This window comes from Micromonospora sp. WMMD967 (assembly GCF_029626165.1).
Taxonomy (GTDB): domain Bacteria; phylum Actinomycetota; class Actinomycetes; order Mycobacteriales; family Micromonosporaceae; genus Micromonospora; species Micromonospora taraxaci.
This window is the reverse complement of sequence record NZ_JARUBK010000001.1, coordinates 518,244-573,890: the sequence shown is the minus strand read 5'-3', so window position 1 is coordinate 573,890 and position 55,647 is coordinate 518,244. Positions and strand designations below refer to the sequence as shown.

Annotated in this window: 59 protein-coding genes, 1 pseudogene and 1 riboswitch (1 of these 61 cut by a window edge); of the genes and pseudogenes, 31 read left to right on the top strand and 29 right to left on the bottom strand. The window is 71.6% G+C overall.

Features of this window, described 5'->3' with window-relative positions; all coding sequences use genetic code 11:
* Positions 1–81 precede the first annotated feature (81 nt).
* Complete coding sequence (locus O7631_RS02765) at positions 82–618, top strand: hypothetical protein (RefSeq protein WP_278142870.1); 537 nt, start codon at positions 82–84, stop codon at positions 616–618.
* Between the two features lie 102 nt (positions 619–720).
* Here O7631_RS02765 and O7631_RS02760 read toward each other — a convergent pair whose 3' ends face one another.
* Positions 721–2,121: an FAD-linked oxidase C-terminal domain-containing protein gene (locus O7631_RS02760; RefSeq protein WP_278142869.1), complete on the bottom strand. Its 1,401-nt coding sequence runs from the start codon at positions 2,119–2,121 to the stop codon at positions 721–723.
* A 68-nt stretch (positions 2,122–2,189) separates the two neighbouring features.
* Here O7631_RS02760 and O7631_RS02755 point away from each other — a divergent pair, with 68 nt between their 5' ends.
* Entirely contained in the window at positions 2,190–2,474 is a 285-nt protein-coding gene (locus O7631_RS02755; RefSeq protein WP_269682141.1) for a DUF4031 domain-containing protein, read from the top strand.
* On the opposite strand, the gene O7631_RS02750 is transcribed toward O7631_RS02755, so the two are convergent.
* Complete coding sequence (locus O7631_RS02750) at positions 2,446–3,102, bottom strand: metal-dependent phosphohydrolase (RefSeq protein WP_278142868.1); 657 nt, start codon at positions 3,100–3,102, stop codon at positions 2,446–2,448. The two genes, O7631_RS02755 and O7631_RS02750, sit on opposite strands and share 29 nt — an antisense overlap.
* Positions 3,103–3,208: 106 nt before the next feature.
* On the opposite strand from O7631_RS02750, the gene O7631_RS02745 reads away from it, so the two are divergent.
* Positions 3,209–4,444: an FUSC family protein gene (locus O7631_RS02745; RefSeq protein WP_278142867.1), complete on the top strand. Its 1,236-nt coding sequence runs from the start codon at positions 3,209–3,211 to the stop codon at positions 4,442–4,444.
* A gap of 4 nt (positions 4,445–4,448) precedes the next feature.
* Here the strand turns inward: O7631_RS02745 and O7631_RS02740 are convergent, their stop codons facing one another.
* On the bottom strand, positions 4,449–5,699 hold the full coding sequence (locus tag O7631_RS02740; RefSeq protein ID WP_278147821.1) for an aminotransferase class V-fold PLP-dependent enzyme: 1,251 nt from the start codon (positions 5,697–5,699) through the stop codon (positions 4,449–4,451).
* Between the two features lie 70 nt (positions 5,700–5,769).
* Positions 5,770–5,890: riboswitch (SAM riboswitch) on the bottom strand.
* A gap of 23 nt (positions 5,891–5,913) precedes the next feature.
* Between O7631_RS02740 and O7631_RS02735 the strand changes: the two genes are divergently transcribed.
* Positions 5,914–7,392 (top strand): PrsW family intramembrane metalloprotease, encoded by a 1,479-nt coding sequence (locus O7631_RS02735; protein ID WP_278142866.1) that lies wholly within the window; start codon positions 5,914–5,916, stop codon positions 7,390–7,392.
* Positions 7,393–7,447: 55 nt separating this feature from the next.
* Here O7631_RS02735 and O7631_RS02730 read toward each other — a convergent pair whose 3' ends face one another.
* Together O7631_RS02730 and O7631_RS02725 are read right to left on the bottom strand one after the other, a co-directional pair.
* Entirely contained in the window at positions 7,448–7,615 is a 168-nt protein-coding gene (locus O7631_RS02730) for a hypothetical protein (RefSeq protein ID WP_167393609.1), read from the bottom strand.
* Between the two features lie 81 nt (positions 7,616–7,696).
* Positions 7,697–8,035 carry a co-chaperone GroES gene (locus O7631_RS02725; protein WP_030327790.1) on the bottom strand — a complete coding sequence of 113 codons (339 nt, stop codon included), beginning with the start codon at positions 8,033–8,035 and terminating at the stop codon, positions 7,697–7,699.
* Positions 8,036–8,195: 160 nt separating this feature from the next.
* On the opposite strand from O7631_RS02725, the gene O7631_RS02720 reads away from it, so the two are divergent.
* Complete coding sequence (locus tag O7631_RS02720) at positions 8,196–9,506, top strand: AI-2E family transporter (RefSeq protein ID WP_278142865.1); 1,311 nt, start codon at positions 8,196–8,198, stop codon at positions 9,504–9,506.
* Positions 9,507–9,674: 168 nt separating this feature from the next.
* On the opposite strand, the gene O7631_RS02715 is transcribed toward O7631_RS02720, so the two are convergent.
* A complete protein-coding gene (locus O7631_RS02715) occupies positions 9,675–11,879 on the bottom strand; it encodes an ATP-dependent DNA helicase (RefSeq protein WP_278142864.1) in 2,205 nt (734 codons plus the stop codon).
* 103 nt (positions 11,880–11,982) lie between these two features.
* Between O7631_RS02715 and O7631_RS02710 the strand changes: the two genes are divergently transcribed.
* Positions 11,983–12,489 (top strand): DUF402 domain-containing protein, encoded by a 507-nt coding sequence (locus O7631_RS02710; protein WP_269682148.1) that lies wholly within the window; start codon positions 11,983–11,985, stop codon positions 12,487–12,489.
* Positions 12,490–12,510: 21 nt separating this feature from the next.
* Here O7631_RS02710 and sigJ read toward each other — a convergent pair whose 3' ends face one another.
* Positions 12,511–13,476 (bottom strand): RNA polymerase sigma factor SigJ, encoded by a 966-nt coding sequence (sigJ, locus tag O7631_RS02705; protein WP_278142863.1) that lies wholly within the window; start codon positions 13,474–13,476, stop codon positions 12,511–12,513.
* A gap of 144 nt (positions 13,477–13,620) precedes the next feature.
* Here sigJ and O7631_RS02700 point away from each other — a divergent pair, with 144 nt between their 5' ends.
* From O7631_RS02700 to O7631_RS02690, 3 genes are all read left to right on the top strand, one after another.
* Positions 13,621–14,562 (top strand): PPK2 family polyphosphate kinase, encoded by a 942-nt coding sequence (locus O7631_RS02700; RefSeq protein WP_278142862.1) that lies wholly within the window; start codon positions 13,621–13,623, stop codon positions 14,560–14,562.
* Positions 14,563–14,690: 128 nt separating this feature from the next.
* A complete protein-coding gene (locus O7631_RS02695; protein ID WP_278142861.1) occupies positions 14,691–15,317 on the top strand; it encodes a DUF47 family protein in 627 nt (208 codons plus the stop codon).
* A gap of 10 nt (positions 15,318–15,327) precedes the next feature.
* On the top strand, positions 15,328–16,335 hold the full coding sequence (locus O7631_RS02690; protein ID WP_145778718.1) for an inorganic phosphate transporter: 1,008 nt from the start codon (positions 15,328–15,330) through the stop codon (positions 16,333–16,335).
* 50 nt (positions 16,336–16,385) lie between these two features.
* Here O7631_RS02690 and O7631_RS02685 read toward each other — a convergent pair whose 3' ends face one another.
* Entirely contained in the window at positions 16,386–17,354 is a 969-nt protein-coding gene (locus O7631_RS02685) for a Gfo/Idh/MocA family oxidoreductase (RefSeq protein WP_278142859.1), read from the bottom strand.
* Positions 17,355–17,636: 282 nt separating this feature from the next.
* On the opposite strand from O7631_RS02685, the gene O7631_RS02680 reads away from it, so the two are divergent.
* A complete protein-coding gene (locus O7631_RS02680) occupies positions 17,637–18,470 on the top strand; it encodes an NUDIX domain-containing protein (RefSeq protein WP_278142858.1) in 834 nt (277 codons plus the stop codon).
* A gap of 259 nt (positions 18,471–18,729) precedes the next feature.
* Here O7631_RS02680 and pstB read toward each other — a convergent pair whose 3' ends face one another.
* From pstB to O7631_RS02645, 7 genes are all read right to left on the bottom strand, one after another.
* Positions 18,730–19,506 carry a phosphate ABC transporter ATP-binding protein PstB gene (pstB, locus tag O7631_RS02675; protein WP_088987405.1) on the bottom strand — a complete coding sequence of 259 codons (777 nt, stop codon included), beginning with the start codon at positions 19,504–19,506 and terminating at the stop codon, positions 18,730–18,732.
* 17 nt (positions 19,507–19,523) lie between these two features.
* Complete coding sequence (gene pstA / locus O7631_RS02670) at positions 19,524–20,612, bottom strand: phosphate ABC transporter permease PstA (RefSeq protein WP_278142857.1); 1,089 nt, start codon at positions 20,610–20,612, stop codon at positions 19,524–19,526.
* Positions 20,609–21,700 (bottom strand): phosphate ABC transporter permease subunit PstC, encoded by a 1,092-nt coding sequence (gene pstC / locus O7631_RS02665; protein WP_269682154.1) that lies wholly within the window; start codon positions 21,698–21,700, stop codon positions 20,609–20,611. Before pstC ends, pstA begins: the two co-directional genes overlap by 4 nt.
* Before the next feature lie 39 nt (positions 21,701–21,739).
* Entirely contained in the window at positions 21,740–22,846 is a 1,107-nt protein-coding gene (gene pstS / locus O7631_RS02660; RefSeq protein WP_269682155.1) for a phosphate ABC transporter substrate-binding protein PstS, read from the bottom strand.
* A 290-nt stretch (positions 22,847–23,136) separates the two neighbouring features.
* The gene (gene mshD / locus O7631_RS02655) at positions 23,137–24,063 is read right to left on the bottom strand and encodes a mycothiol synthase (protein WP_278142856.1); all 927 of its coding nucleotides are present in this window, start codon (positions 24,061–24,063) and stop codon (positions 23,137–23,139) included.
* A gap of 61 nt (positions 24,064–24,124) precedes the next feature.
* On the bottom strand, positions 24,125–24,991 hold the full coding sequence (locus O7631_RS02650; RefSeq protein ID WP_278142855.1) for a polysaccharide deacetylase family protein: 867 nt from the start codon (positions 24,989–24,991) through the stop codon (positions 24,125–24,127).
* 273 nt (positions 24,992–25,264) lie between these two features.
* Positions 25,265–25,984: a response regulator transcription factor gene (locus O7631_RS02645; protein WP_278147820.1), complete on the bottom strand. Its 720-nt coding sequence runs from the start codon at positions 25,982–25,984 to the stop codon at positions 25,265–25,267.
* Positions 25,985–26,226: 242 nt separating this feature from the next.
* Between O7631_RS02645 and O7631_RS02640 the strand changes: the two genes are divergently transcribed.
* From O7631_RS02640 to O7631_RS02615, 6 genes and pseudogenes are all read left to right on the top strand, one after another.
* Positions 26,227–27,273, top strand: a complete 1,047-nt coding sequence (locus tag O7631_RS02640; RefSeq protein WP_278142854.1) for a hypothetical protein — start codon at positions 26,227–26,229, stop codon at positions 27,271–27,273.
* Positions 27,274–27,377: 104 nt separating this feature from the next.
* The gene (locus O7631_RS02635; protein ID WP_278142853.1) at positions 27,378–28,166 is read left to right on the top strand and encodes a DUF2993 domain-containing protein; all 789 of its coding nucleotides are present in this window, start codon (positions 27,378–27,380) and stop codon (positions 28,164–28,166) included.
* 377 nt (positions 28,167–28,543) lie between these two features.
* Positions 28,544–29,392, top strand: a complete 849-nt coding sequence (locus O7631_RS02630; RefSeq protein ID WP_145778729.1) for a sulfurtransferase — start codon at positions 28,544–28,546, stop codon at positions 29,390–29,392.
* Positions 29,393–29,394: 2 nt separating this feature from the next.
* The gene (locus O7631_RS02625) at positions 29,395–29,715 is read left to right on the top strand and encodes a DUF1416 domain-containing protein (protein WP_088987414.1); all 321 of its coding nucleotides are present in this window, start codon (positions 29,395–29,397) and stop codon (positions 29,713–29,715) included.
* Between the two features lie 208 nt (positions 29,716–29,923).
* Positions 29,924–30,046, top strand: a pseudogene (locus O7631_RS02620) (transcriptional regulator); the annotation flags it as partial.
* Positions 30,047–30,159: 113 nt separating this feature from the next.
* Positions 30,160–31,026 carry a hypothetical protein gene (locus tag O7631_RS02615; protein ID WP_278142852.1) on the top strand — a complete coding sequence of 289 codons (867 nt, stop codon included), beginning with the start codon at positions 30,160–30,162 and terminating at the stop codon, positions 31,024–31,026.
* 19 nt (positions 31,027–31,045) lie between these two features.
* Here O7631_RS02615 and O7631_RS02610 read toward each other — a convergent pair whose 3' ends face one another.
* The 3 genes from O7631_RS02610 to O7631_RS02600 are packed head-to-tail and all read right to left on the bottom strand — an operon-like array spanning position 31,046 to position 33,912.
* The gene (locus O7631_RS02610; RefSeq protein WP_278142851.1) at positions 31,046–33,100 is read right to left on the bottom strand and encodes a glycogen debranching N-terminal domain-containing protein; all 2,055 of its coding nucleotides are present in this window, start codon (positions 33,098–33,100) and stop codon (positions 31,046–31,048) included.
* Positions 33,097–33,477: an SCP2 sterol-binding domain-containing protein gene (locus O7631_RS02605; RefSeq protein ID WP_278142850.1), complete on the bottom strand. Its 381-nt coding sequence runs from the start codon at positions 33,475–33,477 to the stop codon at positions 33,097–33,099. The genes O7631_RS02610 and O7631_RS02605 overlap by 4 nt, the downstream gene beginning before the upstream one ends.
* Positions 33,478–33,537: 60 nt before the next feature.
* Complete coding sequence (locus O7631_RS02600; RefSeq protein WP_269682163.1) at positions 33,538–33,912, bottom strand: DsrE family protein; 375 nt, start codon at positions 33,910–33,912, stop codon at positions 33,538–33,540.
* A 12-nt stretch (positions 33,913–33,924) separates the two neighbouring features.
* On the opposite strand from O7631_RS02600, the gene mtfM reads away from it, so the two are divergent.
* The gene (gene mtfM, locus O7631_RS02595; RefSeq protein ID WP_030327764.1) at positions 33,925–34,029 is read left to right on the top strand and encodes a small membrane protein MtfM; all 105 of its coding nucleotides are present in this window, start codon (positions 33,925–33,927) and stop codon (positions 34,027–34,029) included.
* 5 nt (positions 34,030–34,034) lie between these two features.
* Entirely contained in the window at positions 34,035–34,622 is a 588-nt protein-coding gene (locus O7631_RS02590) for an FABP family protein (RefSeq protein ID WP_278142849.1), read from the top strand.
* Between the two features lie 21 nt (positions 34,623–34,643).
* Here O7631_RS02590 and O7631_RS02585 read toward each other — a convergent pair whose 3' ends face one another.
* Complete coding sequence (locus tag O7631_RS02585; protein WP_278142848.1) at positions 34,644–35,522, bottom strand: aminotransferase class IV; 879 nt, start codon at positions 35,520–35,522, stop codon at positions 34,644–34,646.
* Between the two features lie 69 nt (positions 35,523–35,591).
* Between O7631_RS02585 and O7631_RS02580 the strand changes: the two genes are divergently transcribed.
* The 4 genes from O7631_RS02580 (at position 35,592) to O7631_RS02565 (ending at position 39,034) form a co-directional block, all read left to right on the top strand.
* Complete coding sequence (locus O7631_RS02580; RefSeq protein WP_278142847.1) at positions 35,592–36,020, top strand: Fur family transcriptional regulator; 429 nt, start codon at positions 35,592–35,594, stop codon at positions 36,018–36,020.
* Complete coding sequence (locus tag O7631_RS02575; protein WP_278142846.1) at positions 36,017–37,129, top strand: folate-binding protein; 1,113 nt, start codon at positions 36,017–36,019, stop codon at positions 37,127–37,129. Before O7631_RS02580 ends, O7631_RS02575 begins: the two co-directional genes overlap by 4 nt.
* Before the next feature lie 23 nt (positions 37,130–37,152).
* Positions 37,153–37,980, top strand: coding sequence for a 3-keto-5-aminohexanoate cleavage protein (locus O7631_RS02570; RefSeq protein WP_269682167.1), 828 nt, complete (start codon positions 37,153–37,155; stop codon positions 37,978–37,980).
* Positions 37,981–38,074: 94 nt separating this feature from the next.
* Complete coding sequence (locus tag O7631_RS02565) at positions 38,075–39,034, top strand: asparaginase (RefSeq protein ID WP_278142845.1); 960 nt, start codon at positions 38,075–38,077, stop codon at positions 39,032–39,034.
* A 10-nt stretch (positions 39,035–39,044) separates the two neighbouring features.
* Here O7631_RS02565 and O7631_RS02560 read toward each other — a convergent pair whose 3' ends face one another.
* On the bottom strand, positions 39,045–39,842 hold the full coding sequence (locus tag O7631_RS02560; RefSeq protein WP_278142844.1) for an alpha/beta hydrolase: 798 nt from the start codon (positions 39,840–39,842) through the stop codon (positions 39,045–39,047).
* A 112-nt stretch (positions 39,843–39,954) separates the two neighbouring features.
* On the opposite strand from O7631_RS02560, the gene O7631_RS02555 reads away from it, so the two are divergent.
* The 6 genes from O7631_RS02555 (at position 39,955) to O7631_RS02530 (ending at position 44,304) form a co-directional block, all read left to right on the top strand.
* On the top strand, positions 39,955–40,587 hold the full coding sequence (locus tag O7631_RS02555; RefSeq protein WP_145778741.1) for a helix-turn-helix transcriptional regulator: 633 nt from the start codon (positions 39,955–39,957) through the stop codon (positions 40,585–40,587).
* Positions 40,584–41,318, top strand: coding sequence for a hypothetical protein (locus O7631_RS02550; RefSeq protein WP_278142843.1), 735 nt, complete (start codon positions 40,584–40,586; stop codon positions 41,316–41,318). Before O7631_RS02555 ends, O7631_RS02550 begins: the two co-directional genes overlap by 4 nt.
* Positions 41,319–41,388: 70 nt before the next feature.
* A complete protein-coding gene (locus O7631_RS02545) occupies positions 41,389–41,703 on the top strand; it encodes a DUF2516 family protein (protein ID WP_210791087.1) in 315 nt (104 codons plus the stop codon).
* Positions 41,700–42,587, top strand: a complete 888-nt coding sequence (locus tag O7631_RS02540; RefSeq protein WP_278142842.1) for an alpha/beta hydrolase — start codon at positions 41,700–41,702, stop codon at positions 42,585–42,587. Before O7631_RS02545 ends, O7631_RS02540 begins: the two co-directional genes overlap by 4 nt.
* 11 nt (positions 42,588–42,598) lie before the next feature.
* Complete coding sequence (locus tag O7631_RS02535; RefSeq protein WP_278142841.1) at positions 42,599–43,336, top strand: alanyl-tRNA editing protein; 738 nt, start codon at positions 42,599–42,601, stop codon at positions 43,334–43,336.
* Positions 43,337–43,389: 53 nt separating this feature from the next.
* On the top strand, positions 43,390–44,304 hold the full coding sequence (locus O7631_RS02530) for an SDR family oxidoreductase (RefSeq protein ID WP_278142840.1): 915 nt from the start codon (positions 43,390–43,392) through the stop codon (positions 44,302–44,304).
* On the opposite strand, the gene O7631_RS02525 is transcribed toward O7631_RS02530, so the two are convergent.
* Positions 44,295–45,263 carry a YafY family protein gene (locus O7631_RS02525; RefSeq protein WP_278142839.1) on the bottom strand — a complete coding sequence of 323 codons (969 nt, stop codon included), beginning with the start codon at positions 45,261–45,263 and terminating at the stop codon, positions 44,295–44,297. The genes O7631_RS02530 and O7631_RS02525 overlap by 10 nt on opposite strands.
* A 68-nt stretch (positions 45,264–45,331) precedes the next feature.
* Here O7631_RS02525 and O7631_RS02520 point away from each other — a divergent pair, with 68 nt between their 5' ends.
* Positions 45,332–46,123: an EI24 domain-containing protein gene (locus O7631_RS02520; RefSeq protein ID WP_278142838.1), complete on the top strand. Its 792-nt coding sequence runs from the start codon at positions 45,332–45,334 to the stop codon at positions 46,121–46,123.
* A 1-nt stretch (position 46,124) separates the two neighbouring features.
* Positions 46,125–46,643, top strand: coding sequence for an O-acetyl-ADP-ribose deacetylase (locus O7631_RS02515; RefSeq protein WP_278142837.1), 519 nt, complete (start codon positions 46,125–46,127; stop codon positions 46,641–46,643).
* Positions 46,644–46,888: 245 nt separating this feature from the next.
* On the opposite strand, the gene O7631_RS02510 is transcribed toward O7631_RS02515, so the two are convergent.
* The 8 genes from O7631_RS02510 to O7631_RS02475 form a co-directional block, all read right to left on the bottom strand.
* A complete protein-coding gene (locus tag O7631_RS02510; RefSeq protein WP_278142836.1) occupies positions 46,889–47,785 on the bottom strand; it encodes a GNAT family N-acetyltransferase in 897 nt (298 codons plus the stop codon).
* Position 47,786: 1 nt separating this feature from the next.
* Entirely contained in the window at positions 47,787–48,200 is a 414-nt protein-coding gene (locus tag O7631_RS02505) for a RidA family protein (protein WP_278142835.1), read from the bottom strand.
* A gap of 49 nt (positions 48,201–48,249) precedes the next feature.
* Complete coding sequence (locus O7631_RS02500) at positions 48,250–49,257, bottom strand: LacI family DNA-binding transcriptional regulator (protein WP_278142834.1); 1,008 nt, start codon at positions 49,255–49,257, stop codon at positions 48,250–48,252.
* 18 nt (positions 49,258–49,275) lie between these two features.
* A complete protein-coding gene (locus tag O7631_RS02495) occupies positions 49,276–50,655 on the bottom strand; it encodes a GH1 family beta-glucosidase (protein ID WP_278142833.1) in 1,380 nt (459 codons plus the stop codon).
* Positions 50,652–51,485, bottom strand: a complete 834-nt coding sequence (locus O7631_RS02490) for a carbohydrate ABC transporter permease (RefSeq protein ID WP_278142832.1) — start codon at positions 51,483–51,485, stop codon at positions 50,652–50,654. Before O7631_RS02490 ends, O7631_RS02495 begins: the two co-directional genes overlap by 4 nt.
* A complete protein-coding gene (locus O7631_RS02485) occupies positions 51,482–52,471 on the bottom strand; it encodes a sugar ABC transporter permease (protein WP_278142831.1) in 990 nt (329 codons plus the stop codon). The genes O7631_RS02490 and O7631_RS02485 overlap by 4 nt, the downstream gene beginning before the upstream one ends.
* 70 nt (positions 52,472–52,541) lie before the next feature.
* Positions 52,542–53,849 carry an extracellular solute-binding protein gene (locus tag O7631_RS02480; protein WP_278142830.1) on the bottom strand — a complete coding sequence of 436 codons (1,308 nt, stop codon included), beginning with the start codon at positions 53,847–53,849 and terminating at the stop codon, positions 52,542–52,544.
* A 185-nt stretch (positions 53,850–54,034) separates the two neighbouring features.
* Positions 54,035–54,793, bottom strand: coding sequence for a maleylpyruvate isomerase family mycothiol-dependent enzyme (locus O7631_RS02475; protein WP_278142829.1), 759 nt, complete (start codon positions 54,791–54,793; stop codon positions 54,035–54,037).
* Positions 54,794–54,862: 69 nt separating this feature from the next.
* On the opposite strand from O7631_RS02475, the gene O7631_RS02470 reads away from it, so the two are divergent.
* On the top strand, positions 54,863–55,647 hold the 5' portion of the coding sequence (locus O7631_RS02470) for a UDP-N-acetylmuramate dehydrogenase (protein ID WP_278142828.1). It continues 298 nt past the right edge of the window; only the first 785 of its 1,083 coding nucleotides appear in the window; it begins with the start codon at positions 54,863–54,865; its stop codon lies off the right edge, out of view.

Below are 55,647 nucleotides of genomic sequence, written 5' to 3'. Positions count from 1 at the left end.
CGACGTTACCAATGGGTAACCATCGATACCGACCCGGATGGTGGTTTCGAACGCTACCTACGGTGGGGTAGGTTTCCGCGCGTGCTACCCCGCGCGCGCCCTCGTCTGCTCTCACTCCTCCTCGCCGTCGCGCTCGCCGGTGCCCTGACCGGGTGCTCGCTGTTCGACGGCGACGAGCCAGGTAAAACCGTCGCGCAACCGACCTCAGCCGTGGCGGGAGGTGGGTCGCAACTGGAGATACCCGCCACCGTCGCCGCAGGTCAGGTCAGCCTGATCCAACGGCTCGGCGAGGACGGCCCACTGCGCACCCTGAGCGTCGAGCGCAACGGCGCGTGGCAGTGCCTCGACTGCGCCGGCGACGGGGTGACCTCCCGGGGCACGCTCGCCCCGGAGTTGACCGAACGGCTCCAGGTGCTGCTCGCCAACCCGGCGCTCGCCGACGAGACCGACCAGGCCCGGCGCTACCGCACCACCTGCATCGACGCGCTGACCTCCAGCCTCATCACCTCGGCCGGGCTGATCACCTCGCAGGACTGCCCGGGGGAGGAGCGCACACCTGTCGCCGGCGAGATCCTGCTGCTGCTCACCCAGGCGACGCCGGCCGAGGTCAAGGGCTGACCCCAGCCGGCCTCAGGGGCTGACGCCGGCCGGCCTCACGGGCTGACGCCGGCCGGCCTCACGGGCTGACGCCGGCCGGCCTCAGGGGCTGACGCCGGCCGGTCAGAGCACCTTGCCCGGGTTGAGCAGACCGGCCGGGTCCAGCGCCGACTTGATCGCCTGGTGCACCCGGACGCCGACCGGCCCGATCTCCCGGGCCAGCCAGTCCCGCTTGAGCAGCCCCACCCCGTGTTCGCCGGTGCACGTGCCGCCCAGGTCGAGGCCGAGCCGCATGATCTCGTCGAACGCCCGCCGGCCCCGCTCCACGCTCGCCGGGTCGGCCCGGTCGACCACGATGTTCGGGTGCATGTTGCCGTCCCCGGCATGCCCCACCACGCCGATGGGCACCTCGCACTCCGCCGCGATCCGGGCCACCCCGTCCAGCAGCGCCGCGAGCGAGCCACGCGGCACCGCCACGTCGTCGATCACCAGACCGCCGTTGCCGCCCGGGTACGCGTCGGCGGCGAACTTCTCCATCGCCGGGTGCGCCAGCCGGCGAGCCTGTAGGAGCGCCGCCGCCTCCACCGCGTCGGTGGCCGCGTAGACCTCGTCGGCGCCGGCCGCCTCACAGACAGCGGCCAGGCCGGCCAGGTCGTCGGCGGCCCGGGGGCCGGTGTCCGCCGCGGCCAGCAGCAGCGCCTGCGCGTCGGTGCGCAACCCCATCGGCTGGTACGCCTCGATCGCCCGCAGGTGGGTCTGGTCGAGCAGTTCCAACAGGCTCGGGGTGAGGCCACGAGCCGCGATCTCGGCCACCGCGGCGCCGGCCGCCGCGGTGGACGGGAAGACCGCCACCAGGGTCAGCGAGTCGGCCGGTGCGGGTCGCAGCGCCACGGTCACCTCGGTGATCACGCCGAGGGTGCCCTCCGAGCCGACGAAGAGCCGGGTCAGGTCGTAACCGGCCACCCCCTTGGCCGTACGCCGACCGGTGCGCAGCACCTCACCGGAGGCGAGCACCACCTCCAGGCCGAGGACGTACTCGGTGGTCACGCCGTACTTCACGCAGCACATGCCACCGGCGTTGGTGGCCACGTTGCCGCCGATCGTCGACGACTCCCAGGAACCGGGGTCCGGCGGGTACCAGAGCCCCTGCTTGGCGACCGCCCCGGCGAGCGCCGCGTTGACCACTCCGGGTTGGACCACAGCGATGCGGCTCACCCTGTCGATCTCCCGGATCTCGTCCATCGCGACGGTGCTGATGACCACCGCGCCGTCCACCGCGTTGGCCGCGCCGGCCAGCCCGGTCCGCGCGCCCTGCGGCACCACCGGTACGCCGTGCCGCGCCGCCGCCCGCACCACGGCGACCACCTGTTCGGTGCTGCGCGGGCGGGTCACCACGAGCGGCCTGCCGGCGGCGCACAGGTCGGCCTCGTCCCGTTGGTGCATCCGCAGCAGGTCCGGGTCGGTGAGCACGGCGTCGTCGCCGAGCGCGTCGCGCAGGTCGGCGAGGAGATCGGTGGGGGCCATGCAGCCGAGGCTAGGTCGCCGGCAGCCGATCATCAACATGATCGACTGCGCGGGATAGCTTGGGCACCATGCTCTACCTGGACCGGCCTGCCTGGCCGTGGCGCGGTCGGCTCTGGTCGCACCTGATCAGCGACGTCTCGTACGCCGAGCTGCACGCCTTCGCCGAGACGCTCGGTGCGCCCCGGCGCGGCTTCGACCGGGACCACTACGACATTCCGGCCGACCGGTTCGCGGCGGCGGTGTGGCTCGGCGCCCAGGTGGTGCCGAGCCGGGAACTGGTCCGGCTACTCCGCACGGCCGGGCTGCGTCGCCCGAAGCACCTGGTCAGCCCGCGTCCTTCGACTCCTCGCTGAGCGCGGCCAGCTCGCGGCGCATGTTGTCCCGGGCGGGCTCCTCCCACCGGCTGGCCAGCGGCGGCAGCCGGAACAGCGCGGGCAGCGCCAGCAGACCGGTCAACACCGCCGCCCGCCCGGCCCGGAAGGCCGGCTCCGGCACGTGGGCGTACTCCCGCCGGATCGCCGCCGCGTACCGCTCGTACGTGGCCGCCGGCGCGGCCAGCACGGCGAGGTCCGCGTCGCAGAGCAGCGCGCCGTCCCGGTCACCCGGTGCCACAGTGTGCCCGGCCGTGAGCAGCACCAGCCGGTGCACCTCGGCGACGGAGGACGCCGGCACCCCGAGCCCGGTGAGCACCTCGTCGGCAAGCGCGGCGCTGTCGTGCTCGTTGGCGTACCCGGAGGCTCGCGGGTCGTAGACGGCGTCGTGGAACCAGGCCGCCAACCGCACCAGGTCGACCTGGGCGGCGAGGTCGGCGTGCTCGTCCACCACGTCGAGCACAGCCGTCAGGTGGACCGGAGTGTGGTAGTGCCGGTGCGGCTCCCGCCACCGACCGAGCAACCGCTCCCCCGCACCGCCCGACGACGCGTCCGGGCTCGCGCCGGCACCCCGGACCGCTGTCCGCCACCGATCAAGCAGATCAACCACCGCCCGAGTCTGCCGTATCCGCCCGTGACGCGTGTGAAGGGAGGATTCAGCGCGCCCACCACGGGTAGTCGCGCCCATGGCCGTGGCCCGGGACAAGCGACAGCCGATGGTGCGACGTACCGCGTTGCGTGAAGGACTGGTGGACATCGACGGCGCCCGGATCGCCGAGGCTACCGAGCAACTGCGCCATCGGAGCCGAGCCACCCTGCACGACCGTCTGCACCGGGTGAGGATGGCCGGCGGGCTGGCCGTCCAGGCCGGGCTGGCTGCCGGAATCGCGTACCTGATCGCGCACGTGGTCCTCGGTAACCCACAGCCGGTGTTCGCGCCGATCTCCGCGGTCGGCACCCTCGCCGCGTCGGTGGGCCAGCGGTTCCGCCGAACCGTCGAGTTGATCGTCGGGGTGGGGGTCGGGGTGGCCGTCGGCGACCTCTTGATCTACTTCCTCGGCACCGGGGCCTGGCAACTCGGCCTGGTGGTCACTGTCGCGATCCTGCTCACCATCTTCGCCGGGGCGAGCGTCGCCATCGTGATCCAGGCGGCGGCCACGGCGGTGCTGATCGTGACACTGAGCCCGTCGACCCAGGACCTGGAGATCCCCCGTTTCGTCGACGCGTTCCTCGGTGGCGGTGTCGCCCTGGTGGTCACGGCGGTGCTGCTGCCGCTGAACCCACTGCGGGTGATCAACCGAGCCGCCCGGCCGGCGCTCGACCTGCTCGCCACCCAGCTCGACGTCACGGCGGACGGTCTACGCAGTCGGGATCGGGCCACCATCCAGCGCGCACTGGAGAGGCTGCGCGACAACAAGGAGGAGTTGGCCACGTTGGGCGAGGCGATCGAGGGCGCGAAGGAGACCGCCACCCTCTCCCCGGCCCGCTGGCACCGCCGCGACGAACTGACCCACTACGCGGAGGCGGCCGACCCGATCGACCGAGCGATGCGCAACAGCGGCACCCTGATCCGTCGATCGGTGACCCTCATCGAGGACGAGGAGCCGGTGCCCGAATCGATGCCGGACGCGGTCGGTCACCTCGCCGAGTCGGTCCGGCTGCTCAAGCACGAGTTCGCTGCCGGGGAGGAGCCGGAGAAGGCCCGGGAGCGGTCCCTGCGGGCGGTCAGCGAGGCCGGCCGGGCGTACGGTGACGGCGTCGGCTTCTCCGGCAGCGTGGTGGTCGCCCAGATCCGCACCACAGCGAGCGACCTGTTGGTGGCCTCCGGGATCGAGCAGGAGGAGGCGAACCGGTGGATCCGCACCGCCTTCGGGGAGCAGGAGCGGCCGGTCGCCGAGCCGGCCAAACCCGACGAGACACCGAAACCGCCCACCGCCCCACCCGTCGGCTGAGCCCTCACCCCAGGTCGGCGAGTGCGGCGAGCAGCTGGTCCACCTGCGCCTCCGTGGTGCCCAGGCCGATGCTGGCCCGCAGCGCCGTGGACGGCAGGTCCCGGCGGCCGGTACGCCCCGCCGCCTCGCTGAGCAGACGTCGCGCCAGCGGGTGGGCGCAGAACAACCCGTCGCGTACGCCGATGTGGTGTTCGGCGGCCAACCGTGCGGCCACGTCGCTGGAGTCCCAGCCGACGACCACGAACGAGACGATCCCGACGCGGGGCGCGTCGCGGCCGAACGTGCGCAGCTCCACGACGTGCGGCAGAGCGGCGATGCCGGTCCGCAGTCGGGTCAGCAGCGCCTGCTCGTGGGCGGCCAGCGCGGCCCGGTCTGCGCCGTCGAGCGCCGTACACACAGCCGCCAGCGCCACCGCGCCGAGCAGGTTCGGGGTGCCGCCCTCGTGCCGTGCCGGCCCGGTCGTCCAGTTCACGTCGTGGGTGGCCGGTCCGACGTGGCTGGTGGCACCGCCGCCGGCCAGGTACGGCGGTGCGGCGTCCAGCCAGTCCGCCCGGCCGATCAGCACACCCGCACCGAACGGCGCGTACAGCTTGTGGCCGGACACCGCCAGGTAGTCGACGTCCAGCGCGAGCAGGTCGACCGGGGCGTGCGGGGCGAGCTGCGCGGCGTCCAGCACGATCCGGGCACCATGCCGGTGGGCCACCCGGGCCAGCTCGGTGACCGGCCACAGCTCACCGGTCACGTTGCTCGCACCGGTCACCGCGACCAGCACCGGCAGCGCCGGGTTGCTGCCCCGGCGTAGTTCGGTGAGGGCGGCGGCGAGGTCGCGTACCGCAGCGTCCGGGTCGGTGGGCACAGGCAGCCGCACCGAGCCGCGCGGCCACGGCAGCAGGTTGGCGTGGTGCTCACCGGCGAAGGTGACCACCGTCGTGCCCGCCGGCACGGCCCGTGCCAGCAGGTTGAGCGCGTCGGTGGTGTTGCGGGTGAAGATCACGTGATCGTCGGCTCGGGCGCCGAAGAAGTCACCGACCGTCTGCCGGGCCTGCTCGTACGCGAGGGTGCAGCGTCGGGACAACGCTCCCGCCCCACGGTGGACGCTCGCGTACCAGGGCAGCAGCTCGGCCACCGCGTCGGCGGCGGCCCGCGCGCACGGCGCGCTGGCGGCGTAGTCCAGGTTGATCTCGCCCGGTACGCCGAGGACGTCGAGCGGCCCCGACAAGGTCGGCTCGGGCGCGGTGTCGAAGCAGGTGGGCAGCGGGGGGAGAAGGGTGACGGGCACGCCGGAACCTCCGGGGTCAGGGACCCCGGGTGCACTGTCGGGACGGGGTCCGCGCTTGCCCAGCACACCGATCGGGCTGGGCCCGGTCATCACCCGGGGCACCCCACCGCGAACTCGACGAGGGTTGCCGGCCAGCAAGCCGGGGCTTCGCGCTGGCACTCGTGACCTGCCGGCAGCATAGCGGCTGCCGATGCGACCGGACCAGCCGGCGGCGGATGGCTACGCTGACCGCATGGCCGACACCCCGCCCGGTTCACCCCTGCCGTCGCCGCCCGCATCCACGGCCCCGTCCGCCGTCGAGGCGCCCCCGATGCCGCGGCGCCGACTGGGCTGGCGGCGGTTCCTGGCGCTGGCCGTGGTGGTGCTGCTCATCGCCGCCTGCGCGGTGTTCATCGTCTTCCAGCTCGGCCAGTCGCTCGGCGTGCAGGCCCTGCTCATCGGGGTGGCCGCCGCCATCCTGCCGGTGCCGGTGCTGGTCGCCTGCTTCCTCTGGCTGGACCGGTACGAACCCGAGCCGCTGAAATACCTGATCTTCTGCTTCGCCTGGGGCGCGTTCGTCTCCACCGCCGCCTCACTGACGGTGAACGACTTCGCCGCCGGCCGCTTCGCCGACTGGGGTCTGCCGGCCGCGCTGACCGGAGTGCTGGTGGCGCCGTTCATCGAGGAGTCGACGAAGGCGCTCGGCCCGATTTTGCTGCTGGTGTTCCGCCGCCGCGAGTGGTCCGGGATCACCGACGGCCTGGTCTACTGCGGGCTGTCGGCGGTCGGCTTCGCCATGGTGGAGAACATCCTCTACCTGGGCGGGTTGGGCTACGCGTCCGGTGTCGACAGGTATGGCCCCGCCACCGGCATCCAGCAGGTCATCGCGATCTTCATCCTGCGGATCCTGCTGTTCGGGTTCGCCCATCCGCTCTTCACCTCGATGACGGGTTTCGGCCTGGGCATCGCCGCGCGGACGGCGGACCGGCGGGTCCGGGTGCTCGCCCCGATCGCCGGCCTGCTGCTGGCGATGATGTTGCACGGCACGTGGAACCTGCTGCCCACGCTCACCCAGGCCACGGGCGAGGCCGTGATCATGCTGTACGGCTTCCTGGGCCTGATGGTGCCTGTCTTCTTCGGCACCGTGGGGCTGGCGGTGTGGCTGCGCGCCTGGGAGGGGCGGCTCACCGAGCGCGTCCTGCCGGACTACGTACGCGCCGGCTGGCTGAGCCCGCCCGAGGTGGCCGCGCTGAGCAGTCTGGGGCGACGGCACGCGGCCCGCAGTTGGGCGCGCCGGGTGGCCGGTGACGCCGGGGTCCGGGCGATGCGCGGTTACCAGTCCGCCGCCACCCGGCTGGCCCTGCTGCGCGACGGCACCCTGCGGGGCCTGGACCGGAAGGCCGCCGACCAGGAACGGACCGCACGGGAGGAGCGGGAGCTGCTGGACGCGATCAGCGCGTACCGGTCGGTCTTCGTCGGTCGGGATCCGCAGGCCCCGGCCGGGCTCTGGGACGGCAGCCGCTACCACCTGCGCTTCCCGGACGGCCAGCAACGCCCGGTGAACGCGCCGGACGAGCCGGTGGTGCCGATTCCGGTGGTGTTGGCCCCCGCACCGCCCCCGGTCGGGTACGCCCCACCCGGCTGGCCCGGCCTGCGCCCGCCCGCGCCCTGGCCCCCGGGTCACCACTGACGGCTGGTGCCCGTGGCTCAGGTGATCAGACCGGGGCCTCAGCCAGCCCGCCGGCTCACGTCATCAGCGAGGTGAGGAAGTCGCCGAAGCCCTGGAACATCGCGATCAACGCGGCCCCGATCGCCCGGAACATCTGCGCGGCGCCGTCCGGCCGGAAGGCCACGAAGTAGATCAGGAACGCGACGAAGCCCCAGGTCAACAGCTTCTTCACGAATACCGGCATCGTCCCTCCCCAGGGCCACGGTCGCCGGATGGCTTCCCGTCGTGCGGCCGGGCAAACGGTGCGCGGCAGGGGGAGGGTGGGTCAGAGGTAGAGGCCGGTGGAATCGTTCTCGATCCGCTCGGCGGCCACGGCGTGCACGTCGCGTTCGCGCAGCAACACGTACCCGCGGCCGTGCAGCTCGACCTCGGAACGGTCGTCCGGGTCGAAGAGCACCCGGTCGCCGGAGACGATGGCCCGCACGTTCGGGCCCACGCCCACGGCGGTGGCCCAGGCGAGGCGTTTGCCGACCGCGGCGGTCGCCGGGATGACGATGCCGGCGGTGGAGCGGCGTTCGCCCTCGCTGCCCTCCATCCGCACCAGCACCCGGTCGTGCAGCAGACGGATCGGCAGGCCGGCGTCGAGATCGTTGTCGGCGGTCACGCCGGAGACGCTACCGTGTGGCCGACGGCGGGCCGCCGGTGGTTACGCCGGTGGTGGCGGGGGCACTGTGTGGCGGAACTGCCCTACGGTGTCGGCAACGGACGTATGCTGTCCGACCTGTCGCCGTGGGTGGACCGGTCTCTTCTGCCAGGAGGTGCGCTTGAGCCGCTTCGAGCGGGTACGCGGGCGGCTTCGCCGCGCCTACCAGTCGCGACAGGAGTCGGCCCGTCCCGACGAGGGCACGTCGAGCGACGAGTTGAGCGACGTGTCGGCGGACGCCCGGGTGGCGTCCCCGGCCGTACCGGGGCCGACCGCGCCGCCGACTGCCTCGGTCTACGGTGCTGAGCCTCCTGTGGACCTGCACAGTTCGACCTCCAGCCGGGACGACGCCGACGTCCCGCACGGGCTGCGGATCGCCGCAGCGTGGTGCTGGCGGCTGATCGTGATCGGCGTGGTGGCCTGGGCTCTGCTCCGGATCGTCGGCACGATCAAGATCGTGATCATCCCGTTGGCCATCGCGCTGCTGCTCTCCGCGCTGCTCGCGCCTGCGGTGGGCTGGCTGCTGCGGGCCCGACTGCCCCGGTCGCTGGCGACGGCGGTGGTGCTGGTCGGCGGCCTGGTCGCGGTCATCGGCACGCTGACGCTCGTGGTCAACGAGTTCATCCGGGGCGTGCCGGAGTTGAGCGCGAAGTCCTCGGAGGGCGTCCGGCAGATCCAGAACTGGCTGAAGACGGGCCCGCTGCACCTCTCCGACACCCAGCTCGACCGCTACATCGACGAGGCCCAGGGCTGGATCAACAACAACACCTCGAAGTTCACCAGCGGGGCGCTGAGCACTGCGGCGACGCTGGCCGAGGTGCTGACCGGCACGCTGCTCGTGCTCTTCGCGACGTTCTTCTTCCTGCGCGACGGCACCCGGATCTGGCGTTTCCTGGTCCGCCTGCTGCCGGTGGCCGCCCGGTGGAAGGTCGACGATGCGGGCCGAGCCTCCTGGCAGACGCTTGTCGCCTACGTCCGCGCGACCGTCCTGGTCGCCTTCATCGACGCGGTCGGCATCGGCATCTTCCTGGTCATCTTCGACATCCCGTTCGCCTTCCCGCTGGCCGCGCTGGTCTTCCTCGGCGCGTTCATCCCGATCGTCGGCGCGGCGCTGTCCGGCGGCGTCGCGGTGCTCGTCGCGCTCGTCGACAGCGGCCCGGTCACCGCCCTGATCATCCTGGGCGCGGTGATCGGTGTGCAGCAGATCGAGGGGCACGTCCTCCAGCCGCTGATCATGGGACGGGCGGTCGCCCTCCACCCACTCGCGGTGATCATCGGTATCGCCGCGGGTGTCGTCCTCGCCGGCATCACCGGCGCGCTGGTCTCCGTGCCGCTCATCGCGGTGCTGAACACCGCCGTCCGTCGGCTCGCCGCCCGAAGGGTCCCGGACACCCCACCCGACGCCGTGGTCGTCGCCGCCCAGGCCCCGTAGGAGAGCGCCCACGCCTTCGCGCGCTCCGCGCGCGTCGCCAGCCCGCTTGATCACGCACGAACATGGAAGGAGTGGCCTCCCCACCGCGGGAGGCCACTCCTTCCATGTTGTAGCGCGATCTTGGCCGTGCGCCGCCCGGCGCTGGGGTGAGGGGTGACGGTGGGTCGGTCAGGACTGGGCGAGGCGTTCCAGGGCGCCGCGAGCCACCTCGGGACGCGTCGTGTACCAGAACGGGGGCAGCGACCGCCGCAGGAACGGCCCGTAACCGCGAGCCGTCTCCAACCGGGAGTCGAGCACCGCGACCACGCCCTTGTCGCCGGTCGCTCGGATCAGCCGGCCCACACCCTGAGCCAGCCGAACCGCCGCGATCGGCACGCTGACCGCTGCGAAGCCGGAGCCGCCGCCCGCGTCCACGGCGGCAGCGCGAGCCGCCGCCAGCGGCTCGTCCGGGCGCGGGAAGGGCAGCCGGTCGATGACGACGAGCTGACACGCGTCACCCGGCACGTCCACGCCCTGCCACAGCGACATCACACCGAACAGGCAGCTGGCGCGCTCCTCGCGGAACCGACGGACCAGCAACGGCAGGGCCTCCTCGCCCTGCAACAGCACCGGCAGGTCGGTCCGCGCGCGCAGCAGCTCCGCGGCCTGCTGCGCGGCCCGCCGAGAGGAGAAAAGCCCGAGGGTACGACCACCGAGTGCTCCGACCAGCCCGAGCAACTCCTCTCCGGCGGCCTCGGGCAGCCCGGAGACGCTGGGGCGGGGCAGGTGCGCGGCGACGTACAGGATGCCCTGCCGGGCGTAGTCGAACGGCGAGCCGACGTCGAGTGACCGCCACCCGGGGCCCTCGGTGGCCGGTACGACGGCACTGGGGGTCACCTCTCCAGCCAGTCGACGGCCCGGTGTCTCGGCCACCGGACGACCCGGGCCGGTGCGGGCAGCCAGCGCGGCCGACGCGGGGGACGGCGGCGCGGGTGGGGGAGCGTCCAGCCCGAGGGCGCGGGCCACCGTGTCGAACCGGCCTCCCAGCGCCAGGGTCGCCGAGGTGGCGACGACTGTGCGCTCGTCGTACAGGTGAGTGGCGAGAGTGCCGGCGACCGAGAGCGGCGCGACCACCAGCGCCCGGCGGCTGCCGCTGTCGTTCTTCTCGACCCAGGCCACGTCGTGGTCGCCCTCCTCCAGCAGCCGCTGCGCGGTGGTGGAGAGTTCGTCCAGCGCGGCCTTGGCCTGCTGCTTGCGGACCGGGTCGGGGTCGTCGGCCTTGATGTCGCCGATGGCGTCCAGGGCGGAGCGGGTCGCCGCGTCGAGCAGCGTGCACGCCTCCCGCAGGGGTGTGGGAAGCCCCGCCGTGATGCGTCCGGCCGGTGCCTCGGCCAACCCCACCGCGAGGGCGTCACCGGCCGCGGTGAGCGCTTCGGCGGTCTCCGGTCGCAGCAGTGTGCGCGCCCGGCGGGTGGTGCGGTCGATCAGCTCCGGCACCAGCTCCGCCTGGGCCGCCGAGGAGACCCGGTCGGCCAACTCGTGCGCCTCGTCGACGATGAGCAGCTTGTGCGGCGGAACGATGTGCCGGTCGGCGAGCATGTCGACAGCGAGCAGGCTGTGGTTGGTCACCACGATGTCCGCCTCGCGGGCCCGGGCCCGGGACGCCTCGGCGAAGCACTCCTGCCCGAACGGGCAGCGGCTCGCACCGACGCACTCCCGGGCGGGCATCGACACCAGCCGCCAGGCCTGGTCGTCCACGCCCGGGTCCAGCTCGTCGCGGTCGCCGGTGGCGGTCTTCTCGGCCCAGTCGCGTAGCCGCTCGATCTGCTTGCCCAGCCGGCCCGCCTCACCGAGCCACTTCGTCCCCCCGCCGGGGCGAGCGGCGGGGGCGTCGAAGAGGGTGTCCTCCGGCTCCTCCTCGGTGGAGTTGTCGAGTCGGGCGAGGCACAGGTAGTGGTGGCGGCCTTTCAGCACCGCGAAGGTGGGTCGACGACCGAGCACCGGCTCGACCGCGTCGGCCAGTCGGGGGAGGTCGTGGTCGACGAGCTGGGACTGCAACGCCAGGGTGGCGGTGGAGACCACCACCGGGCCGTCCACGGTCAGCGCCGGTGCGAGGTAGGCCAGCGACTTGCCGGTGCCGGTGCCCGCCTGCACGAGAAGGTGCTCGCCGTCGGCCACGCACTCCTCGATGGCCGTGGTCATCTGTAGCTGGCCGGGTCGTTCCGCGCCGCCGGGCACCGCGCCGACCGCCGCCGCCAGCAACTCCCTGCCGCTGGGTTTGGCACCCCGCCGCCGGCCCTTGGCACGGGCCGACGGGGTGGCGGAACCGGTGGCGGTGCGGGGCGGAGTCACCGTGCGACGGTACCCGTCGCCGCCGACACCGACCGCGCCCATCCGTCGCGTGGCGCGAAGCCGGCCGGGCCGGTCGACGTCGGTCCGTGCCGTCCCGTTACCGCCGCGCTACGACCCGTGGGCAGTATCGGTTAGGGTGCGAATCATGCCGAGCGACATGGTCCGAGTGATCTACCGCAAGTACGACGGCAGCGCCCACCGCGACTACCCGGCCCGCCGGCTCACCGAGGACGATCTCGGCGTCTGGCTCGGCGTGCCCGAGGGCACCGAGTCGGTCTACCACGGCCGGCCCTCGGTGGAGAAGATCCCGTTCGTGTTGCTGGTGCCCCATCGCGCCTGGTGGACGGCCATGTTCAACCCCCCACCGCGCACCAGCGAGGTCTACTGCGACATCACCACCCCGGCCCGCTGGGAATCCGACGACACAGTGCACCTCATCGACCTGGACCTCGACGTGGTGCGGCGTCGGGCCACCGGCCTGGTGGAGTTGCTCGACGAGGACGAGTTCGCCGAGCACCGGGCCCGGTTCGGCTACCCGGACGACGTGGTGGCCGAGGCCGAGGCGGCTGCCCAGCGGCTGTTCGGGGCCCTCGGCGACGGCACCGAGCCGTTCGCCGGGGCGTACCGCAAGTGGTTGGCTCTCGTGGTCTGACACCGCCCACGGCGGGTCGGTTCACCAGCGCGGCGGCCAGGTGTCGTCGTCGCCCAACGCCACCAGAGCGGCGAGCTTCTCCGGATTGAGCTGGTTGTAGATGGCGGTGATCCGCCCCTCGTGCACGGCGAACGCGGTGACCAGGCGGATGGGCCGGCCGTCGCTGTGCGTCGTCTCCATCTGCAGGCCGAGTACGCCGTCGACCAGCACCGGTCGGGACCGGACGCGTCGGGCGTACCGGCCGGTCCGGCCGAACAGACCGAGCGTGAGACGGCCGACGGCGTCCGCGCCGAGCACCGGCCGCCGGGCCGCCGGGAAGTGCCCGCCGGAGTCGCCGACGAACACCACGTCCGGGGCGAGCACCCGGAGCAGCTGGTCCAACTCGCCGGACTCGGTCGCGACGACGAACGCTTCGAGCACCCGACGCTGCTCGGCCAGGTCGGCCGTGTGCCGGGGGACGTCCGGCGCGGCGACCGCCCGGCGTGCCCGGGAGGCGAGCTGTCGGGCCGACACCTCGGTGGTGCCGAGCACCTCGGCGACCCCGGCGAACGGCACCGCGAACACGTCGTGCAGCACGAGAGCGACCCGTTGCTCCGGTGCGAGTCGCTCCAGCACCACCAGCAACGCCGCGCCGACCTGCTCGGTGCGGACCGCCCGGTCCGCCGGATCGGGTGCGTACCCGTCCGAGGACGGTCCGCCGCCCAACGGGCTCACCACCGGCTCCGGAAGCCACTGACCGGGGTACGCCTCCCGACGGACCCGGGCCGAGCGGAGCACGTCGAGGCAGATCCGGGCACAGGTGGTGGTCAGCCACGCGGACAGTTCACGGATCTCGGCGCGGGCGCCCGGGTCGGCGAGTGCAGCGGCGCAGCGCAGCCAGGTCTCCTGCACCGCGTCCTCCGCCTCGGCGCGGCTGCCCAGCATCCGGTGGGCCACCGCGAGCAGCCGACCCCGCTCGGCCTCGAACTCCGTCGCCAGGTCCCGCACGACCCACCATCCTCCCGGTCGGCACCGTCCTGGCGTACATCCTCGCGGCAACCGCACGTACCGGCTGCCCCGGACGGTCGGGCGGCCGTCCCGGGCAGGGTCCCTTGGCGGGCGGATGGCCTGGGGGTGGGCGATGATCCGTGGATGAGCTCACCCCAGCAACGGCAGATCGTGGCACCCTCTGGCGGCTCCGTGCGGGAGTTGCTGCGGGTCACCGCGCCGGTGGACCTCGGTGCCATCGACCCCCGCTCCACGCCCGGCCTGCCGGAGACGGCGGGGCGCGGCGAGCGCCGCAAGGCATGGGCGCGAGAGCAGGTGGAGCTGGTCGGCGGCGAGCTGGCCCAGCAGCAGGAGATGCTCTTCGCGATGGCCAAGACCGGGTCGGAGCGGCCGGCGCACCGGGTGCTGCTGGTGCTGCAGGCGATGGACTGCGGCGGGAAGGACGGCACGATCAAGCGGGTGGCCGGTGCGATGAACCCGTTGGGTCTGCACATCCGCTCGTTCGGGCCGCCGACCCGCCAGGAGCTGCGGCACGACTTCCTCTGGCGGATCCGTCGCGAGCTGCCTCCGCCGGGGTACGTGGGGATGTTCAACCGCTCGCACTACGAGGACGTGTTGATCGCCCGGGTCGGGTCGCTGGTGCCCGAGACGACCTGGCGGGCCCGCTACGACGCGATCAACTCGTTCGAACGGGAGCTCGCCGAGGGTGGAATGACCCTGGTGAAGGTCATGTTGCACATCTCGTACGAGGAGCAGGGCAAGCGCCTGCTGGAGCGCCTGACCGACCCCCGTAAGCACTGGAAGTACAACCCGTCCGACATCGACTCCCGGGGGCACTGGGACGACTACCAGGCCGCGTACGCCGAGGCCCTCAGCCGGTGTGGCACGGACGCCGCGCCCTGGTTTGTGGTGCCGGCGGACCGCAAGTGGTACAGGGACTGGGCGGTGGCCCACCTGCTGCGTGAGACGTTCGACACTCTCGACCTGGGGTATCCGGCTGCCGATTTCGACGTGGACGAGGAGCGGGAACGGCTTGGTGCTGGGGGACCGGGTGCGCGTGGGACAGCCGAGATGAACAGTAGGTAAACGACCGGTGAATGAGGCCTGGCCAGGGGTGGGCCGCCGAATTCCCGGTTCAGCCGTTTCCTAGCATTCACCGAGCGGTCGCTCGTCGGGCGCCGCCACCCTTCCACCGACGCGACGAGGTCTGTGCTGTGAAGTTTTCCTTCCGCCCCACCGAGGGCGCCTTCTACGAGCTCTTCACCAGGGCCGCGCAGAACCTGGTCCGGGGCACGGAACTGCTCAACGAGCTGGCCCTGCCCGGCGTGGACGTGCAGTCGGTCAGCGAGCGGTTGACCGAGGTCGAGCACGACAGCGACCAGATCACCCACGACCTGTACAAGAAGATCAACTCGACCTTCATCACCCCGTTCGACCGGGAGGACATCTACCGGCTCGGCTCACTGCTGGACGATGTGATGGACCACCTGGAAGCGGTCGGCGACCTGCTCTACCTGTACGGGCTGACCGAGTTGCCGGCGCTGCCCCGCGAGCTGCACGAAATGGTCAACGTGCTCGACCAGCAGGCCAAGCTGACCGCCGAGGCGATGCCCCGGCTGAAGTCGATGAAGGATCTCGAGGACTACTGGATCGAGTGCAACCGCCTGGAGAACGAGGGCGACCGGATCAACCGGCAGTTGCTCGTCCGGCTCTTCTCCGGTGAGTACGACGCGCTGACGGTGCTGAAGATGAAGGAGGTCGCCGACGAGTTGGAGGCCGCCTGTGACGCCTTCGAGCACGTGGCCAACACCGTCGAGACCATCGCGGTCAAGGAGTCCTGATCCTGTGACCGTGACACCCGAACTCATCGCCGTGCTGGCGGTGATCGGGGTAGCCCTGGCGTTCGACTACACCAACGGCTTCCACGACGCCGCCAACGCGATCGCGACCAGCGTCTCCACGCGGGCGCTGACACCTCGGATCGCCCTCGGGCTCGCCGCGGTCGGCAACTTCATCGGCGCCCACTTCGGCGCCGGAGTCGCCAAGACCGTCGGCGACGGCCTGGTCACCCTGCCCACCGGGGTGAGCAGCCTGGGGGTGGTCTTCGCCGGGGTGCTCGGCGCGATCGCCTGGAACCTGATCACCTGGTACTTCGGTCTGCCCTCGTCGTCCTCGCACGCGCTTTTCGGCGGGCTGGTCGGCGCGACCCTGCTGTCCACCGGCGGCATCGTGCAGTGGGTCAACATCGGCGAGAAGGTGCTGCTGCCGATGGTGCTCTCGCCGATCGTCGGCCTCACCCTCGGTTACCTCCTGATGCTCGCCATCCTGTGGCTGTTCCGAAAGGGGCAGCCGGGCAAGCTCAACCGGGGCTTCCGGTGGGCGCAGACCGCCTCGGCGGCCGCCATGTCCGTCGGCCACGGCATGCAGGACGCCGCCAAGACCATGGGCATCGTGGTGCTGGCGCTGTACACCGGCGGTTTCCAGGAGAGCAAGACGCACATCCCGGGCTGGGTGTTCTGGACGTCGGCGACGATGCTGGCCCTGGGCACGTACGCCGGTGGTTGGCGGATCATCCGGACGCTGGGCCGGAAGATCATCGACCTCGGGCCGCCGGAGGGCTTCGCGGCCGAGACGGTGGCCAGCGCGGTGCTCTACTTCAACGCCCTGGTGCTCAAGGCACCCATCTCCACCACCCACACGATCACCTCGGCGATCATGGGTGTGGGCGCGACCAAGCGGCTGTCGGCGGTCCGCTGGAACGTCGCCGGCAACATCGTGATCGCCTGGATCATCACGTTCCCGGCCGCCGCGCTGATCGCCTGCGTCACCTACCTGCTGGTCCGGCCGCTCTTCGGCTGACCGTGCCCGTCGAGAGGAGGCCCCCGGCTCCGGCCGGGGGCCTCCTCTCTTCACTCGTAGCGCACGCCGATCTGCTCGCGCACCGCGTCGAGCAGTGCCATCACCTCCAGGGTGGTGGTGTGCGGCACCAACGGGCTCTCGGTCAGACCGGCGGCCAGGCAGCGCTGCACCTCGATCGCCTCGTACTGGTAGCCGTTGCCCGCCGTGTCGGCGGTGATCGTCTCCGGCTCGGCGCCGTCCCGGTGCACAGTGAGGGAACCCGGCCGGAAGAATGGCTCCGGCAGGTCGATCCGGCCCGCGCTGCCGGTGATCGAGGCGGACAGGTTGGTCGCCCCGACCATGCCGCAGCTCAGCGTCGCCAGCGCGCCGGTGTCGTAGCCGAACAGCATGCCGGTGTTCTCGTCAGTGCCCTCCGGGCCGATCTGCGCCCAGGACCGGATGTGCTGCGGCACCCCGAGCAGCAGGTGGGCCAGACTGATCGGGTAGATGCCCAGGTCCAGCAGGGCGCCCCCGCCCAGTGCGGCGTTGCGCATCCGGTGGTCCGGCGGGAACGGCCCGGCCACCCCGAAGTCGGCGCGGACACCGCTGACCGTGCCGATCGCCCCCTCCGAGATCAGCTCGACCATTCGGAGGATCAGCGGGTTCGTCCGCATCCACATGGCCTCCATCAGGAAGACCCCGGCGGCGCGGGCGGTGTCCACCAACTCGGTGCTGGTCGCCAGGTCGAGGGTGAACGGCTTCTCCAACAGCACCGCCCGGCCGGCGGTCAGGCAGGTCATCGCCGCCTCGTAGTGCGCGGAGTGCGGGGTCGCCACGTAGATCGCGTCCACCTCCGGATCGGCGGCCAGCTCCACCCAGGAGCCGTGCGCGCGCTTCGCGCCGTACGTGTCGGCGAAACGCCGCGCGCTCTCCACGGAACGGGAACCAACCGCGACCAGTTCGGCGTCCGGCACCAGCCGGAGGTCTTCGGCGAAACGGCTGGCGATGTGGCCGGTGGCCAGGATGCCCCAACGAGTCATGCCGGAACGCTAACCGAGCTGGGTGAACGGTTCGCCGCCGGCTCAGATGTCGGACGTGCGGTGAGGCCCCGGTCGCCCCGCCCCGCCCCGCCCCGCCCCGCTCCGCTCCGCCCCCCCCGCCCACCTCACTCGCGTCCTTTGCTCTGCTTATGCGGACGCACCACGTCCCGGCCGGAGGTGGTGCACCCGCATATGCAGAGCAAAGGACGTCTGGACCGGTGCGGCTGCTGGACCGCGCATCGGCCGGGTCAGGGCTCCCGAGGGGGGAACTAGGCTCGCGGCATGACGATCGACAGTGACGGCTTCGCCGCGCCGGCTGCCCTGGTCGAGCACGCCCGCCGGTTCCAGGCCGAGGGCGGCACCCCGGCGGTGCCCCGGGTCGCGGCCACCGTGCTGCTGCTGCGCCCGACCGACGCCGACTTCGAGGTGTACGTCATCCGCCGGGTCGCCGCCATGACCTTCGGGGGCATGTACGCCTTCCCCGGCGGTGGGGTGGACCGCTCCGACTCGGAGACACACCTGGACTGGGCCGGGCCCACACCGGATGAGTGGGCCGGGCGGCTCGGGGTGGCCCCGGGCGCGGCCCAGGCGGTCGTCTGCGCCGCCGCGCGGGAGGTCTTCGAGGAGGCGGGTGTGCTGCTCGCCGGCCCGGACCCGGCGACGGTGGTGGGCGACGTCAGTGGCGACGACTGGGAGGCGGCTCGTCAGGACCTGGAGGGTCGCCGGCTGGGCTTCGCCGCGTTGCTCGCCGACCGTCAGCTCACCCTCCGGTCGGACCTGCTGCTGCCGTGGAGCCGGTGGATCACTCCGGAGTTCGAGCCGCGCCGCTTCGACACGTACTTCTTCGTCGCCCTGCTGCCGGCCGGCCAACGGACCCGCGACGTCTCCGGCGAGGCCGACCACACCCTGTGGATCCGGCCGGCGGACGCGTTGGCCCGGGCCAAGGCCGGCGAGCTGACCATGCTGCCACCGACCCTGGTCACGCTGGCCCAGGTGGCGGCGGCCGGCGACCTGGCCGCAGTGGCCCGGGCGGCGGCGGATCGGGACGCCGCCGCCCCGGTCACCCCACGCCTGGACCTACCCCCGAACGGCGAACCCCGCTTCGTGCTCAGCTGAGCGGCCCCGCCCACCCAGCTGGGGGCAAAAGTGCCCTTCGCGCCTTCGTTGGGCACCGCAACTCCATGATCGACTCGACTTCGCCGATGTCGCGGTATCAACCCCTCGCGGATACCCCCACATCGGTGAAGTCGTGTGGATCTTGCGGGAGGCGGGGTGCTCTGCCAGCCCCGCCTCTCCGGTCCGTGTGGACAGCCCCGGAAACGGCACCGGCGCCCACGCCGGGAGGGCGGGGCGCCGATGACCGGTCGCGGTCGGCTCAGCCGAAGCGACCAGTGATGTAGTCCTCGGTCTTCTTCACGCTCGGGTTGCTGAAGATCTTCTGGGTGTTGTCGTACTCGATCAGACGGCCCGGGTCGCCGGTCTTCTCGATGGAAAAGAAGGCGGTCCGGTCCGAGACCCGCGCGGCCTGCTGCATGTTGTGCGTCACGATGATGATCGTGAACTTGTCCTTGAGCTGGAACATCAGGTCCTCGATCGCCAGCGTGGAGATCGGGTCCAGCGCCGAGCACGGCTCGTCCATAAGGACGACCTGCGGCTCGACCGCGATGGTCCGGGCGATGCACAGTCGCTGCTGCTGACCGCCGGAGAGCCCTGCGCCCGGCTTGCCCAGCCGGTCCTTGACCTCGTCCCACAGGTTCGCCGAGCGCAGCGCCTTCTCGGCGGCCTCGTCCAGGATCGACTTCTTCCGGACGCCGTTGAGCTTTAGCCCGGCCACCACGTTCTCGAAGATGCTCATGGTGGGGAACGGGTTCGGCCGCTGGAAGACCATGCCGATCGTGCGGCGGACCGCCGTGACGTCCACGTCGCGGTGGTAGATGTCCTGGTCGTCGATGGTCAGGCTGCCCTCGACGCGGGCCCCCGGAAGCACCTCGTGCATCCGGTTGATCGACCGCAGGAACGTCGACTTGCCGCAACCGGACGGCCCGATGAGGGCGGTGACCGTCTTCGGCTCGACCGTCAGGTTGATGTTCTCGATCGCCTTGAAGCCGCCGTAGTACGCGGTGACGTTCGAGGCGGAGACGCGCTTGGCCATGGTGGTACCTCCGGGGTTCATCGGCTGAGCCTGTTGCGACGGGCCAGCAACTTCGCCGCGATCGTCAGGATGAGCACGAGGGCGACCAGGGTGAGTGCCGCGGTCCACGCCCGTGCCGGTGCGTACTTCGACGCGTCACCGGCCTGCTGGTAGACGAAGAGGGACAACGACGACTGGTTGTTCTCGAACGGATTGGTGTTGATCGCGGCGCCGCCTCCGGCGACCAGCAGGACCGGCGCGGTCTCGCCGGCCGCGCGGGCGATGGCCAGCATGACGCCGGTGATGATGCCGGGCAGCGCCGTCGGCACCACCACCCGCATGATGGTCTTCCACTTGGGGACGCCGAGCGCGTAGGCGCCCTCGCGCAGTGGCGCCGGGACGAGGCGGAGCATCTCCTCGGTGGACCGGACGATGGTCGGCAGCATGAGCACGCTCAGCGCGAGCGCGGCGGCGAAACCGGAGAAGCTCGGTCGGCCGTCGTTGAACCACGGGGACACGACCAGCACCCAGAAGGCCAGCACGAACAGGCCGGAGACGATCGACGGGATGCCCGTCATCACGTCCACGAAGAACCGGATCGCGAAGGCGAACTTACCCCGGCCGTACTCGACGATGTAGATCGCGCAGAGGACGCCGAGCGGCACGGTGATCAGGGTGGCGATGCCGACCTGCTCCAGCGTGCCGACGATTGCGTGGTAGGCGCCACCGTTGGCGTCGCGGGCCCCGATGTTGTTCATCGAGGTCTGGAAGAAGTTGACGTCCAGCCGATCGGCGCCCTTGCTGACCAGCGTCCAGACCACTGACACGAGGGGCAGCACCGCCAGCACGAAGGCGGAGTGGATCAGCGCGCTCCAGGTGCGGTTACGAGCCGACCGGCGTCCCTCGACCGCGTTGGCCGCGGCGAAGAGTCCGGCCAGGTAGAGGATCGCGCCGAGGGCGACCACGAGGACCGGGCCGCCGACGCCGGTGCCGTAGACGATCGCGGCGGAGAGCGCCAGGGCCGCCACGGCGATGACCGGAGCGGCGTACGCGGGCAGCCGCTTCGCCCGCAGCGACTCCGGCTGAGCCGGCGGGCGGGTGCGGTGGGAGGTGACGGTTGTGGTCATGCGGCCGACTCCGTGAACTCCCGGCGGCGGTAGATGATCGCCCGCGCCGTGATGTTGACGATCAGCGTGATGGTGAACAGCACCAGGCCGGAGGCGATGAGCGCGCCACGGCCGGTCTCGTTCGCCTCGCCGAACGCGTTGGCGATGTTGGCGGCGATGGTGTTGCCACCGTTCTGGATCAGGTTGAACGAGATGCCGAAGGTGATGCCGAGGGTCAGTGCCAGGGCGATGGTCTCGCCCAGGGCCCGACCGAGGCCGAGCATCACCGCGGCGATGATGCCGGGGCGACCGTAGGGGAGGACCGCGGTGCGGAGCATCTCCCACCGGGTGGCGCCCAGGGCGAGGGCGGCCTCCTCGTTGGCGGTCGGCGTCTGGAGGAACACCTCGCGGGAGAGCGAGGTGATGATCGGCAGCACCATGATGGCGAGCACCAGGGCACCCAGCATGATCGACTTACCGAAGGGCCCGTCACCGCCGAAGATCGGGATCCAGCCGAAGTACTCGTTCAGCCAGACCGAGAAGTCGCGGACCGGGTTGATGAAGATGTCCCGCCCCCAGAGGCCGAAGACCACGCTCGGTACGGCGGCGAGCAGGTCGATCAGGAAGCCGAGTGCGGTGCCCAGCCGGCGGGGCGCGTAGTGCGAGAGGTAGAGCGCGATGCCCAGCGCCACCGGCACTGCCATGAGCAGCGCCAGCGCCGCGCTGAGGACGGTGCCGAAGGCGAGGGTGCCGATGCCGAACTTCGGCTCTGTCTCGTTGGGGGACCAGCCCTCGTAGGTCCAGAAGTTCTCGGTGTTGGCGCGCAGGGCCGGCACCGCCTTGGCGATCAGGAAGATCGCGATGGCGGCGATGATGACCAGAACCGCGGTGCCGGCGGCCATTGTGAGACCGCGGAAGGCCCGCTCGGCACCGAACTTGCGGCTGCGCGGCAGCGCGCCGCCGCCGCCCAGCCCGGTGCCGCCCGGGGAACGGGTGCTGACTGGTGCCTCGGCCACACGCGCCGAGGCACCGGCGGGCCACTCGTGACTCTGGGTCACGCGCGTCCCGCCGGTGCCGGCGTCGGCCGAGCGGTGAGGGGTTTCACCCATCTGCTCGCTCGATTCGGTTGCGGAGGTGGTGGGTTCGGGTCAGGAGAGGTTCTTGACCGCGGTCTCGACCTTGGTGCGGACCGTCTCCGGCAGCGGGGCGTAGCCCAGGTCGGTCAGCGAGTTCTGGCCCTCGGCGCTGGCGGCGTAGCCCAGCAGACCCTTGACCAGTGCGAGCTTGTCGGCCGCGAGGCCCTTGCTGCAGACGATCTCGTACGTCGCCAGGACGATCGGGTAGGCCCCGGCCTCCTTGGTGTTGTAGTCGATCTTCAGCTTGAGGTCGTCGCCCTGGCCCTCGATCGCGGCACCGGCGATGGTCTTGCCGGCTGCCTCGGCGGTCAGCGCGGCGAACTCGCCGGCACCGTTACCGATCTTGGCCATCTTCAGGCCGGCGTTCTCGGCGAACGACCACTCCATGTAGCCGATGGAGCCGTCGGCGCCCTTGACCGAGCTGGCCACTCCGTCCGAGCCCTTGGCGCCGGTGCCGCCCGGGGCCTTCCACGCCTTGGCCTTGCCCAGGGTCCAGTCCGCCTCGGCGGTCTTGGAGAGGTAGTTGGTGAAGTTGTCAGTGGTGCCCGACTCGTCCGAGCGGTGGACGGTCTGGATGGTGGTCGACGGGAGCTTGGCGTCCGGGTTGTCGGCCTTGATCGCCGCGTCGTCCCACTTGGTGACCTTGCCGGCGAAGATCTTCGCCAGGGTGGCCGGCTTGAGCTGGAGGTTGTCCACGCCGCTGACGTTGTAGGCGACGGCCACCGGGCCGATCACCATCGGCAGGTGGATGGCCTTGCCACCGGCGCACTTGGCGTCGGCCTGCGGCTGCTCCTCCGGCTTGAGGGCGGAGTCGGAGCCGGCGAAGTCGGCGGTCCCGGCGATGAACGCCTGGATGCCCGCACCCGAGCCGGTCGGCTCGTAGTTGATCGTGGTGCCCTGGCACTTCTGCTGGTACGCCTTGATCCATTCGGCCATGGCGTTCTTCTGCGCCGACGAGCCTTGGGCGTTCACCGTGCCGGTAGCGCAGTCGACCGCGGCGGCCGAGCCCGAGGCGCTCGCGCCGGAGGCGGGCTCGTTGTTGTCCGAGCCGCATGCGCTGAGACCGAGCGTCGCGGCAAGAGCGAGGCCGGCAATAGCGCCGTACCGCTGGAGCTTCACCTGAGGGGTTTCCCTTCGCGTCTGACTTGGCGCCCCGATCCCGGGGCCCGAGGACCGGCATTGACCGGCTGACACGAAAGTTAGAAGTGCCAGGTAGCCGGTTCGCCGGTCGCAAGTGAACGCAAGGTGAACACGTACGGCCGTCGAGGTGACCGCTCGCTGAGGGTGAGTTGTCCGTTAAGTGAACCCGGGTACACCTGTCGGATGTATGGGTATATTTCCGGTTCGCTGTTATGTCGCCGACGCCCGGCCGTTATCCAGCGGTGACCCGGCCGGGACGACGGCGGCGCTCAGCCCAGGTGGTAGTTGATGTGCGCGGACCATCGGGCGAAGCCCATCCGCTCGTAGAGCGCGACGGCTCCGGCGTTCGAGTCGTCCACGTAGAGCATCACCCGGTCGAGGCCGCGCCTGTCCCGCAGGTACGCCAGCCCGGCCGTGGTCAGCGCCCGGCCCAATCCGCCACCGTGCGCGGTCGGCTCCACCCCCAGCACGTACACCTCGCCGATCCGGGCCGTGCCCGGCCGCTCGTGCACCTTGGTCCAGTGGAAACCGAGCAGCCGACCGGTCCCGGTTTCCTCGGCTAGCAGGAAGCCGTCCGGGTCGAACCACGGTTCGGTCAGCCGGACCCGCAGGTCGTCCGAGGTCCAGCGCCCCTGCTCGGGGTGCTCGGCGAAGGCGCGCGCGTTGAGAGTCAGCCACGCCGCGTCGTCCGCCCCGGGCCGGAACGCGCGCAGCGCCACCCCGTCGGGCAGGCGCGGCTCGCCGAGCGGGGCGGCCAGGGACCGGCGCAGCTGCCACAGCACCCGTGCCCGGGTGAAGCCGAGGTCGACGCCGAGCGCCGCAGCCGAGGGGTGGTCGCCGTGCGCCCACGCCCGCAACGGCCCGGTGGCCGACGCGAGGACACCTCGGGCCAACGCGCGACCGGTGCCCCGCCGCCGGTACGCGGGGTGCACCACCAGTTCGACGCCGATTCCGCCGACCGGATCGGTGGTGTCCAGGTGCGCGTACCCGGTCAGGGTGCCGTCGTCGGCGCGGGCGATCAGGTGCAGGGCCGGGGCGTCCGGGTCGCGCAGTCGGAGCAGGACGTGCTCGTCGAGCGGGTTCGCGCCGTCGGCGTCAGCCGCGGTGCTGGCCAGGGCCAACACGTCGGCGACCTCCCCAGATGCCAGTCGGTCGGTCCGGGTCACCTGGTCGCTGGTCGGCTCCGCGCTGCTCATCCCGTCACCGTATCCGTTGCGTGTCGTGCCGCCCGGACCGTCGCCGCGCAAAGGCCGCGGTTCAGGTCGGTTCGGTGGGTAGTGCCTCCAACTCGAAGCGCGCGGTCAGGTCGGGCAGGATGCGGCGCAGGGCGTCCACCGTGCCCTGCCGGTCGCCGCCGGCGTCGTGCAGCAACACCACCGAGCCCGGCGCGGCCTGGGTCACCACCGTTGCGGTGATCTTGCTGGCGCCCGGCAGGTCCCAGTCCGACGGGTCGACCGACCAGTGCAGCGGGGTCATGCCGAGCTGACGCGCCACCGACACCACCGGGTACGTCCAGGCGCCGCCGGGCTGGCGGTACCAGACGATGGGTGCGTTCGGCACTGCCGCCCGGATCGCGTCGTTGGTGCGCAGCAGGTCGGCGCGGATCGCGTCGGCCGATCGGGCGCCCAGGCCGACGTCGTGGTGCCACGAGTGGTTGCACAGGGTGTGACCCTCGTCGACGATCGCCTGGATCAGGTCGGGATGGTTCTGGGCGTTCTCCCCGACGACGCAGAACGTGGCTCGCACGTCGAATTCGCGCAGCGCGGCGAGGACCTGCGGGGTGTACCGGGGATCCGGCCCGTCGTCGAAGGTCAGCGCGAGCCGGGGGGACCCGGTGGTCTCGTGCGCGCCGAACAGCTTGTCCCCGCCGGCGTCGCGGCCGGAACCGTCCTGGCCGGCCTCGGCGGGGCCGGTGCTGCCGCCGGGGCGCGGCGCGTTGTCCGGGTCGCCGTCGCTGGGCTGGTCGGCGTAGTGCGGCCCGTCGGCGTTCGTGGTGACGTTGGTGGGGTGCCGGGGAGCTGGATCCAGGAGGAGACTGCGGCCCAACGCGTACGCGGAACCGAGCAGGGCCACCAGCACCAGCGTCACGATCCCCGTCGCCTTCGCTGTCGAACCGCCCCGCATCACGGCTTCCGCCCGGCTGGCCGGCCAGGCCGCCCCGTCGCCCCCGTGCTGACTGCGCGCACCGCCACCCCTTTCTCCGGCAAACCCGGCAGTCAGAATAGAACCGCCAAGCTGCATAAAAAGGGCATATGGGAAATCGGTGGCCCGACTTCCGGGTTGGACGCGCAGGGACGCGGGTCTGACGCGCAGGGGTGGCGCGGGTCATACGGGCAGGGGTGGCGCGGGTCATACGGGCAGGGGTGGCGCGGGTCAGACGGGCAGGGGTGGCGCGGGTCAGACGGGCAGGGGTGCGTGCTCCGCCTCGGGCAGCGAACGTGACGGCGGCACGACGAACTTGTAGCCGACCTGGCGGACCGTGCCGATCATCGACTCGTACTCCGAACCGAGCTTGGCGCGCAGTCGCCGGACGTGCACGTCGACAGTGCGGGTGCCACCGAAGTAGTCGTAGCCCCAGACCTCCCGCAGGAGCTGGTCCCGGGTGAACACCCGGCCCGGGTGCTGGGCAAGGAACTTCAGCAGCTCGAACTCCTTGTAGGTGAGGTCGAGCGGACGGCCCTTGAGCTTGGCCGCGTACGTGTCGGGGTCGATCATCAGCTCGCCGGCCCGGATCGAGCCACCGGCGCCCGCCGTCGCGTTGCTCAGACGGCCGACCGCCAACCGCAACCGTGCCTCCACCTCGGCGGGACCGGCCGAGGCGAGGATGACGTCGTCGACGCCCCAGTCGGCGTTCAGTGCGATCAGGCCGGCCTCGGTCACCACCGCGACCAGCGGCACGCCGAGCCCGGTGGCGTGCAGCATCCGGCAGGTCGCGCGGGCCTCGCTCAACTCCGACCGGGCGTCCACCATCACCGCGTCCGGGCTGGGGCCCGCGACCAGGGTGCGTACGTCGCGTGGCGCGGTGCGGACCGAGTGCGGCAGCAGGTCGAGTGCCGGCAGCACAGCCGACGGTTCGCCTGCGCGCGCGGTCACCAGCAACAGGATCTCCACGATCACCTCCGTCCCGGCGGCGCTCGGCCGCACGCGACCAGTCACACCCACGGGGGAGTGCGCTGAGAAATTGCGTGGCCCCGGCGTCGCTGACGGGCGGGTAACGAGGTTGAGCGTAGCGGATCGCCCCGGCCGCGCCCGCAGGCCATTTCCCGTTTGTCTACCTTGCCCCTGATCGTGGCGCAGTTTTTAACGTTGCTGAAACCCGGGACCACCGCCTCCGGCGGTCGGTCTGGCACGATCGGGTCGTGTTTCCCTCCACCTCGCCCGAGGCCGGCCGTGAATCGTGGCCCGCCGAGCCCCAAGTGGGCCCGGCCGCCGCGGCGACCCGCGCGCCGCGTACCGGTCCGGCCACCACCGATGGCGATCGCCGCGAACGGGGTGGGCCCCGCCGGGCCCGTCGCAGCGGTGAGCCGGCCCGCAAATCCGAGGACGAGGTCGACGAGCCGGAAGAGGAGGTCGTACCCCCGGTCGAGGTGCACCGCCAGCTCGCGTTGACCATCGCCGGTTTCGCCGCGCTGCTCGGCGTAGGCCTGGTGCTCGGCGCGCAGACGTCCGGCCCCGGCCACCGACTGCCGTTCACCTTCATCATCTTCGGCGTCCAGTTGCTCTTCGTGCTCGCCTGGACGATGGCCATGCGTCCGCCCGCGCTGCTGGTGGTCGCCGGGGTCAGCGCCGGGGTCGCGGCGCTCGCCGACGTCGCCGCGGTGCAGACCGACATCGCCGGGCTGGCCCCGCTGGGCTACCTGGCCGTCGGTGGGTTCGTCGCGGCGGTGCTCGGCCAGTTGGTCCGCCGGGTCGACCGGGTCCGGGTCACCGACTCCTTCGGCGCGACGCTGCTGATCGTGGTCGGGGTGGTGGCCTTCGGCACCCTGATCGTGCTCAGTCGGATCCCGGCGGGCACCCAGGCGATCACCGTCTGCCTCACGGCCAGTGGCGTCGCCCTGACTGTCGCCCGGCTCACCGACGCCGTACTGCCGTGGCCCCGGTTGGCCCCGCAGGTGCCCCGGGGCGCGGCCGGCGTGGTGGCCGGCGCGATGGTCGGCACGTTGACCAGCGCGCTTCTGGGCAGCTACCTGGTGGCCCCCTTCACGCCGACCCGGGCCGCCGTGATCGGCCTGGTCGCGGCGGTCACCGCCGTGCTCGCCGACCTCGCGGTGGGGTACGCGGAGGCGGGCCGGCTGATGGCCGGGGAGCCGCCCACGATGTGGGTGGCCCGGCACATGCAGGGTCCGCTCGGTGGCTTCGCCCTGGCGGCGCCGGCCGCGTACGCCATGTGCATGCTCTTGCTCTGAGCCACGGTTGAGCCCGGGGCCGGTCGGGTACCTACGGGTGCGCCGCGCTGCGGCACCGGTGTGGACTATCCGTCGCGGCGCGGCGGACGAAGACGGGAGGCGGCGTGGCGGAGGACTATCCGGCGGACGGAGCACGTCCCCGACGGCGCGGCCGCAAACTGCTCGTCGGCCTGATCGTCCTGCTCCTGGTGGTGGGCGGGTTGCTGGTGGTCGCCGACCGGGTGGCGGTCGGGGTGGCCGAGCGGACCATCGCCGACCGGGTCTCTCAGGAGATCGCCAAGCAGGGTGCCCAGGCCGCCAGGCCCGACGTGGAGGTGGCCGGCACTCCGTTCCTCACCCAGGTGCTCGACGGCCGCTACCAGCGGATCACCATCAATCTGCGGGACGTGCGGGCCTCGGTCGAAGGTGACGCCGTGCAGCTGCCGGTGCTGGATGTGACCGCCCGTAACGTACGGGCCTCGCTGGACACCCTGCGCACCGGTCAGGGGGACATCGTCGCGGACACCGTCAACGGCGCCGGCACGATCAGCTACGACAGCCTCGCCGCCCTGCTGAAGCGCCCGGGGCTCAAGCTCGGCGAGCAGAACGGCAAGCTCGCCGTCACCGCGCCCGTCGACATCCTCGGCCAGAAGCTGACCGTCGCCGGCACCGCCGACGTGACCGTCGCCGACAACGGCGCCGTCGCCCTGCGCTTCAACGACCTGGACGCGGCCGGTCTGCCGAACCTGCCGCTGGCCCGCGTTCTGCTGAACAACTACGCCAAGGGCATCTCGGTCGACGTACCCCTGCCTGACCTGCCGTTCCAGCTCACCGTGCGCGAGGTCCGGCCACTGCCCGAAGGCCTGGCGGTCACCGTCGACGCGAAGAACGTGCCGATCAATTCCGTTGGCTGACTCCCCGGTCAGCAGTGTCGTCCACCATCCGGTCGATCCCGGATGGTGGTCGGCTGAGTGGCAGCACGGTCACTGGCTGGTACGCTCCCTGACCATGGGGACCCACCTCACCAAACGGCGCGCGGTCGACCTGTGCCGCGTGGCCACCTGCCTGTGTCGCCCCGTCATCTGACGGCGGGGCTGTCTCCGGCCGCCTGACGGCGGCCACCGGCACAGGGTTCTCGCACCCTCCGGTCATCCCACCGAACGCCCGGCAGCGGCGCCGTCGCACGAACCCGTGATCCGTCCTTCCGCTGGGTCCCGCGCGTGGTGCGACAGTTGAAACCATCGATACTCGCGCGTTGGCTCACCATCCATCCTCACCAGGGAGTGATTCGATGAGTCGCGACACCGCACTCGTTTCGGCCGAGTGGGCCGAGAAGAACCTCGACGCCCCGGGCGTCGTCTTCGTCGAGGTCGACGAGGACACCTCGGCCTACGAGACCGGCCACATCGCCGGTGCCATCAAGATTGACTGGAAGACCGACCTTCAGGACCAGGTCCGCCGGGACTTCGTCAACAAGTCCCAGTTCGAGGCGCTGCTCTCCGAGCGGGGCATCAGCAACGACGACACCGTCATCCTCTACGGCGGCAACAACAACTGGTTCGCCGCGTACGCCTACTGGTACTTCAAGCTCTACGGCCACGGCGACGTGAAGCTGCTCGACGGCGGTCGCAAGAAGTGGGAGCTGGACGCCCGCCCGCTGGTCACCGACTCGGTGACCCGTCCGGCGACGCAGTACGTCGCAAGCGAGCCGGACACTTCCATCCGGGCCTTCCGCGACGAGGTCGTGGCCGCGATCGGCACCAAGAACCTGGTCGACGTGCGTAGCCCCGACGAGTTCGCCGGCCGGCTGCTCGCCCCCGCACACCTGCCGCAGGAGCAGGCGCAGCGGGCCGGTCACATCCCCACCGCGATCAGCGTCCCGTGGTCCAAGGCGGCCAACGAGGACGGCACCTTCCGGTCCGACGACGAGCTGCGCAAGATCTACGGTGACGCGGGGCTCGACGACGGCAAGGAGACGATCGCCTACTGCCGCATCGGCGAGCGCTCCTCGCACACCTGGTTCGTGCTGCAGGAGTTGCTCGGCCACCGCAACGTCAAGAACTACGACGGTTCCTGGACCGAGTACGGCTCGCTGGTCGGCGTGCCGGTTGCCCTCGGTGACGAACCCGGGGAGGCCTGATCATGACGCTGCCCACCGCCGCGGGTTGCGCGGCACCCGACCAGGCCGCGCCGCTGCCGGCCAGCCTGGACCTGGAGAAGGAAACCGTCATCACCGGGATCGTCCGGTCGGCCGAGGACGAGCCGGTGCCGGGCGCGTACGTCCGGCTGCTCGACTCGACCGGTGAGTTCACCGCCGAGGTGGTGACCTCGACCGCCGGCCAGTTCCGGTTCTTCGCCGCGCCGGGTTCCTGGACGCTGCGGGCACTGTCCCGGCACGGCAACGGCGACACCGCCGTCACCGCCGGCCGGGGCGTCAACGAGGTTGCCGTCACCGTCGCCTGACCCACCGCTCTGATCGACCGGGGCCGGTCACCCGCCATGGGTGACCGGCCCCGGTCGATCTCTCGGAGGGATTGGTGACGAGAAGTAATTTCAGTGTCACCCTCGGCTCGGCGGACCAATCACATCAATCGGTATGCGTCACTATCTAGCTGTGGATATCGAGGTTGGCGCGAATGACGGCGGTGCGTCCGGTGACGAGGTCCCGCTCGTGGTCTGCGTGAGCGCGGATGCCGCCGTGGTCGAGCGGGTGCTCCGACGACTCGACGGGACCGGTCAGGTGGTGACCTGCCCGGACCTGGCCGAGTTGCGGGCGATGCTGTTCCCGTCACCGCACGACCCGACGTCGACAGTGCCGCAGGAGCCGTCGCAGCCCGCCTGACCTCGTGGCCGCCGTCCCGTGCCTCCGCTGCTGGCTCGGCGGCGGAGGCGTGACACCATGGCCGGGTGAGCGGTGCTGTCCAGACGGGTTGGGCCCCTTCGGCTGGTCCCGCCGCGCCGGCGCCTGCCCGGCCGTGGCGGCGGTGGCTGCTGGCCGCGACGGCGGCCTGGGCCGTGTTGCTGGCCGTACTCACCTGGACGTCGGTCCGCGACGATCCGCCGACAGTGCGCGAGCAGCGCACCCTGGACCAGGCCGGCCCGGTGGTCGACCGGGCGATCGGCGAGCTGGTCCGTGCGGCGGGGGCGACCAGTCTGCTGGAGCTGGGCCCGGCGAGGGTCGCGGAGGGCTGCCGGGTCACCCCGTTCGCCGACGGGGCGAGGTTGCGACGGGACGTGGGCGTGCTCGCGCCCACCGGCACCGAGCGGACCGTGTTGACCGGGATCGCCGAGCGGCTGCCGACCAGCTGGCGGGCCCGGGTCGGGTCCGAGCTGAACGGCCCGACGCTGTACGCCGACGCCGGGGAGTTCGTGGCCGTCGAGGGGCGGCCGACGGTGGACGGTCAGGTCCGACTGGTCGTCGACACCGGTTGCCGGCCAACCGGCTCCGGTTACACGCCGGCCACGGCCACGGCGACCGGCCCGGAGGCCGCCGCGTTGACTGTGGCGCTGGGGGCGCTCGGTCGGCCGAGCGACGCGACGCCGGAGCGGATCACCGCGCCCTGCCCGGGTGGCGGGTCGGCCCAGACCGTGCGGTCCGCGGGCGGTCCCGGCCCGGCTGCCTCGACGGCCGCGCTCGCCGCGCTGGCCGGCGACGCCCCCCTGCTGGACGAACCTCCGGTGTACGCGTACCGCAGCGGCCCGGTCACGGTGCTGGCCGAACTCGGCCCGGACGACGCCGTTCGGGTGGCCGCCACCGTCGGCTGTCCGGGTTGAGCCGAGCGGCCGGCTCGGTTCAGCTGCCGTCCGGCTGGTCCGTCGGGCCCCGACTGCGGCCCAACGCGTCCACCTTGCCCCACCGGCCGGGGATGTCCAGTAGTTCGACGCGGCCCATCCCCGTGGGCACGGCCGGGTCGATGATCAGATGCTCACCCTGCGGGTCCAACCCCAGCATCACCCGGAGCAGCAGCAGCGGGGTTCCGCTCGACCAGGCCTGCGGACTGCACGCGGTCGGGTACTCCACCGGGTAGTCGGTGAGATCACGGGTGTAGCCGCCGAACGCCTCCGGCAGCCGCCCCTCGAAGTACCGGGACGCCGCCAGCATCGTGTCGCAGATCAGGCCGGCCTCCTCGCGGTAGCCGTACCGCCACAGGCCCCAGGCGATGATCGAGTTGTCGAACGGCCACACGGTGCCCACGTGGTACCCGATCGGGTTGTACCGCCCCTCGTCCTCGGCGAGCGTCCGCACCCCCCACCCGGAGAACAGGCGCGGCCCGAGCAGGTGCTCGACCACCTTGCCGGCGCGGGACTCGTCCACGATGCCGCTCCACAACAGGTGCCCGATGTTCGAGGTCAGCGCGTCCACCTGCCGCCCGTCGGCGTCCAACGCGAGCGCGTAGTACCCGCGGTCGGCGATCCAGAAGTCGCGATCGAACCGTCGCTTGAGATCGGCGGCCTCCCGCTCCAGCCGGTCGGCGTACGCCCCGTCGTTCCAGAAGGTCCGGGCCAGCCGGGCGGCCCGGACCTTCGCGTCGTACGCGTACCCCTGCAACTCGCACGTGGCCCGGGGGAAGCCGGGTATCTGACCGTCGGCGTACGAGATGCCGTCCCAGGAGTCCTTCCAGCACTGGTTCTGCAGACCGGTCTCCGGGTTGCGGGTCTGATACCAGAGGTACCCGGTGCCGAGCAGGTCGCCGTACGTGTCGATCCACTCCAGGGCGGCGCGGACCTGCGGCTCCAGCCGGCGGACCAGCGCGGCGTCGCCGGTCCACCGCTCGTACTCGTCGACCAGGATGACGAACAGTGGTGTCGAGTCGGCCGACCCGTAGTACGGCGAGTGCGGCTGCTCCTCGAAGCCGGCGGTCTCCCCGTACCGCAGCTCGTGGAGGATCTTGCCGGGCTCCTCGTCCCGGAAGTCGTCCACCCGGTGCCCCTGTAGGCCGGCCAGCATCAGGATGGTCGGCGGGACCAGCTCCGGTAGGAACGGCAGCACCTGCAACGACGTGATGATGCTGTCCCTGCCGAACAGGGTCATGAACCAGGGCAGCCCGGCGGCGATCAGTCGTACGCCCAGGGCGATCGACTCGTAGCGCAGTGCGGCCAGGTCGTTGAGGCTGCGCCGGTACGCCCCGGCCAGTGGCTCACAGTCGCAGCCGAGCTTCGGTGCCCGGTCGATCAGCTCCTGCTGCTCGGCCCGGATCGCGTCCGCGCTGCGGCTGCCCCCGTACGGCAGGGTTGCCCGGATGTCCTCGCCGCGTGCCCCGTAGACGACGCTGGACACGTGCAGCCGGGTGGTCCACTTGCTGTTGCGGGCGATCCGGATGCGGAAGGTCAGGCCGCCGGCGTCGACCTGCGCCGGCGCGGTCGTCGTGACAGTCGTCTCCCGGTGGAACGCGTCCCGCCGGTAGGTGAGTCGGAGCTCGTCGTCCGAGACCGCGACGGTGGTCGTGCCCCGCTTCTGGCGGGAGTCCTTGATCTCGAACAGGTCGGCGAAGTCGGCCTCGACGTCGATCCGGACGGTGAACTCGACCTCCGCGCCGGTGTGGTTCAGCACGGTCAGCTCCTCCTCGAAGCTGCCCACTATCGCCCGGCTGCGGATCACCGACGCCTTCGCGTCCAGGTAGTGCGTGGGCTCGCCGGGGGCGAGGAAGAACGTGGTGCGGTACGACTCGGCGTCGTCCATGGAGAGGGCGTGCAGCCGTTGGCCGTCCAGGGTGAGCACCCACTTGGACAGGAACCGGGTGTCGAAGGAGAACAGTCCGGTGGGGAAGTCGTGCGACGGCTCGATGTCCCCCCGACGGTCGCTGACCAGGAAGGTGTTGCCGTCCAGGATGCTGACGAGGTCCCTCACACCGGTCGCCCGACTGCTCTGCGGGCCGTCTCGCGGGGGTCGCGGGTGCCGGGCGGGTTGGGGAAGAACCGGCGGAAGGCGAGGAAGAGGACCACGTTCCCGCTGAACGTGCTCTCGTTGCGCAGCACCGCCGCGACACTCTGGGCCTCACCGCTGATCAGCCGGTCGAAGAGGGCCGCGCTGCTGTACCAGATGGCGTCGGCAGGGCCGCGTTCCCGACTGACCTGAACCGACCCGGGCCGCATGTGTACCAGCCAGTGTTCGGTCTGGTGGTCGCTGCCGAGGTCGATCTGGAGGGTCCCGTCGGTCAGGCCGCCGAGGATGTCAGGGGCACGCGCCGGCAGTGATTCGAAGAACCTCTCCGTCGCCTCGGTCACATCCGAATCGTAGGCAGCCGCCCGAGTTGTCGGGTCGGTATCGGCACTCCGCCCCGGAGCTCAGTAGACCAGTGCCTGCGCGCCCTCGGCCAACGCCTCCTCGACGAAGACGGCGGCGCCCGCGATCCGGACCCCGGGCAGCACGTCGTCCGGGCCGATCTCCCGTCGGGCCGCGCACTGGGTGCAGGCGGTCACCCGACCACTGGTCAGGATGACGTGCAGCAGCTCGGCCAGAGGTGCGGAGTGCGGCAGCTCGAACTGTTGGGCGCGCCCGGGCACCGCGAACCAGGTCGACTCACCGGTCAGCCAGAGCGACACGTCCGCCCCGGCCGCGACGGCCGTCGCGGCGACCGTGAATGCCTGCGCGCACCGCTCCGGGGCGTCCGCCCCCGCGGTGGCCTTGACGACGAGAGTGCGGGCCATGTGGCCCAGCATAGGATGGTCGGGATGGTTACCGAGATCGGGTTTGTCAGCCTGTTGGTCGCTGGCCTGGGCGGGCTCGCCGGTGGCCTGGTCTACCTTGCCGTACGCATTTCGAGAGGACGCTGGTGACGCCTGTGAGCGAGAATCCGCTGCAGCCGCCGTGGCTGAACGCGCCGCCGGTCGAGGAGTACCCGTTCGAGGAGAGTTTCGACCTGCGGGTCGGGCCGAAGCTGCACCCCACCCTGGACGGCCTGCTGCCCTACATCGGGCTGTGGCGTGGCCGGGGCAAGGGCGGTTTCCCCACCATCGAGGACTTCGACTACGCCCAGGAGATCCGGATCAGCCACGACGGGCGGCCGTTCCTGCACTACGAGTCGCGTGCCTGGATCCTGGACGAGCAGAGCAAGCCGGTCCGCCCGGCTGGCCGGGAGGTCGGTTGGTGGCGACCGGTGGTGGTGGACGGGCGGGCTACCGACGAGCTGGAGGCGGTGCTCACCACGCCGACCGGGGTGATGGAGCTGCACCTGGGCAAGCGCACCGGCACGCAGCTGGAGTTCGCCACCGACGCGGTGGTGCGGACCCCGACCGCCAAGGAGGTCACCGGCGGGCACCGACTCTTCGGCATCGTCGAGGGTGCGCTGCTCTACGCGCAGGAGATGGCGGCCATGGGGCACGGGCTCAGCCCGCACCTGTCCGCCCGGCTCGTCCGGGTCGGCGGCTGACCAGCCGGGAAACGTAGCAGGCTAGACGGGGAAACCCAGCAGGGCTTGCAGGGCGGGGGTGCGCGGGCAGTGGTCCCGGCGCACCCCGTCCAGTGTCCGGACCTCGACGAGCCCGCGTACCGAGGAGCTGAACCACACCCCGTCGGCGTCGTGCAGCTCGGCCGGCGTGACCATCCGTTCGGCGGAGCCCAGGCCCAGCTCGGGGGCGTGGGCGAGCAGCCAGGCCACTGTCGTGCCGGGCAGGATGCCGGTGGTGGCGGCCGGCACCGTGCAGAGTGTGTCTCCGGTGAGCCACACCACGTTCGCGATCGGCCCCTCCAGGGCGTAGCCGTCCGACGAGACCCAGAGCACGTCGTCCACCCCGGCCCGGTGCGCCCAGCGGCGGGCGGCGCTGTTGACCGCGTACGAGGTGGACTTGATGCCGGCCGGCAACCAGTCGAGGCCGCTCCGTGCGTCGGCGGGTACTCCCAGAGGCAGGATCGCCACTGTGATCCCGGTGCGGCGGGCCGCCCGCGACGACGCCGGCACCTCGGTCACCGTGGCGTAGACGGTCGGCGGGCCGCCGGCCTCGGAGCCTCGGGTGCAGACCAGCCGTAGCGCGGCCTCCACCTCGACGGGCCAGTCGGCGCACACCGTGTCGAGCAGGTCGACGAGCGTGTCGGTGGGGGGCAGGTCCAGGTCGACGGCTGCCGCGGCCGTGGTCATCCGGGCCAGGTGCTCGTCGCGTAGCCACGGCCGGCCCTCGCGAAGATGCATGGACTCGAAGAGCCCGTCGCCGCGCAGGACGCCCAGGTCGTCGCCGCGGAGCACGGGCTCGTCGGCCGCGATGAGCCCCCGGCCGAGCACGGCGATCCGGGTGCTCGGAGAGACCGGGGCGTTTCCGACGGACGACGTCACCATGACCGCCGAGCGTAGCGGCGACCGGCCGCTCGCAGGGGGTCGCAGCGATTGCCGAACTATGATCGGACCGTGTCCGAATCCTCCCTCGCGGAAATGCTGCGGGCCCGTGGGCTGCGGCTGACGCCCCAACGGCAGCTCGTCCTCCAGGCGGTGCTCGATCTGGGGCACGCCAGCCCGGAGCAGGTGCACACCGCCGTGCGGGAGGTCGCCGCCGGCGTCAACATCACCACCATCTATCGCACGCTTGAGCTGCTGGAACGGCTCGGCCTGGTCACCCACACGCACCTGTCGCACGGGTCGCCGACGTACCACGCGGCGGGTGAGCACCAACACGTCCACCTGGTCTGTCGGGAGTGCGGCGCGATCGACGAGATCGATCCGGAGATGCTGCGCCCGCTCGCCGACCAGTTGGCCACGCAGCGGGGTTTCCTGGTGGACATCGGGCACGTGTCACTCTTCGGCGTCTGCGTACGCTGCGAGAACGGGGACGACAAATGATCGACATCGCGGGTGCGGTGGCCGTCGAGAGCATCGACGAGGCGAGTCGGGACCAGCCGGACGCGGCGCACGTCGCGGCCGGGGTGCGGGGGGTGGCCGCCCACTACGGCGACCCGTTGCGTGAGCAGCGCACCCTCGACACGGCTGTGGGCCTGGTCGACAGGTCGCACCGGGGGGTCATCGCGGTGCCCGGGGAAGAGCGGGCGAGTTGGCTGCACACCGTCACCTCGCAGCACCTGACCGCGCTGGCAGCCGGTGAGGGCACCGAGTTGCTGGTGTTGTCCCCGCACGGTCACATCGAGCAGCACGCGGTGGTCGCCGAGGACGGTGAGACCGCCTGGCTGGACACCGAGCCGGGGGCGACCGAGGGCCTGCTGGCCTACCTGGAGAAGATGCGGTTCTTCAGCAAGGTCGAGCCGCGCGACGCGACCGCCGAGCGGGCGTTGTTGTCGCTGGTCGGGCCGGCGGCGACGGAGGCGCTGGGCACGCTCGGTGTGACCGGGCTGGCCGCGCCGGACCTGGTCGCGGTGCCGGGTCCGAAGTTCCCCCACGGTGCCGTGCCGCAGCGGGCCAGCGTCCGGTACGACGTGAAGCCGCTGCCCATCGGTGGCTGGGCCCGGCGCGTGCCCCTCGGGGTGGACCTGCTGGTGCCCCGCTCGGCGATGGACCAGGTGGTGGCGGAGCTGCGGGGCGCCGGGGTGCCGGTCGCGGGCCTGTGGGCGTACGAGGCGATCCGGGTGGCCGCCCGTCAGCCCCGGGTCGGGGTGGACACCGACCACCGGACGATCCCGGCGGAGGTCGACCTGATCGGTCCCGCCGTGCACCTGGACAAGGGTTGCTACCGGGGGCAGGAGACGGTGGCCCGGGTGCACAACATGGGCCGACCGCCGCGTCGCCTCGTACTGCTGCACCTGGATGGGGTGACCACCGACCAGCCGCCCACGGCCGGTACGCCGGTGATGCTCGACGGCCGGGCGGTCGGCTTCGTCGGCACCGCGGTGCTGCACCACGAGCTTGGTCAGGTGGCGCTCGCGGTGGTCAAGCGGAACGTCCCGGACGACGCGGCACTGCTGGTCGGCGAGACGGCGGCGGCGATCGACCCGTCCTGACCCGGGCGTCTAGGATCGCCGGCATGACGACAGGGACGTTGATCACGGTGGCCCCGACCGGCGCTGAGTCGGCCAAGGCGGAGGTGCCGGCGCTGCCGGTGACCCTCGACGAGCTGCTGCTCACCGCGAAGGAGTGCGAGGCGCTCGGCGCCGCCGTGATCCACGTCCACATCCGCGACGACGACGCGCGGCCGAGCCTCGACCCGGTGCGCCTGGCCGACACGGTGGCGGCGTTGCGGGACAGCACCGACCTGATCGTGCAGCTCTCCTCCGGCGGCGCGGTGACGGACCCGGAGGCCGCCCGGTTGGCTGTGCTCGACGCCCGGCCGGACATGGCCTCCTGCACGATGGGCACCGTCAACTTCGGCGACGACGTCTTCCTCAACCGCTGGGAGTTCATCGTCGACCTGCACACCCGGATGCAGGAACGCGGGATCGTGCCGGAGTACGAGATTTTCGACCTCGGGCACCTGTCCGCGTTGCAGCGTCTCCTCGGCAAGTACGGGCTGCCGGCCGGCGGGCACGTGCACGTCGACTTCGTGATGGGTGTGCCGGGAGGCATGCCGGGCACCACCGAGACGCTGGTCGCGGCCCACCGGATGCTGCGGGACCTGCCCGAGGGCACCACCTTCTCGGCCACCGGCATCGGCCGCAGCACGATTCCGGTCATGCTGGCCTCGCTGTCGACCGGCGGGCACCTGCGGGTCGGCATGGAGGACACCGTGACGTACGCCAAGGGCCGTCCGGTGGAGTCGAACATGCAACTGGTCGCCCGCGCTGTGGGTTTCGCCCAGCTCGCGCAGCGCCCGCCATTGACCACCACCGAGGCTCGCGAGCTGCTCGGGCTGTAAGGCCGGGTCTGCCCCGCGCTCCTGTCACCCGGGCGGTGGACCACCAGGTCACCCCGCCGACGGGCACCCCGGGACCGTCGGTACCGTCCAGCCCGTGACGAAGACGTACGAGGGTGGCGACCCGCTCGCCGAGGTGGTCCGTTCCGGGTTCGTGGAGGGTGCGCACCGCGGTTCGGTGGTGGTGCTCGACGCCACCGGCGCGGTGGTGGCGTCAGCGGGGGACGTGACCTCGCCGATCTTCCCCCGCTCGGCGAGCAAGCCGATGCAGGCGATCGGGATGCTCCGCGCCGGCCTGCCGTTGACCGACCCGGCGGACGTGGCGCTGGTGGCGGCGAGTCACGCCGGTGAGGACTTCCACCTGGCCCGGGTCGGCGCGCTGCTGGAGCGGGCCGGACTGGACGCCTCGGCCCTGCACTGTCCACCTGACCTGCCGGTGGGCGCGGCGGCCCGGGAGGCCGTGTTGCGGGCCGGGGGTGGCCCGACCAGGGTGCAGATGAACTGCTCCGGCAAGCACAGCGGGATGCTGCTGACCTGCGAGGCGGCCGGTTGGCCGTTGGAGGGGTACTGGCGGCCGGAGCACCCGCTCCAGCAGCGGTTGCGGGCGGCCATCGAGGAGTTCACCGGCGAGCAGGCCGCTGCGGTGGGCGTGGACGGTTGCGGGGCCCCGGTGCTCGCGGTGTCGCTGACCGGGTTGGCCGGGGCGTTCCTGCGGCTGGTCGATGCCGAGCCGGGTTCGGTGCCGCGGACGGTGGCCGACGCCATGCGCGCGTACCCGGAGATCGTCGGTGGCACCCGGGCCGACGACACCCGGTTGATGCGCGGCGTTCCGGGTCTGCTGGCCAAGGTCGGCGCCGAGGGTGTGATCGCGGTGGCGGTGCCGGGCGTCGGCGCCGTCGCCCTGAAGATCGACGACGGCGCCGAGCGGGCGCGGATGCCGGTGCTGGTCTCCGCGCTGCGGCGGCTCGGGGTGGACGCCCCGGTGCTGACCGAGTACGCCGAGGTGCCGCTCTTCGGGGGCGGAGTTCCGGTGGGGGCGGTCCGCCCGCTCTGGTGAGACCGGCGGGTCAGCTCAGGAAGTCGAGAAGGGCGGCGTTGACGGGCTCCGGGCGTTCCAGCGGCAACAGGTGCGCGGCGTCCGGGACGTCCGGCAGCCGTACCGCGCCGGGGACCTCGGCGGCGATCCGGTCGGCGAGCCGGCGGATGTCCGGTACGTCCGCGGCCCCGGCGGTGACCAGGACGGGCACCGTCAGCTCGCCGAGGCGGTCGATGGCCGGAGGCGTCAGTTCTCCGACCTCGACCGCGCCGAGCGCCAGTTCGGCGGCGAGCGCGCGCTGGTCCATCTCCTGGGTGAACGTGATCAGCGCAGGGTCGACGTCCTCCGGCTGTCGACCGGGGCCGACCACCCAGAACCGCACCTCGCCGGCCGCTCCCGCGACGAAGTCGTCGGGGTCGACCTCGCCGACCAGGTCGTCCCAGAGGTCGTTCGCCTCGTCGGACCACTCGTTGCCGGAGACCGCCGTGTCGAACAGCGCGAGCGCGCTGACGCGGTCGGGGTGGGCGAGCGCGGTGTCGATGGCGACGGCCCCGCCGAAGGAGCAGCCGACCAGGGCCGCCCGGGGCAGGTCGAGTGCGTCCAGCAGCCCCGCCACGTCGTCGTGGTGTGTGAACGGCGTCGGAGGCAACTCGGAGTCCCCGTAGCCGCGGAGGTCCGGGACGATCACCCGGTGACGGGCGGCGAGCGCGGAGATCTGCCCCCGCCACATCCGCCGGTCGGCGATGCCAGCGTGCAGGAGTACGACGGGCGAGCCGGTGCCTGCCTCGTCGTACGCGATGCTTGCTCCATTGACTGTGATCTTGTGCACGGACGGACCGTACGGACCCGCGGAGCGGGGCGCAACCACGGCGCTGAGACCTTGCTAACTGCGGCTAGCGTTTTGCTTGCAGGAGCTAGCGCGGCCGGTTAACGTCGCAGTCATGGCCACACCGAAGGACCTTCCCGATGTCGGCGGGTTCATCCGCGATCTACGGCGTAACGCCAAGATCTCGCTCCGGCAGCTCGCCGAGCAGGCGGGGGTCAGCAACCCGTACCTCAGTCAGATCGAGCGCGGCCTGCGCAAGCCCAGCGCCGAGGTGCTCCAACAACTGGCGAGCGCGCTGCGGGTCTCCACCCCGGCGATGTACCTGCGCGCCGGCCTGCTCGACGACAAGGAAGGCCACGGTGTGCTCGCCGCCATCGCTGTGGACACCGACCTGACGATGGCCCAGAAGCAGTCCCTCACCCAGATCTACGAGACGTTCCGCCGGGAGAACACCCGGCTGGCCGAGGCCCAGGCGGCCGCCGAGGGTGGCGGCACCGGGCCCACCGGCGGCACGCCCGGGGCGACCACCCCGACCGACGTCGGCGACGAGCCCGCCGACCTGGCGAACCTGGCCGCCACCGGCCCCACCACCGCGGGCGGCACCCCGACCGAGGCCGTGATCGAGTCGGTCGCCGTCACCGAGGCGGGCACCGCACCCGCCCCGGGCAGCACCAACACCCCCGAGAAGAAGGCCGCCGGTCCGGCGGCACGCAAGGCCGCCGAGGCGGCCGAAGAGGAGACGTCATGAGCGAGCCGAAGACCAACCGCATCCCCGCCCCGATCTACGCCGCCGCAGGCGCCGGTGAGTTGGCCATCGAGCAGTTGCGCAAGCTGCCCGCCGTCGTCGGTGTCCTCAGCACCCGCGTCGTCGCCGACCTGGGTGGTCGGGCCGTGCTGACCGGCTACGAGCTGCGTCAGAAGGCCAACGAGTTGGACCTCGCCAAGCTCCGCGAGTCGGCCGACCTGGCCAAGCTGCGCGAAGCCGCCGACCTGGCCAAGCTGCGCGAGGTTGCCGACCTGGACAAGCTGCGGGCCGCCGCGACCCGCAACGCCGCCATGGTGATCGCCGGGGCCCAGGTCGCCCAGGAGCGGGCCTTCGCCGCGTACGGCGCGCTGGTCGCCCGTGGTGAGCGGGTTGTCGGCGCCGGTGTGCTGGAAGCCGCCGACACGGTCAACGCCGACATCGAGGCCACGCAGGCCGTGACCCCGGCGGAGACCACCCCGGCGGCCACCGCCACCACCGCCCCGGCCGCCACCACCGCCCCGGCCGCCACCACCGCCCCGGCCGCCACCACCGCCCCGGCCGCCACCACCGCTCCGGCCGAGGTGCCGACCCCGGCCGACGTGGCCGAGATCGCCGAGGCCAAGCCGGCCGCCGTCAAGAAGGTCGCGCGCGCCCCGAAGGCAGCGAAGCCGGCCGCCACCCCGTCGGCGAAGCTGCCCCGGGCCACCAAGCGGACCCGCCCGGCGGCCGAGTAGTAACCCTGTCGACGACCCCGGCGGCGTCCTTGTCGGACGAAGCCGGGGTCCTCGACATAAGCTTGCCGGCATGGCCAACGCCGCGCCGATCTTCGCGTTCGAAGTCCGCTACGTGATCGAGCTGATCCTGCTCGTCTTCGCGCTGATCGTTCAGGGTGTCGCCCTGGTGCACGCGATCACGCAGCGCTCCGACGCCTTCCCCGCCATCGGGACGCTTCCCAAGGGTGGCTGGATCGCCATCCTGGCGGTCTGCCTCGTGCTGACCCTGCTCGGCTTCGGGCCGATCAGCCTCTTCGGACTGGTCGGCATCGCCGCCGGTCTCATCTACCTGCTCGACGTTCGGGTCGGTCTGCGCGACCTCAGCGACGGCAAAGGGTTCTGGTGAGAGGTTTTCGCTGGCCCCCTCCACCGGACAGCGGGCCCCGCACCTGGGGGCCCGGCCCGGGTGGGCCGCGTACCGGCCGCCCGGCGCTTCCGGAACCGGACACCGACCTGGTCGCCACCCCGCACGGCGTACAGCTGGAACGGCTGATCACCGGCACCGGTGATCCGGTGACAGTGTTCGCACACGGGCTGGGCAACGGCATCGCCACCACCCGCCCGTTCGGCAGTGGGGTGACCGGCCGCAAGGTGTTCTTCCAGTTCCGTGGGCACGGCCGGTCCGAGGCGCCGGACGGGCCGTGGACGTACTCCGACCTGGCCCGCGACCTTCGGGCGATCGCCGATCTGGGCGGTGCCAGCCGCGCCTTCGGCGCGAGCCTCGGCGCCGGAGCCCTCTGCCGGTTGCTCGCGGAGAGTCCGGACCGTTTCGAGAAGCTGGTCTTCTTCCTGCCCGCGGTGCTCGACCAGCCGCGCGGCCCGGTGGCCGGTGACCGCATCACCGACCTGCTGGAGGCCGTGGAGAGCGGAGACGCCTCGGTGGTCGCCGACGTCGTCACTTTGGAGCTGCCCGCGGCGGTACGCAACACCCCCGCCGGCTGGGCGTACCTGCGGCAGCGACTCGACCAGCTGCTCCGCGACGGACTCGCCGGCAGCCTGGCCAGCCTCGCGGACCAGACGCCGCTGCGCGCCACGAGCGACCTCGCGGCGGTCACCGCGCCGGCGCTGGTCATCGCCAACGCTGGCGACGAGCTGCACCCGGTCGACGTCGCCGAGCGGCTCGCCGCCGCACTGCCGCAGGCCACCCTCCACGTGTACGACCGGCCCGGCGTCCTCTGGTCGGAACGCGCCGACCTGCGGGACCGCATCGCCGGCTTCCTCAACGAGTAACGTGCCCTGTCATGGGCGTCACACAGCATGGCCGGACGCACCGGCTCGACCTCGCCGACCCGACCCTCCGCGAATGGACGTGCACGGTCCTGCGCGCCGACGCCGAGCAGGGCATAGTGCTGGACCGCTCCGCCTTCTATCCGGGCGGCGGTGGTCAGCCGCCGGACCACGGCGTGCTGCTGTGGCAGGGCGTGCAGACCCGGATCGTCGGCACCCGCAAGGGCGACGACCTCTATCTGATCCCCGCCGAGGGTGACCCGCTCCCGCCGGCCGGCACCGAGGTCGTCGGTGCGTTGGAGGACGAGCGTCGGACCCGGTTGATGCGTACCCACTCCGGCTTGCACGTGCTCTGCGGCGTGGTGTTCCGCGACTTCGGCGCGCTCGTGACGGGTAACTCGATGGAGCCCGGTGAGGCCCGGATGGACTTCAACCTCCCCGAGGTGCCTCCGGATTTCAAGAGCCGCATCGAGGAACTCGTCAACGCCGAGGTGGCCGCGGACCGTTCGGTCGCCGTGCGGGTGTTGCCGCGCACCGAGGCGCTGGCCCTGCCGGACATCATCCGCACCCAGTCCAACCTGATCCCGCCGGACGAGCAGGAGGTCCGGATCGTCGACATCGTCGGCCTGGACGTGCAGGCCGACGGTGGCACCCACGTCGCGTCCACCGCGCAGATCGGCAAGGTGCAGGTGGTCAAGGTGGAGAGCAAGGGCCGGGCCAACCGCCGGGTCCGCGTCCGCCTGGTGGACTGACAGTTCGATAATTCGGACGTCGGCTGTCAGGTATCGCTGGCAGCCTCGCAGGCATGACACAACCGCTCGCAGGAAAGATCGCGCTCGTCGCCGGTGCCACGCGGGGCGCCGGACGGCAGATCGCCGTGCAACTCGGGGCTGCTGGCGCCACCGTGTACGCCACCGGCCGCAGCACCCGGGCGGCCCGCTCGGAGATGGACCGACCGGAGACCATCGAGGAGACCGCCGAGCTGGTCACCGAGGCCGGAGGCACCGGCATCGCCGTCCAGGTCGACCACCTGGCGCCCGAGCAGGTCCGCGACCTCGTCGCCCGGATCGACGCCGAGCAGGGCCGCCTCGACGTGCTGGTCAACGACATCTGGGGTGGGGACCCGCTGGTCACCTGGGAGAAGCCGGTGTGGGAACAGCCGTTGGACGCCGGCTTCCGAACCCTTCGACTGGCCATCGACACCCACATCATCACCAGCCACTTCGCCCTGCCGCTGCTGATCCGCAAGCCCGGCGGTCTGGTGGTGGAGATGGGCGACGGCACCAAGGCGTACAACGACGACAACTACCGGCTGTCGCTCTTCTACGACCTGGCCAAGGTGTCGGTCAACCGGCTCGCCTTCAGCCAGGCGCACGAGCTGAAGCCACACGGCTGCACCGCCGTCGCGCTCACCCCGGGCTGGATCCGTTCCGAGGCGATGCTGGAGCACTTCGGCGTGACCGAGGACAACTGGCGCGACGGAGCCGCCACCGACCCGAACTTCCTCATCTCGGAGACGCCGGCCTTCGTCGGCCGGGCGGTGGCCGCGCTCGCCGCCGACGAGGACAGGGCCCGCTGGAACGGCCAGTCCGTCGACGCCGGCACGCTGTCCAAGGTGTACGGGTTCACCGACGTCGACGGCAGCCAACCCGAGGGCTTCCGCTACATCACCGAGGTGGTCGACGCGGGCAAGCCCTCGGACGTCACCGGCTACCGGTAGAGCGCCTGGAACCGGCCGGCCGCGTCGGCGAACAACTGCCGCAGCGCGGGCGGGTCGAGGATCTCCACCTCGGGGCCGAGCCCCAGCAGTTGGTGGTACGCCACCTCGACCGACTCGACGGGCAGGCGGGCCACCACCCAGCCCTGCCCGTCGGGTTCGCCGGCGGCGGCCACCACCTCGTCGTACACGAAGGGGGCATCGACCAGGTGCCGGAGCCGGCGCAGACCCGCCGGGCTGAGCCGGACGGTGGCCTCCGCCCGCAGGATGGTCCGCAGGAACGACCCGGCCTGCTCGTGCCAGTGCCCGGCCAGGTCGAAGCCCTCGTCCCGCGCGAAGCTCTCCTCGCCGACCTCGACTCCGGTCACCCGGTCCACCCGGTAGGTGCGGGTGTCGTCGTCGACCCGACCGACCAGATACCAGGCCCCACTCTTGAGCACCAGCCCGTACGGCTCGACCCGCCTGGTCACCTCCCGGTCGCCGCGCCGGTAGCGCAACTCCACCACCCGGTCGCGCCAGACCGCGCGGGCCAGTTCGGTCAACAACGGTGGCGGGGCTGTCTCCCGGAACCAGCCCGGCACGTCCAGGTGGAACCGCTGCCCCGCACGTGTCGGGGCGTCCCGCAGGGCCGGCGGCAGGGCGGCGAGCACCTTCAGCTCGGCGGCGGCGACCGCGTCGGCGAGCCCCATGTCGCCGGCCGGCCCGGGCAGCCCGGAGAGGAAGAGCGCTTCCGCCTCGTCCCGGGTGAGCCCGGTCAGTCGGGTGCGGTAACCGCCGAGCAGCCGGTATCCGCCGTCCCGGCCCCGGTCGGCGTAGACCGGCACCCCGGCGGCCGAGAGCGCCAGCACGTCCCGGTAGACGGTCCGCTCGGAGACCTCCAGCTCCCGCGCCAGCTCGCCGGCCGTCATCGAGCCGCGAGCCTGCAACAGCAGCAGCAGTGAGATCAGTCGGGAGGCGCGCACCAGCCCATCCTGCCTCGTACCGCTCGCCGCCCGGCGGATTCGATCACCGGTCGTTAGGCTGCTCGATCGTGGACGCCAGCAGAATCGCCAGCCCGGTGACCGGGGCCGCAGGCCGCTTCCTCGCCGGGGCGGGGCTGCTCCTGCGCGGGCTCGGTCTCTATGTCCGCAGCCCGGGGTTGATGCTGCTCGGCATCGTGCCGGCGTTGATCTCCGGTGCCCTTTTCGTGGGTGCGTTCGCCACCCTGGTGTACTTCGTGGACGATCTCGCCGCGCTGGTCACCCCGTTCGCCGACGACTGGTCGAAGACCGGCCGCAGCCTGGTCCGGGTGGTCGCCGGGCTGGCCTTCCTGGGGCTCGGCGGCCTGCTCGCGGTGGTCAGCTTCACCGCTGTCACCCTGGTCATCGGCGACCCGTTCTACGAGAAGATCTCCGAGCAGGTCGAGCAGCGGTACGGCGGCACGCCCGGCGAGGTGGACGTACCCTTCTGGTCCTCGTTGCGCCGCAGCTCCGCGGACTCGGTACGCATGGTGGCGCTCGCCGCGCTGGTCGGGATTCCACTCTTCCTCGCCGGCTTCATCCCGGTCGTCGGTCAGACGGTCGTCCCGGTCATCGGGGCGGCTGTCGGCGGTTGGTTCCTCGCCGTGGAGCTGGTCGGGGCACCGTTCTACCGGCGCGGGATGCGACTGCCGCAGCGCCGGACGATCCTGAAGGCCGACCGACCCACCTCGCTCGGCTTCGGGGTGGCGGTCTTCCTCTGCTTCCTCATTCCGCTCGGTGCGGTACTGATCATGCCGGCGGCGGTCGCCGGCGCGACCCTGCTGGCCCGACGCTCGCTCGGTCAGCCCATCGAGGAGAGCTGACATGGAGATCACCCTGGTCCAGGGCGACATCACCACCCAGCAGGTGGACGCCATCGTGAACGCCGCGAACTCGTCCCTGCTCGGTGGCGGTGGCGTCGACGGGGCCATCCACCGGCGCGGCGGTCCTGCCATCCTCGCGGAGTGCCGGGCGCTGCGGGCGTCCCACTACGGCCGAGGGCTGCCGACCGGGCAGGCGGTGGCGACCACTGCCGGTGAGCTGCCGGCCCGCTGGGTGATCCACACCGTCGGACCGGTGTGGTCCGGCAGCGAGGACCGCTCGGCGCTGCTGCGCGACTGCTACGCCAACAGCCTGCGGGTGGCCGACGAACTGGGCGCGGCCACCGTGGCCTTCCCGCTGATCTCCGCCGGCATCTACGGCTGGCCGATCGACGACGCGGTCCGCCAGGCCCTCGGCGTGCTGCGCTCGGCCACCCCGACCGCCGTCACCGAGGCGCGCCTGGTGCTGTTCGGGGCGGACACCCACGCGACGGCGCGGCAGGTCTTCGACGGCGCAGCCTAGGCGCGCAGCCCCTTCGGGAGTCGCTGATGAGCCGTATACCTCAGAGTCATACTTATGACTCACAGGTATATCGCTTACCCGAGCGGCACCGCGCCGACAACCGGCCGGGGTTCCGTCATCACGATCCTGAGGCCCGCGCGTCTTCCCACAGGGACTCGAAGTGCTCCACATAACGATCGAACGGCCTGGGCCGCCGGTCGCGTCCGGTCGACCGCCGTCACCGACCCCCCGAGGATCACCGCTGATCAGGTCAGGTCGGCCAGGCAGGACCACTCGGCCGCCACCGGGCGATAGCCCAGCCGGGTGTTGATCGCGAGCATCGGCGCGTTCTCCCCGTCGTTCGAGGTGTACGCGACGCGCACGCCGTTGGCGGCGGCCCGGTGCAGCGCCACCGTCTTGGCCAGTCGCGCCAGCCCTCGACCGCGGTACGCCGGGAGGCTGCCGGTGAAGTCCGACCACATCCGGTCCCCGTCCCGCTTCACGAGGCTGAACGCAGCCACCTCCCCGTCGACTTCGACGGCGGTGCTGGCCTGCTTGTCCAGGCCCAGGTTGTCCCAGGTGTCGTAGAGCCAGTACTCGAAGCTGACCGAGTCGACAGGTACGTCGCCCGGCTCGTCGAGCGCTGCGGCCACGTCCGCCGCGTAGAGCCGGTGCGGGTCCAGTTCCGCGATCGGAAGCAGCCTGACGCCCGCTGGCGGGTCGGGCAGCGCGGGGGCCGGATTCAGGTCGAGCGCCGAGAAGCGCAGTTCGCGACTGGGCTCGTAGCCGTGCCGACGGGCGAACGGCAGCGCCTCCGGCTGGGCGAAGGTGCGGAGCCGGCGGACCCCCAGCGGGGCGAGGTGACCTGTCGCGGCCGTCAGCAGCGCGGTGCCGATGCCGCGCCGCCGGTGCTCGGGGTGTACGTGCAGCAGGGAGATGTCGCCGAAGCCCTCCGTCGAGGTCGACGAGTTGCGTTGCGCCGTCACCCAACCGACGATCCGGGCATCGACCTCGGCCACGAAGGGGATCCAGTCCCTGCCCGGTACCGGCTCGGCGATCATCTTGCGGGTCGACTCGACACCGCGAACCAGGTACGGAAAGACCAACGTCCGCAGCGCCACCACGCCCGGGGCGTCGTCCGGCTGTGCCACACGAATCCGCACGTCAGGCCTCCATCCGTACGGCCGCGACGGCTTCGACCTCGACCAGCTGGTCGGGATAGCCGAGCACGGCCACCCCCAGCAGGGTGCTGGGCGGATCGTGGTCGCCGAAGAAGTCCCGGACCACCTCCCAGACGGTCACCAGGTCCTTCTGCTGCGACGACGCCACGTAGACGGTGGTCTTGACGACGTCGGTGGGGGTGGCACCGGCCGCCGCGAGGGCGGTCTCCAGGTTCGCCATCACCTGCCGGGCCTGCGCGGCGTGGTCGCCCGGTGCGACGGTGCGTCCGTCGGCGTCCAGCGGGCACGCGCCGGCGGTGAAGACGAGCCGGGCGGGCGGCTCGACGACGGCCGCGTACGCGTATTCGGCGACGTCGGGGAGGGCGGGGACGTGCAGCAGTGCGACAGGATCCGGCATGCCGGCGAGGCTAGCGACGATCTCCCGCCGCTGCGACGCATTAACCCGGTCAGGCGGAGGCTCGGCGGATCAACTCGGTGGGGAGCATGACCCTCTGCTCGATGGTCTCCCCGGCGGCGAGCCGGAGCAGTTGGCGGGTCATGGCGCGGCCGAGTTCCACGATCGGCTGCCGGACGGTGGTCAGCGGCGGCTCGGTGTACGCGGCGGTCTCGATGTCGTCGAAGCCGATCACCGCCACGTCCTCCGGCACCCGCCGGCCGGCCTCGCGCAGCGTTCGCAGGGCGGCGTGTGCCATCAGGTCGGAGGCGGCGAAGACGCCGTCCAGGTCGGGGTGCTCGGTGAGCAGGTGCCGCATCGCCGCCGCCCCGGACTCTCGGGTGAAGTCGCCGACGGCGATCAGTTCGGGCAACCCGGCGTCGGCGACCGTGCTGCGGTAACCGCTGAGCCGTTCGATGCCGGCGACCATGTCCTGCGGCCCGGCGATGGTGGCGATGCGTCGGCGACCATTGTCGATCAGGTGCCGGACGGCTGCGGTCACTCCGGCCACATGGTCGACGTCGACGTACGGCACCGGCACGTCGCCGAGCGGCCGACCGCTGACCACCACCGGAATGCCGAGGCGGGCCAGTGTGCCGGGCAGCGGGTCGGCGCCGTGCAGCGAGGCGAACAGCACCCCGTCGACGTGCCGGCCGGTGGTGTACCGCTCGACCCGTTGATGCCCGGCGGGGGAGCCGGCGAGCATCAGCACCAGTTGCTTGTCGGCCGCCTCCAACTCCTGGCTGACGCCCCTGATGATGCCGGGGAACACCTGGTCGTCGGAGAAGACCCGGGTGGCGGCCTCCGGCATGACCAGGGCGACCGAGTCGGTGCGTTGGGTGACCAGGCTGCGGGCGGCGAGGTTGGGCACGTACCCCAACTCGGCGACGGCCCGGGTGACCGCCTCCCGGATCGGCTCGGCGACCGTGGTGGAGCCGTTGACCACCCGGGACACGGTGGCGCGGGACACTCCGGCCCGCGCCGCCACCGCTTCGAGCGTCGGCCGCTGCGCCGTCGTCATCGCGCTTTCCCCCGCTCGTCACAGCCCGTTCCGGGAGATCACCTCCTGGTACCACCGGGCGCTGGCCTTCGGTGTGCGCCGCTGGGTCAGGTAGTCGACGTGCACGATCCCGAACCGCTTGCGGTAACCCTCCGCCCACTCGAAGTTGTCCAGTAATGACCATACGAGATAACCGCGCAGGTCTACGCCCCGGGAGATCGCCTCGTGCGCCGCGCGCAGGTGCCCGTCGAGGTAGGCGATGCGATCGGTGTCGATCACCTGGGTCGGCCCGTCGGGCGAGTCGGCGCCGGGCTTGTCGGGGAATGCCCCACCGTTCTCGGTGATCAGCAGCGGCACGCCGGGGTAGTCGGTGGCGATCCGTTCCAGCAGCCGGGTCAGCCCGGCCGGCTCGATCATCCAGCCCATGTCGGTCAGTGGCCCGGTCGGCGGCACGAAGTGCACGGTGCCCTCGGTGCCCGGGTACGCGCTGTTGCCGGCGCCGTCGGGTCGACCAGCCACGTAACCGGGGGCGTAGTAGTTGATGCCGAGCAGGTCGATCGGGGCGGCGATCAGCTTCTCGTCACCGTCGCGGATGAAGGTCGGTTCGACGATTCGGGCCACGTGCTCGCGCACGTCGTCCGGGTAGCCGCCGGCCAGCAGCGGGTCGAGGAAGATCCGGTTGTGCAGGCCGTCGACCAGGCGGACCGCGGCGGCGTCCACCGCGCTCTCCGGGTCGGCCGGGCGTACATCGGCGGGGTTGAGGGTGATGCCGACGCTGCGCGCGCCGGCCGCCCGCAGCGCCCGTGCCGCGAGGCCGTGCCCCAGCAGCAGATGGTGTACGGCGCTGAAGGCCGCCCCCGGGTCCTGCTCGCCGGGGGCGTGGATTCCATTGGCGTAACCGAGGTAGGCCGAGCACCACGGCTCGTTCAGGGTGGTCCACGTGTCGATCCGGTCACTGAGGCGGGCGTACACGGCCGTGGCGTACGTGGCGAAGTGCTCGGCGGTGTCCCGGTTGGTCCAGCCGCCCCGGTCACCCAGGGCCTGGGGCAGGTCCCAGTGGTAGAGGGTGACGATCGGGTCGATTCCCCGATCGAGCAGCGTGTCGGTGAGCCGGTCGTAGAAGTCCAGCCCGCGCGGGTTGGCCGGGCCGGTGCCGTCCGGTTGGATCCGGGGCCAGGCGACCGAGAAACGGTACGCCTGTAGGCCCAGCTCGGACATCAGCGCCACGTCGTCGGCGTACCGGTGGTAGTGGTCGCAGGCGACGTCGCCGGTGTGGCCCTGGTAGACCCGGCCCGGCGTACGGCTGAAGGTGTCCCAGATGGACGGTCCGCGACCGTCGTCGCGGGCCGCGCCCTCGATCTGGTACGCGGCGGTTGCCGCACCCCAGAGGAAATTGTCGGGAAAACGGATATCGCTCACGCCTTGACCGCACCTTCCATGATCCCGCCGATGATCTGCCGGCCGAACAACACGAACACCAACAGCAGGGGCAGCGTCGCGATGGCCGTCCCGGTGAACACCTGCGACATGTCCTGGTAGTACCCGTCCGACAGTGCCCGCAGGGAAAGTTGCACCGTTGGATTCGCCGGATCGTTCAGCACAGCGTACGGCCACAGGAAGTCGTTCCAGGTGGTCATGAACGTGAGCAGGCCGAGGACGGCGGCGGCGGGACGCAGCGCGGGCACGACGACGTGCCACCAGATCCGGGCGGTGCCGCAGCCGTCCATCCGGGCGGCCTCGATCAGCTCGTCACTGACCGCCTGGCCGGCGTACTGCCGCATCATGAACACCCCGAAACCGGTGACCAGCACCGGCACGATGACCGCGGGGAGCCGGTCGTTCCACTCCAGTTTGGTCATCAGCAGATACAGCGGGATCACGCCGAGCTGGGTCGGCACCATCATGGTCGCGATGATGACCAGCAGCAGCGCGTTGCGCCCCCGGAACCGCAGTTTGGCGAAGGCGAACCCGGCCAGGCTGGAGAACAGGACCACGGAGACGGTGACGGTGGTGGCCACGATCGCCGAGTTGATCAGCCCGGTCAGGAAGTACGCGTCGGTGTTGTCGAACAGTCGGGCGATGTTGGCCCCGAGGTTGCCGCCGGGCGTCATCGGCGGTGGCAGTTGCCCCATCGCGTCGCTGGACCGGCTGGCGACCACGAACATCCACCAGATCGGGAAGAGCGACAGGCCGCCGGCGACGATCAGGGCCAGGTAGGTGAGCGGGCTGGCCCGCCAGAGCCGGCTCATCGGGCCGCTCCCTTCCGGGTTTCGGGGCCCGAGTCGCCGCCGAGGCGGCGGAGGACCAGGACGTTGACCGCCGCGACGATCGCGATGAGCGCGAAGAGCAGCCAGGCCACGGCCGAGCCGTACCCGAAGTTGTAGTGCGGCGCGAAGGCGTTCTCGAACATGTACATGGTCAGCGTCTGCGACTCGCGCATCGGCCCGCCGCGGATCGGGTTGGTACCGGAGTGGAACAGGCGCGGTTCGGTGAAGAGCTGCAACCCGCCGATGGTGGCGATGATGGCGCAGAAGATGATCGTCGGTTTGAGCAGTGGCACGGTGATGGACCAGAACTGCCGGGCCCGGTTGGCGCCGTCGATGGACGCCGACTCGTACAGGTCGCGCGGGATGGCCTGCATGGCGGCCAGCAGGATCAGCGCGTTGTAGCCGGTCCACCGCCAGTCGACCATGGCGGAGATGGCCACCCAGGAGGCGAACCGGTTGGACTTCCAGCCGATGGCGTCCACCCCGACCATGTCGAGCAGCCAGTTGACCATGCCGAACTCGCGGCCGAAGATCACCCCGAACACGATCGCCACCGCCGCGGTGGACGTGACGTTGGGGACGAGCACTGCCATCCGCCAGGCGGTACGCGCCCGCAGGCCCCGGTTGAGCAGGTTGGCCAGCCAGAGAGCGGCGAGCAACTGCGGCACCGTCGAGATGACGAAGATCCCGAGCGTGTTGACCAGCGCGTGCCAGAAGTCGACGTCGGCCAGCAGTCGGGTGTAGTTCTCCATCCCGACGAAGGGGTGGTCGCTGCCGAGCAGGTCCCAGTCGTGCAGCGAGACCCAGAAGGTGTACGCCAGCGGGTAGGCCCCGAAGACGGCGAAGAGCAGGAAGAACGGGGCGATGTAGAGGTACGGCGAGAGCCGGGTGTCGAGCCGGCTGAGGCGACCCGTCGAACGCTTGGGTGCCGGTACGACCGGCGGACGGGCGTCGAGCTGGACGGTCATGCCCGGGAACTCCTTTCCGCCGTGCGGGCGGGACTCCGGTCACCGGAGCCCGCCCGCACGCTGGGTTGGGCTACTTGGCGGCGGCCTTCTTCGCGTTGGTCACCGCGTCGGTCCAGCCCTGCCCCGGGTTGCGCTGGCCCAGTTCGACAGTCCGAACGGCGTTCTCCACCTCGGTGCGGACTGCCTGGTTCTTCGGGCCCATGTAGACCGGCTTGAGGCTCTTCGCGCCGGTGCCGAAGATGGTGCCGACCGGTGCCCCGGAGAAGTACGCGTTGGTCGCGCCGGCGATCGCCGGGTCGTCCAGCGCCTGCGGCGAGGAGGGCAGCGGGCCCTTCTCCTTGAACGCCCCGATCTGGCCCTTGGCGCTGGTCAGGAACTTCGCCAGCTCGATCGCCTCGGCCTGGTGCTTGCTCTGCTTGGGCACGGCGAGGTGTGATCCACCCCAGTTGCCGCCGTTGCCGGGCACCCGGGCGATGTCCCACTTGCCGTTGGCGGCCGGGCCGGCGTTGCCCTCGATCACCCCGGTCATCCAGGCGGGGCAGGCGATGGTGGCGAACTTCGACTGCTTGAATGCGGACACCCACTCCTCCGACCAGGAGCCGTACTTGCCGGAGAGGCCCGAGTCGATGATGTCCATAGTGGTGTCCCACGCCTGCCGTACCGCCGGGTTGCTGTCCACGACGAGGTTGCCGCTGGTGTCGTAGTAGCTGTAGCCGGTGGTGTTGCCGGCGGTCTGGAGCAGGATGGTGTTGAAGGTGTTGGTGGCCGCGTCGAGGAAGGACGCGCCGGTCTTGGCCGCGACGAATTTCTCGCCGGTGGCGATGTAGTCCTGCCAGGTCGGCCAGAGTTGGGAGACGGCGTCCCGCTCGGTGGGCAGGCCGGCCTTCTCGAAGAGGTCCTTGCGATAGCAGATGGCGATGCCACCCACGTCGGTGCCGAGGCCGATGAGCTGCTTGCCGTCGGCGGTCAGCCCGGCGTTCCACTTCCATTCGAGGAAGTTGCCCTTGAGGTCGGCGGCGCCGTGGTCCAGCAGGTTGACGAAGTTGCCGGGGTTCGCCTTGTACTCGACCATCAGCCCTTCCTCGATGGCCACGACGTCGCCGGCACCCCGGCCGGCGGCGAGCCACTGGGTCAGCTTCGGCGAGTACTCGTCGAGGTTGGTGCCCGTGCCGCGCTCGACGATCTTCACGTCGGGGTTCGCGGCCATGTAGTCCTTGTAGAGCTGCTCGTAGCCGAACTGGCCGAAGACGTCGACGGTGAGGGTGATCGGACCGTCTCCGCCCTCTTCGGCGCCGCCGCCGCAGCCGGCGGTGACGAGCAGGGCGGTGGTCGCGGCGAGGGCCACCGCGGCGAGGCGGCGGCGCGGGAAGACAGCCATGGGTTTCGACCTCTCTCAAGGTGGTCGGTGGTGATCGATAGGCAAGAGAGCGCTCTCACGACAGGGTGGTGGGCACTCCACCCGGTGTCAAGAGAGCGCTCTCTTTGATATCCCGACGTGACCCACGACGTACGCGAGGGCGCCACCCGTCGATGGGTGACGCCCTCGCGGAGCGGTGGAACCGGTCAGCCGGTACGCAGACCGTTCAGCAGGTTGGGATCGCCGGCGACGTCCAACGTCTCGAAGCTCACCCGACCCCAGAGAGCCAGCAGCAGATCGCTCGCGGTGCCGCTGACCTGCGCGCGGGCATGGTGGTCGTCGTGGTCGAAGATGGTCGCCGTGTCGAGCAGCGCCACCCCCTCGCCACGGAGCCGCAGATACCAGTCCTGGGCCGCGTCGGTCGCGGAGAGCTGCACCACGCCGTGCCAGTCACCCGGCACCTGCCGCCGGCCGGCCGGCAGCCAGGTGTCCAGCACCTCGCTCACCCCGTCGGCCGCGAGCTTCGCCTCGACCGGGTCACCCGCACCGATCGCGAGCTGAGCGTCCCACCGGTGCACAGCGGTCTCGTGCGCCATCCGACGCGGCCAGAAGCCGGCCTTCTTCGGCTGCGGCGCCCAGTTCCAGGCCGGCGCCTCCGGGTCCAGGCCGTCGAACACGGTCAGCAGCCGGTCGTACCCCTGCTGCCAGAGCTGGAGAGGGCTCACGCCCGGCTCCGCCTCAAGGGGGACCCGTCGGGCCGGCTGCGTGGTCGCACCGGAGCCGACGAACGACGAAACCCAGTGGTAGATGCCGGCGAGGTGCAGTGTGACGTCGTTGACCGTCCAGCCCGGACAGGACAGCACCGGTGTCTCCGGCGGCGCCTCGGCGACCGCCGCCGCGAAGGCCGGACCCTCCGTCCGGAGCGCTCCGATCCAAAAATCCTTGCTGCCCTGCAGTCTGCTCATCGCCATCCTCCCGGGGGTGCCGGGCGACCAGTGGGTGCCACGGCTATCAGTCAGCCTAAGGTGAAGGGCGTGCCAGACGCCTCCGCCCAGCCGACAACCGCAGCCGATCGTGCCATCCCCGGTCCACTGGCCGGCTACACGACCCTAGGTACGGGTGGAACGCCCGCGCGGATCGTGGCCGCGGACAGCGCCGACGAGATCATCCGGGCGGTCCGCGCCGCGGACGAGCCGATCCTGATCCTGGCCGGTGGCAGCAACGTGGTCATCGGCGACGACGGCTTCCCCGGCACCGTCGTCCTGGTGCGCTCCCGTGGCCTCCACGTCGTCGCGGAGGACGCCGAATCGGTCACCGTACGCGTCGAAGCCGGCGAACCGTGGGACGACCTCGTGGCCGCCACCGTCGCCAACGGCTGGGCCGGTCTGGAATGCCTCTCCGGCATTCCCGGCTCGACCGGCGCCACCCCGATCCAGAACGTCGGCGCGTACGGCCAGGAGGTCGCCGAGACGATCACCGGAGTCGAGGTGTACGACCGGGTCGACGGCACCCGCCGGATCATCCCCGCCGCCGAATGCGGGTTCGCCTACCGGGGCAGCATCTTCAAGTACGGGGACCGCTGGGTGGTGCTCTCCGTCGACTTCCAGCTCGCCCGGTCTCCGCTCTCCGGGCCGGTGCGCTACGCCGAGCTGGCCAGGGCCCTCGGTGTCGAGGTCGGCGACCAGGTGCCGCTGGCGGACGCCCGGGCGGCGGTGCTGCGACTGCGGGCCGGCAAGGGGATGGTGCTCGACGCCAACGACCCGGACACCCGCTCGGTCGGCTCCTTCTTCACCAATCCGGTGCTCGACGGTGCGACGTA

Coding starts and splice junctions, on each gene's coding strand:
- O7631_RS02630 (WP_145778729.1), top strand. CDS start 28,544: ATGAGTCGCGACACCGCACTCGTTTCGGCCGAGTGGGCCGAGAAGAAC.
- O7631_RS02710 (WP_269682148.1), top strand. CDS start 11,983: ATGCCGAGCGACATGGTCCGAGTGATCTACCGCAAGTACGACGGCAGC.
- O7631_RS02600 (WP_269682163.1), bottom strand. CDS start 33,912: ATGCTGGGCCACATGGCCCGCACTCTCGTCGTCAAGGCCACCGCGGGG.
- O7631_RS02735 (WP_278142866.1), top strand. CDS start 5,914: ATGCGACCGGACCAGCCGGCGGCGGATGGCTACGCTGACCGCATGGCC.
- O7631_RS02680 (WP_278142858.1), top strand. CDS start 17,637: ATGACGATCGACAGTGACGGCTTCGCCGCGCCGGCTGCCCTGGTCGAG.
- O7631_RS02530 (WP_278142840.1), top strand. CDS start 43,390: ATGACACAACCGCTCGCAGGAAAGATCGCGCTCGTCGCCGGTGCCACG.
- O7631_RS02650 (WP_278142855.1), bottom strand. CDS start 24,991: ATGCGGGGCGGTTCGACAGCGAAGGCGACGGGGATCGTGACGCTGGTG.
- O7631_RS02550 (WP_278142843.1), top strand. CDS start 40,584: ATGAGCGAGCCGAAGACCAACCGCATCCCCGCCCCGATCTACGCCGCC.
- O7631_RS02585 (WP_278142848.1), bottom strand. CDS start 35,522: ATGGTGACGTCGTCCGTCGGAAACGCCCCGGTCTCTCCGAGCACCCGG.
- O7631_RS02545 (WP_210791087.1), top strand. CDS start 41,389: ATGGCCAACGCCGCGCCGATCTTCGCGTTCGAAGTCCGCTACGTGATC.
- pstB (WP_088987405.1), bottom strand. CDS start 19,506: ATGGCCAAGCGCGTCTCCGCCTCGAACGTCACCGCGTACTACGGCGGC.
- O7631_RS02745 (WP_278142867.1), top strand. CDS start 3,209: ATGGTGCGACGTACCGCGTTGCGTGAAGGACTGGTGGACATCGACGGC.
- O7631_RS02535 (WP_278142841.1), top strand. CDS start 42,599: ATGGGCGTCACACAGCATGGCCGGACGCACCGGCTCGACCTCGCCGAC.
- O7631_RS02515 (WP_278142837.1), top strand. CDS start 46,125: ATGGAGATCACCCTGGTCCAGGGCGACATCACCACCCAGCAGGTGGAC.
- O7631_RS02570 (WP_269682167.1), top strand. CDS start 37,153: ATGACGACAGGGACGTTGATCACGGTGGCCCCGACCGGCGCTGAGTCG.
- O7631_RS02685 (WP_278142859.1), bottom strand. CDS start 17,354: ATGACTCGTTGGGGCATCCTGGCCACCGGCCACATCGCCAGCCGTTTC.
- O7631_RS02555 (WP_145778741.1), top strand. CDS start 39,955: ATGGCCACACCGAAGGACCTTCCCGATGTCGGCGGGTTCATCCGCGAT.
- pstA (WP_278142857.1), bottom strand. CDS start 20,612: ATGACCACAACCGTCACCTCCCACCGCACCCGCCCGCCGGCTCAGCCG.
- mtfM (WP_030327764.1), top strand. CDS start 33,925: ATGGTTACCGAGATCGGGTTTGTCAGCCTGTTGGTCGCTGGCCTGGGC.
- O7631_RS02760 (WP_278142869.1), bottom strand. CDS start 2,121: ATGGCCCCCACCGATCTCCTCGCCGACCTGCGCGACGCGCTCGGCGAC.
- O7631_RS02755 (WP_269682141.1), top strand. CDS start 2,190: ATGCTCTACCTGGACCGGCCTGCCTGGCCGTGGCGCGGTCGGCTCTGG.
- O7631_RS02625 (WP_088987414.1), top strand. CDS start 29,395: ATGACGCTGCCCACCGCCGCGGGTTGCGCGGCACCCGACCAGGCCGCG.
- O7631_RS02715 (WP_278142864.1), bottom strand. CDS start 11,879: ATGGGCGCGGTCGGTGTCGGCGGCGACGGGTACCGTCGCACGGTGACT.
- O7631_RS02500 (WP_278142834.1), bottom strand. CDS start 49,257: ATGACGACGGCGCAGCGGCCGACGCTCGAAGCGGTGGCGGCGCGGGCC.
- O7631_RS02475 (WP_278142829.1), bottom strand. CDS start 54,793: ATGAGCAGACTGCAGGGCAGCAAGGATTTTTGGATCGGAGCGCTCCGG.
- O7631_RS02505 (WP_278142835.1), bottom strand. CDS start 48,200: ATGCCGGATCCTGTCGCACTGCTGCACGTCCCCGCCCTCCCCGACGTC.
- O7631_RS02730 (WP_167393609.1), bottom strand. CDS start 7,615: ATGCCGGTATTCGTGAAGAAGCTGTTGACCTGGGGCTTCGTCGCGTTC.
- O7631_RS02485 (WP_278142831.1), bottom strand. CDS start 52,471: ATGACCGTCCAGCTCGACGCCCGTCCGCCGGTCGTACCGGCACCCAAG.
- O7631_RS02490 (WP_278142832.1), bottom strand. CDS start 51,485: ATGAGCCGGCTCTGGCGGGCCAGCCCGCTCACCTACCTGGCCCTGATC.
- O7631_RS02700 (WP_278142862.1), top strand. CDS start 13,621: ATGAGCTCACCCCAGCAACGGCAGATCGTGGCACCCTCTGGCGGCTCC.
- O7631_RS02480 (WP_278142830.1), bottom strand. CDS start 53,849: ATGGCTGTCTTCCCGCGCCGCCGCCTCGCCGCGGTGGCCCTCGCCGCG.
- mshD (WP_278142856.1), bottom strand. CDS start 24,063: ATGAGCAGCGCGGAGCCGACCAGCGACCAGGTGACCCGGACCGACCGA.
- pstC (WP_269682154.1), bottom strand. CDS start 21,700: ATGGGTGAAACCCCTCACCGCTCGGCCGACGCCGGCACCGGCGGGACG.
- O7631_RS02575 (WP_278142846.1), top strand. CDS start 36,017: ATGATCGACATCGCGGGTGCGGTGGCCGTCGAGAGCATCGACGAGGCG.